The following is a 57150-nucleotide window of genomic DNA, read 5'->3' on the forward strand; positions in this document are numbered from 1 at the left end:
TTAAATTCGGCCTCATCCATCCGCGAGAAGTTGCGCAAAGAGAGAATAATTTGTCGAATGCGGTTGGTTCCTAGTTGCATCGAAGTCAGCATCTTCGGCAGGTCTTCGCGCAAAAACTCTAAATCCATCTCTTCCGCCGCCACTTGAATCTCCGGAATCGGGCGAGGATAGTGCTGCTGATACAGCTGCACAAATTCTAATAAATCCTCTGTGTACTCCTGCACGTAGGTCAGATTGCCGTGGATGAAGTTAACCGGATTGTTGATTTCGTGAGCCACTCCAGCTACCAGTTGCCCCAGGCTCGACATTTTCTCACCTTGCACCACTTGAGCCTGGGTCCGTTGCAATTCTGCCAAGGTATGTTTGAGTTCAGCCGTGCGTTCATCGACCCGCTCTTCTAAGACTTCCTTGCTATGCTCTAAAGCCGTAAACAACTCCCTCAACCGTCCTGCCATGTGGTTGAAGGAGTGGGAGAGGGTATTGAGTTCCTGAATATTGCTGGGTTCTACCGCTTGCTCTAGATTACCCGAGGCCATTGCTTCACTGGCTTGATTCAGACGCAGAATCGGCTGAACCAGCCAACGAGAGGTAAACAAGCCTATGCCAATGGCACCCACTAAGGCACCGAAACAGAGCGCGATTGTGGTGCGGGTATTCGCATTGATTTGGGCCATGAATGCATTCTCTGGCACACTGGTGACAAGCAGCCAATCTAAACCATACTGATCGCGCCAAGGTCTCACATCGACAAAATACGGTGTTCCCTGCACATCAAGCTGAAAGTCTGTATCTTTTGTGATGAACTGAAACCCGTTGGTGGCTTGAATGGACTGGGCGATGGTACGAACGGTGGAGTTAGAGCTCTCAATCGCTCGTACCCGCTGAATCGCTTGCTTGCTCAGGGTAAAGGTTTCTTCTTGACTAGAGGTGGCAATCAGCGTGCCATCGCGCTCCATAATAAACACTTGCCCCGATTGGCTAATCTCTAAACTGCGGAGGAAGTCACTCAGCTTGATCAGGTGAATATCAGCGGCAATCATGCCGAGCAAACGCTTTTGTGCGTCGTAGATGGGGCGACTAGCTGAGGCCGCGATGTAGGGTGTAGGCAGATTCAACGCACTAATCTTGGCCCAAATCGGTTTACCCGCAGCGATGGGTTCGGTATACCAGGGCTCCTTGAAGCTGTCCCAATCCCATCGGCCATTGACTTGAGTACGGTTGCCTTGGTTATCAACCGCGTAGTTCGTGACGTTCTTCGGGGGTGTTGCGGTCCAGTCATCAATCGTGATGGTTTTGCCATCGTAACGAGCGACTCCTAACCCCTCCCCGGTTGTTAAGCCCATCCCAATGTAGGTGAGGTCATACGCTTGCATCTGGTCCCAGAAATACTTCCCCACCGCTTCGCGATCGCGCACATCGAGCATGCCCCGACGAATCACATCAGCATTGAGTTGGTTGAGGATTTGAGGCAGGGCTAGATAAGACTTCAGACGTTCATCGACCACATCGCTGGTGCGATCCAGCAACTGTTCTGCCAAATCGTTAACCGCGCTCTGGCCGTTTTTGAAAGACAAATAACCGACAAGACCCACAGCGGCAAAAATCTGGAGGACGAAGGGAAGGACGAGAACAAATTGTAATGGAAACGTCTTATCTCTGAGGAAACGCTGACTTTTCATTATAAGCAAAGAATTTTTTATCAAGCTCTAGCCGTTTAAAAATTCCCAGGATTGCCCCACAGCTAACGCTTGACAGACCTGGCCGAAGACGCTGTACTGTCAATAGTCAAGTGGTGCTGTCACCGTTGTTTACGTACTTAGAAGTTGCAACTAATACTAGGCTGCCTGCAAATTACATAAACCCACCGTGCAAACAAATCTTCACTCTTGTTTATCATGACGTCAGTCTGACGGAGTCACGTCGCCTTCTCGTCTTGTAGGTCCGCTGCGGCTGCTCGGTCAGTTTCGATGGTGGCGATGAGGGCGATCGCCTCTTCAAACTGCTGTTTTCGTTGCAGAAGCTTCAGCTAGGTCCAAGCTGGCGCAAGTTCAACAAATCTTTCTATGAGGGTAGAGTGCTAACAGAGTTTAGTCGTGCTTGGTAAGCATGGTGATTAACCTCTTTCACGCTCGTTAAGCAAGCATTGCTTCTTCTGGTTGTGCATTTCTTCTGGTTGTGCATTTGATAAAAAACACAATGTAACCTGCTCCAATTTTCTAAGACTAACCCAGACTCTGTATTCAGTCGGCAGACAAGTAATACAAACTTCAATATCCGTCTCCGACAAACTTACTGCCGTACTGAAAGCTTCCTGTCTTTGAGCAGCATCGAACTTTTTATAGAAGCTGTACAGCTCCTTACCAGAGGCAATACCTTCCTGAAGTACACCTTCATGCCAAAAGGAAAAAGTTGAAACGACCTCATGAGACAAGACGAGAGGATACATAGAAGGACCTTTGAGTTGTAAGAATCTCTTCAACGGGCTCTCAATATTTTACGTGGTTGATGTTGCAAATTGTTAGTATTATCTACGTATTCTGACCTAGAAGAGGTTTTTAAGGGTTTGGCCCAACATTTGCTGAAGTCGAGCGATTGCGACAGCCGCACCTAAGAAGCCCTAAGACTCCGGCTCATATTCATGGGTGAGTTGCTTCAAGTAAAAGCGTGTGGCAAGCGATCGCTTGGGACTAGTAGGGGTCAGGACTCACAGCTTTAGACGAACTGCTTGGACCCAGATGAGTAGTGTAGGGATACCGCTACGGGTAATTCAAGAGATATCCAGGCGTCGCAGCTTGCAGGCACTCTAGCGATATCTAGAGATATCGGACCTGCAACTAGAGGAGGCGATTGCGGTTCTAAGCTTCTGACGCATTGGTGTGATGGTCTTTTGGGCTAATAGCCCTTACCATTAGTTGGGCACACTAAGCCATCGAATTAGTTCATCTAGGGTGCTGCAACAATTCAGCCGCAATATATCATCTAGTTCTTCAGCAGTTAACTCTCTTGAGAGTTTTAAGCGCATCCAGGCAGCGAACTCTGGCGACCATTCCCAACTCCCCTCGTTGTGAGCACTCAGTTGCCAAGTAGCCTCTAAGGGTGGTTCAACCCAAGCAGTAGAATCTGTGGTATTCATGGGGCTTTGCATTGAGCTGCATCTCTGGTGAATTCAGCGATCGCTTCAAGTAATTCATCAATACTGAAGGGTTTGGCCAAAAACTTCTGAAACCCGCACGATAGTGCCTCTTGATTGTAAGCAGGTTCTGAAAAGGGAGTACTGTGTCCAGTCATCCCGATTGCGGGGATTAGCTTGGATGAACTCAATGGAAGTTTTCTAATCATGTCGAGCAGAGCATAACCGTTGCCATCGGGTAACTGGAGATCACTAATCAGAATATCTGGGTGAACCTCTTCCGCCATTTTGAGAGCTGCTTTCACTGTTGTTGCTGTAGCGACTGTGGCTCCCATGTGAGTTAAAAACAAATCGAATATCGCTGAGGTGTCTGGGTCATCTTCAACCAAGAGAATTGAAATGCCCCTCAGGCGTGACTTGATGTCTGGCTCTTCACTCATCCTATTTCGTTGCATCAGTTATCCCCCTCACACCACTGAGTTTAAGGTCCAGCCTCTTGATACTTAACGGAAGGAATATTTACCGCATAAGATAATTACTTATAATTTTCCCAAATAAAATGAAGCATTACTAAAAAGTAAGTAATATCAATCATTTTTACTTTTTGTATCTGATTACACCACTCCAACTGTCCTGACGTTGTGCTTCGGGTAAAGCCAGCAAGTTTAAGTGGTTTTCTGAGGAACGGTAGCCATTGAAAAGTGGTGCGGCCTTGACCTGAAGTTTCTCTGACTATTTTCTTAAGTGCTCATGGTCACAGAGCTAGCAATTACGCTACCTCATCTCCTAGCTTTTGCTTCTTAGAGGTGGAGTTGGAGGGGGCGATCGCACTCTGGAAATCTGATCACTGAGCTATGTAAACTGTGCAACATGCAAAGGCTCAAAAGCTGTAACTTTGACCCAGGCTTTAGCTTTGCCCTTCACCTGTAAGCAGTGACATGACCGATGCTCTGATTTCTGAACCGAGCCCAGCGATAAGAGTCTTGTTAGTTGAGGATGATGACTTTAATCGATTACTACTGAATGACTACCTCACTCATCAAGGCTATCAAGTGGTGAGTTTGGCAGAGGGCAGTAGCTTTTTCTCAACTCTGGCTCAGTTTCAGCCGCATGTTGTTTTATTAGACTTGAAGTTACCCGACATCAGTGGCTACCAACTAATGGAAGCACTGCGACAGAACATAGAGTTTCAGCATATCCCTGTCATTGTCTTTACAGCATTCGCCTTTCGAGCCGATCGCCAACGAGCCCTGCAATTGGGAGTGCAGGGTTATTTTGTCAAGCCGAGCCACCCAGAAGAGCTAGTCGCTGCAATTGAAAAAGTTTGTGGTAGATAGTCCTTTCGCCATTAAGAGGGGCTCAGTTCTAGTCTTGGTCTCGTTTTTGTTTTTCGGCAGTAATGAAGTTATCAATAACTTGAGTTAGCTCTTGGATGCTTTGTCGGGTCGATTCGAGCTGTTGCTCTAGGTTTACGACCAAAAGCGTAACTGTTTGGAGTCGGTTGAGGCCAACTTCAAGCGCATCTTTAACCTGGGCCTCAAACTCATCGAGGTTCATAAAGATATCTAATGAGATTTTCTAAGGTTCTCTTCGTCTAGGTATAGATTACTACATACACTGAGTAGGTTGGAATCACAATAAAAATTCCAGCCTTACAGCTTTTGGATTTCAAAAATTGCGAATCTTACTAGTAGGTTTTAGACAAGTGCTCGCCCCTGGTTGAGTTGTAGAAGAGGCGATCGGGTTATGCTGCCTTAGCTCGGCTCCTCTTCCATCATGTAGCGGAGCAGATTGAGCAACTTTGCTGATGAGTATCTTAAGTAGCTCAATCGATACTGAAGTTTACTAACAAAGCCATAACGCCTAACGGTTACGGGGGTTTGCTCATGAATGGGGTGGTCAATCTTGCCTTAGGTCGAGGCTATCTTCTCAAAACTGCCACGATTCAGAATGAAACTGTTTATTGGGTTGAAAACCCTTATTTCACGAGCCTACCTTACCTCTGCTTAGAAGACTTGGCGTCATTTCTGCACACATTGCCCCTCTTGCCCAATCCTGAAGACACTCTGACTTAGCTTAATCTCGCCAAAACTCTGTCACCTCAACTCGTTGCTGCCGATCGCGCTGGTGACGCGAAACCTAAGCCCAGCTTTGATGTTCTGGAAATTTTGGATTTTGAGCAGAGTAATAATAAGACCAGTAAAATGCAATCACTTATTCCATAAACGAGCTCATCAATATCTACCCTGGGGAGGTGGTGGCATCTTTAGAGGTAAGGAGAAGCTAATTAAATAAAACCGTTTTCTTCCCTATGTTGAGCGACACTAGCGCCACCAAATCATTTCATGAACAACAAAAAGTGTTCCTAGCTCAGTTTATTAAGGGCGGTGTGGAATACTCACTAGCTTTACAAGCCGCCGAGATTTTGGCCGCAGAAAAACCAGAAGAACTTTTAACGGATACAGAAAAAGGGCTGGTGAATGAGGCTTGCCGACTCTGGTTAGGCCATCGTAATGGGATGAACAAAATTAAGCATGCAATTGCCTGCATCTCCACAAATTTAGGTTTTTAGACGCTGTATCCAGCATTTTGATTAGCTCAACATTTGCCTGAGCCGTGCGCTCCGGAAAGCTTGATTGCGCAACTCATGGGGAAAGTTAGAGGGGCGATCGCCCTTTCTGCTAGCCAAGCCATTATTCGTCACTGATATTTCTACAGCCATAAGGAATAAATATTTCTGTTGGTAGTTTTCATCTATGCCACTCAACGTAGAAAATATAGCAATTCCCTACAAGCTTTCCCATTTTCATGAGCACCAAGACACAAGTTGTTCTTTACTCCATCTACATTGAGCAAAGTGCTGTTGTGCTTTACCTTGACAATGAGTCAGATTATGGAACAGGCCGTTTTGTCTCTAGCCAAGCAGACTACCAAGTAGCCTACAATTTTGCTCTAGAACTAGCCCAGCAGAAGGGGCTTAAGTTGATCAACTACGTAGAAGAATTTAGCTGATACTTCGGACTTAAGTATCTCAATACCAAAAGAAGCAGCCTCAATCTAGTGATCGAGGCTGCTTCTGAAATATTAAATGCCAGCCAACGGCTTTAATATGCGCTTTGGGTACTAAATGCTAGCTGACGGCTTTTATACCTCTTATCCTCTCAGAGGAAACCCTTGGTGCCTATGGGGGAATCTACCCGCTTATTTGTCGCCTCAGTCATTCATTAACGGCGCAGTGACAGGGTAATACTGGTTTAGCCAAAGGTTTATTAGGTGTAGTGTGATACAAAACAAAGTAAAATCAAGTTCCAAAAGGTAAGCGATCGCTCCTCGAGGTAGAAGAGGGGGCGGTCGTTTTTTTAATGGCCCCGGCTCCGTACGGGTTCGACAGGGCCGGGGTGGGGTGTGAGAACTAAGATAGGTAGTGGGGGCGCGATCGTTGGCCTTGCGAAGTCTTGATGAGTTTTGCACATACCTCAATCAACTCAGGAAGATCGACTGGCTTGACCAGAAAATGCCGAAAACCTGCTGTGAGTGCCTTTTGCTTAGTTCTAGGGTCTCCAAATGCTGTCAGGGCTAATGCGGGTATCTGCCCTCCTTGCTCTGGAGGTAACCCTCTAATACAACGTATGAGGCCGTGACCATCCATCCCAGGCATGGAAATATCACTGACTACTAAATCAGGCTGCCTTGCAGATAGAAGGCTCAAGGCTTCCAGAGCTGAGGTTGTTGCTATCACCTCGGCACCGTAAAAAGTCAAGACAACGTCCATAATCTCTAAGACAGACTTCTCATCGTCTACGACCAGGATCGTGGAGCCCTGAAACTTCAGGTTGTCAGCAGCCAAAATATTGTCCCCAGTTCTCAAGCAACGTTATCTCGATAACAACTTGCTACCAAATTGAATGCACTTTTTTCTGCTAAAAGAACAGGGGTAGCGTTAAAGAAAATGATAAAAGTACTGAGGTCACCATACGCCTGTTAGCACATCAATTTTAACTAAGTGTGCAGCTTCCAGTTTTAAGTTCCTGTAGCCATGGGCACAACGTTCAAAGCCCGAAATTAGTCTCTATACCGTCTTTGCCACTGACGTAGCAGGAACTAATGCAGCCACATGTAGAGTTCTTAAGCTGACCCACACCTTATACTCATGTCTCACGCAAGTGATGCGAACATGAGCCCCATGCTCTTCCATGGCAATCCCCAAGGCAAAAGCTTTTTGCCTATCTTCAGCCTTGTATGTACCCGAAAGGCGGTAGATTTCCATATCAGAGCACATGCCTTCGCAAACTTCGTTCTGATACCAGAACTTAAAAGGTTGAACGAGGTCATGTGATAGCACTAGGGGATACATGCAATGCCTAAACGCGATAGCTTTACTCTTTACTAAGTTTTGACAGTACTGCGTAGTAAATAACACATTTACCTAAAAGCTTAGTTTTGAGAGCGAAAAAACACTGACGATGTAATATTCGATTTAGTAAAATACATAACAGGTATTGATACATACCCTAGAACACTAGCTGTCGAAATAGAAGTGCTTAAATCGGCAAACCAGTAGTTATCAAATTATTAGTTTTTTCTAACAGCAGCCCCGCCAGTTCATAGCGAAGCTTTTTTGTCAGGTAAGGTGTCGGTTGCTGTGACCTCACCCTCAATGGTAGGGAGGCGATCGCCCACGGTCGCGACATCCTCACCTAGGTATTGCCCGATCGCTTCATAGATTAATTCATAGATTAATTCTGTTTGGCTCAATCCTGTGGTTTTTGACAAAGCTTTGAGTTTGCTCACTCATACCTCAGGCACTCTACTCTAGTCCCAATCATCTGCTTTGGTATTTCTGAGCGCCTTGAAAGCACTGCTAGCATCGATGCCTCAAGCTTGGCCAAATATTTTTGGGTCAAGGTGTAAGCAACGCTAACAGCGCTAACGAATTAAGTAAAACTGACCCCGGCGAAATTGCAAAATTGTTTGAGGCACTGGAAGGCGATCGCGATCGCGCCCTCTTTGGCATCTGCCTCTATAGAACCCATTTGAGATCTCAAGGAGAGGCTGTAAGCCGCTTGAGCATTAGCCTGACAAAGCAGAGGTTAATCTTAGTTGTTGCATGAGACAGAGTTCGCTCAAAGCTCTTTACTAGACTTTTACAACGCTCCATCCAAGCATTGGATCGTTCTATCACCCATCGAGCCACCGCAGGCACTTCGCCACTGAATGCACGTGCCAGTAGCCAGTTGAGTAGGGAGGCAAGTATGAAGGCAAGTCTTCCCAGTTACAACCGTTTTCAAGAACTAAAACTACAACCACAGCGTACTACTTCCCTGATGTTGAAAGGGTAATACCAATCATCATGGTGCTTTGATTGGGGATGAGATTCCTTAGCGTACGATTTTTTACAAATTCTCGCGTGACCCCTAGTTGTACTCTCCAGGAAGATCAGTTTTTCTAACAGTAATGCTGCCAACTTTCTGACCTGACATTCTCAATAATTCATCCCCTGAAAATTCAAAACCAAGCTTTAGTGCTATTCGCGCAATATCATCTGCGGTTGATGCTGCGAGCACCTCGCTTTTAAGTTCAGGGTCAGACTGCATTTTCTTTAAAAATGCTTCGATTTGCTCAAAAGCCATATTTAAAATTTGATCCTCGCTAGCTACTCGTAATACAAAGAAAAACAGCAGTATATTCTTTAAGACTAGCAGCACAAGGGTATCAAGATTCGGGGGAAAGATGATTATCGCGCCACCCTCAGAAACCTGATATTCTCCCATTCGTAATTTTGGTACTGGTCATTGATTCCTTTGCCCTGGCATGGGTTGACGAGGATGCCGTCTAACCCTGCGTTAGAACGGCGGAATAAGGGCGATCGGCTATGATGCGGAAATTGATTGCCGCCGTTCAACTACAACGTTATCCCACAAAGCCCATGCCCAACTCGGAAGCCGTCAAATTGCAGATCCGCTCGGCGTTCGCGAGCGTCCAGTTCCCGGGCGATTGGTGCCTACGCGGCAGCAACGAAGGTGACGAGCCATTCCTGCTTGAGCAGGAGTTCAAAGGCAAGACCGATTGGCAAGCGCTCGACCCAGCCTTTATTGATCGCGCGCCGGACGGATTTGGGTCTGCCCTCAGCTTCTTCTCAGACGAAGCTTTTCGGTTCTATCTGCCGGCGTACCTGATCACGGATATTGACGGCAAGCTGGACATGCACGACCCCGTTTTCCACCTGACCCACGGCCTGACGGACGAGACAAGAGGCCAACGCGTTAACCCGCGCCGTTACGGAGAACGGACGTGGTTCGACGAGCAGGGACACAGGTTCGCAGTGTTCGATCGTGAACAGGCGCGCGCGATCGTGAGCTATTTGGAGCTGAAGCGCGAGACCGACGAGTTTCAACGCGACGAGATTGATCAGGCGATCGCAAATTACTGGTCGGGGCGCGCGGAAGCCAGTGCGGGATAACCATGCACTGCAACGGACCGGGCGGGCGGAACGGTCCCTGTTGCCATAACCGTCGAGGAGCCGCTTTAGTCTAAAGACCAAGAATGAGGTTGGTGAGATGAAGGTAGATGGACATGGCCAAGCCAAAGTTTTAACATCCGACGAAATTGCAAAATTGTTTGAGGCGTTTGAGTCCGATCGCGATCGTGCCCTCTTTGGCATCTGTCTCTACACAGGGTGCCGCATCAGTGAAGCCTGCTCGATGCTTACCACAGATGCTTATGATGCAGCTGGGGTCAGAATGAAGATTACTCTGCGGAAGGCCAACACTAAGGGAAAGCAGGAGACGCGCCAGATTCCGGTCAATTCGGTTCTAAAAGGATACCTGGAAACATATCGGGCGGGAGTGGGCAAGCAATATCTCTTTCCGGGACGGCACGGGCGCGGACACATCAACCCGAAGTCAGCCGATGAAATTCTCAGGGAGACGTGCGATCGCTTGGGGCTGATGGGAGTTAGTACGCACAGCTTTAGACGAACTGCTCTGACCCAAATGAGCAGTGCAGGGATACCGCTGCGGGTGATTCAGGAGATATCAGGGCATCGTAGTTTGCAGGCACTTCAACGGTATTTGGAGGTTTCTGAGCTGCAATTGGAAGGGGCGATCGCGGCTTTAAGTTTTTGAAGTATCGACGCTTAGTGAATCAGTAAATCTCTTAGACTGAATCTAATAAGTTTCGAAGTCGTGTCTCCATGCCAGCACCGTAGATTCCGTCTAATCCCATTTCTGGGATCTTAGGCAGAATAAAAGGCGAAACCAGAGCGAAGAAACGCTGAAGAATTCAGGCTAATTCTCAAAATTAGGGGTGTTATACGGAAAATTTTTCGGACTAATGTCCGACTTGGGAGACTAGCCCGAAGAAACTTGCAGGTCACCATGGAAGCCGAGGTCACGTTAATTCCGTTCTCCAGCACTGAGGTCACGCTACTAAGAGGTTGGCTAGTGGCTCCTCATGTCGCTGCCTGGTATGCTGACCCTGAAGACCATGTTGAGTGGGCAGCCAATCCGCCACCTGGCGGTGATCGGGCACTGATCGTAGTTGGAGGTCAGACAGTTGGCTACGTTCGATGGCAGACTGTGTCGCGTGAAATTTTGGATTCAGTGGGTCTTCACGAAATTCCTGCAGGATCGGTTGACGTAGATATTCTCATTGGTGAGCTGGAGTTTGTTGGTCGTGGGATCGGACCGAAAGCACTCCTGGTATTGTTGTCGCAGCTTCGCCAGAGGCGAGATGTCCCGTTGGTTGGTCTAACTACAAGGGTGCAGAATCTGTCCGCACAGCGCGCCTTCACCAAAGTTGGCTTTCGCGTTCTGCGGGAATACAGCCCTCCTGGATATGGCCGTTGTTATCTTATGGTCTACAGTTTCAGTGAAGATGCCTGACACTGCGGTGGTGCGGACGGAACGGTGATTATTGGTGGGCTTTCGAGGTGATCTGCTGCCGCACAACTTCACTGTTAGACCGGTACATTTTCCACGAAGTACCCAATCAGGTGATTTAGACAGGCAAAACGATGCTTGATAATCGAGTTTTATGGCAGAGCTAAGGAGAGTTTACCTTGGCAACCGAAAAATACGAAGACGTGCTTCGCTTTTGGTTTCCAGTCCAGCCAAAGACCGATCAGCCAGCAATGGTTCGGCAGTGGGAATGGTGGTTTCGCGGCGGGGGGAACGCTGAAATAATCGAGCATTTTTCACCCCTGTTAGAACAAGCCATACGGGGTGAACTAGATGCTTGGTCTCGTCAACCCCAATCGCGGCTGGCGCTAATTCTCGTCCTTGACCAGTTCTCACGCTCCATCTATCAGGACACAGCACTAGCATTTGCGCAGGACTCGAAGGCTTGCATGCTGACGCTCGAAGGCATCAACGCCGGACACTACGCGTCTCTGAAAACCCCTTGGGAGAGGACTTTTTTCTTCCTACCGCTGGGGCATTCTGAGAACCTTACAAACTTAGAACTGGCCATTGAACTTGCAGACGACCTTGTGCAGGAATCACCGCAGGAGTATCGCGCCTTACTAGAGTTCTCCGCAGCACAAGCCCGCCGACATCGAGATATACTGACTCGCTTCGGTCGTCATCCTCATCGCAATCAAGCTCTAGGACGCCAATCAACCCCGGAAGAACTGGAGTATCTGGCAAGTGGGCAGCTGGTACATACGCGCTCAATGCCGTCCCACCTATCGCAATCTCTTTCTGAGACTCGAGCGAACTAAACCCTGTTTTTCATCTTTACGATCCCAGTTCAACAACGTCCATGCACACCAACCGTCGAGAGTGGATTGGTTATGACTCACAAATTATGTGCGGTATGTGATGAGCAACGTTAGACTGTGTGCCTGAGCTTGTTGGAGGTTGATATGACGCTTCCCTTCGCTGGGTTAAGTTTTCCTGAGATATATGAGCAGGCGCTCGTGGGCCCTCTGTTTCGTCCTTGGGCTGAACGCCTCCTCGACGACGTAGAGCTTACCGCCGGAGACTGCGTTCTGGATGTGGCTTGTGGAACCGGCATCCTCGCGCGGCTAGCGAAGGAACGCTTGGGCGAGAGCGCCAGGGTAGCCGGTGTTGACTTAAATCCGGCAATGCTCGCAGTCGCACGTCAAGTGGCCCCAGGTGTCGATTGGCGCGAAGGCGATGTTGCTGCCCTACCACTGCACGACCGCGAGCAGTTTGACGTCGTCGTCTGTCAGCAAGGAATTCAATTCTTCTCGAACCAGACTGCTGCGGCACGGCAGATGCGAGGCGCACTGGCGGCGGGCGGCAGATTAGCCGTAAGTGCTTGGCGAGCGGACGAGGAACTCCCGCTGTTGCGGGAACTCCGTCATGTCGTGGAACGCTACCTCGGGCCTATCATCGACCGCCGCCACAGTTTTGGAGAGACTGCCCCGCTCAAGGCCCTGCTCCGAGAAGTCGGCTTTCACGACGTTCAATCAAAGACGGTCTCACGCACTATCCGTTTCGATGACGGGACTGTCTGGGTGCACATGAACGCGATCGCCCTGGTCGGCATGAGCGATGCAGCCAAGGCAATGGGCGAAGCGGAGCGCGAGCGAGTGATGGCGGCGATCGCTCGCGACAGCGTCGAAGTGGCGCGGCCATACACCGATGAAGCAGGGCTTGCCTTTGAGCTTAGGGCGAACGTGGCAACAGCCCGGGGTTGAGAGGTTGAATGAATCGCAGGTTCACAGATGATAGAGACAGGGTAGAGGACTTCGTGGGTTCATTCTTGGTTGTGTGCCCGGAATGCTCCCGCCAGGCCACAGTCATTAACCGAGGGTCGGGCGCAAACTCACAGGTCAGCCTCACTTGTGTGAAGTGTGGCCACTCTCAAGAGTGGAGGTGTGCCAGCTCCGGCGTTATGTACTCCTCCACTCTTGAGCATTATGAGCCGGGGCAGGCGTGCATCGGGGCGGCTGTTGACTGGTACTTCCATCTCCCGCTCTGGTTGCAGCGACCGTGCTGCGGTGAAATACTGTGGGCATACAATGTTGAGCATCTGAATTTCCTAGAGAGCTACGTGAGCGCGAGCCTGCGCCAGAGGAGTAGAGACGAAGAGTATGGCTGGAGCAATCAGAGCTTGGCGAGCAGGTTGCCGACGTGGATGAAGAGTGCCAAGAACCGAGCAGAGGTCATGAAGGGCTTGGCAAAGCTAAGGGAGAGACTCGTGTGACCCACCCTGCATCTAACATCACCCGACGCTCCTCTCACGTCACCTGCCATGCGGGGCCAGAGCGCCCTTCCGCCTTCTATGCCCGCTACCGACTTCCCCTCCCTCATCCGCTGCGCTCTCAAAATTTAGTTTTAGCGGATAATGATACTGAGTTTCCACTAGGACTAAATTGGACACATTCTCTAGATGAGCCTAGGGGCATGAAAAGGCGCGATCAAAATACAGCGATCCCACCTCTTGATTTCTCGGTTTTCGAGGAGGTGTTATATGTTTCTTACAAACATTGCCGAAAACGAACAATGGCGTGCTTCTTGTAATACGTTTCAAGCGCTTGAGTCCTCAAGCGATCGCACCTCAAACAATGCCGAATTGACTCATTTTCGGTAATGTTTGCTAAGATATTTTCGCTATGGCTCACAGCGATCGCCCTCTTCGTCCCTTCAACATTAAAGGTGTCAAACAAGCGGCTCGGAAGCAAAGAGAAAACTGTTACTGGTGAGGTCGCTGGCTTGCACGCCTACTATAATTGCTAGCTCTCTACCTAAGGCGTTCACAGAAGTATCTGCACCTTGCTGGCGAATACTTAGGCTGCTAATTCCCATCACTCCGGGCAGTCCAGTGATCGCAAGTACATCTATCCCTACCTGAAAGTCCGCAACGGTGCTGGCTGCTCTGGGTAGAAGCTGGTCTGCAATCCAAAAGCGATCGCTGCCTTCCCCACCATTCAGTAGCGCCCCACCCGCCCCACTGTACAAAATATCGTCACCATCCCCACCGTAAAACTGGTCATAAGCTGGAGCTAAGGTGCTTCGGCCTTCTGTCTGGCCAAACTGAACGAAGTGCTCAAACCCACTCAGGAACATTCCTGCTGAGACGGCAGCTGCGACATCAGGATTCTGAGCAAGGTAAGCATTTTCCTTGTATAGCTCACTCGGAGCACGGCCTTCCTTTTGGCCAAAGTGGATGAAGTGCTCAAACCCACTCAAGAATACTCCTGCTGAGACAGCAGAAGCGACATCCGAGTTTTGGGAGAGGTAGAAGCGTTCGTTAAAAAGTAAGTTATCGTCTCGACCTTCCTTTTGGCCAAAGTGGATGAAGTGTTCAAAGCCGCTCCGAAACACTCCACCTGCAACCGCAGCGGCAACATCTAGATTTTGGGAGAGGTAGAGGCTATTGCTAAATGCTGCACTCGGATCACGTCCTTCAAATTGACCAAACTGAGTGAAGTGCTCGAAGCCGCTGCGAAACACTCCGCCTGCAACCGCAGCAGCAACATCCGAGTTTTGAGCGAGATAGAAGCTTTCGTTGTACAAAGCGCTGGGGTTGCGTCCCTCAAACTGGCCAAACTGAGTGAAGTGGTCAAGCCCACTCTGAAAGACTCCTTCTGCAACCGCAGCGGCAACATCAGGATTGTGGAAAAGGTAGTAACCCTCATCCAATATTTGAGAGTGAGTGTTGTTGGAGTTCGTTAGTTCAATTTGAGGAGGATGGGTGTTGCTTAGAAAACGAACTCGATCAGCGGAGGTGAAGACACTGAGAAGATTATCCTCACCAATGAGCGTATCGTCTCCAGCATCTCCTTCTAAGCGATCGCTACCCCCGCGCCCTCTAAGTTCATCATTGCCTGCTAGGCCTAGTATGTGGTCAGCTTGATTCGTCCCACTGAGGCGATCGCCCGCAGTGGTTCCCCAGATCGTGTTTACCTCATTCAGATCCAATACTGAAAGCTCAACGCCATTGATACCATTGTCAGCAGAAATGTAAAGCTTGCCGTTTTCAAAACCGAGAATGACTGGGTCATAGTAATCACTTACACCAGAGTTTAAAACTGTAACTAACTCTGGTGTGTTCGCCTGAGGGTTAATGCGCCACAAGTTAAGGCTACCGCTGATAGTGTGACCAGTGAAGTACAGCGCACCATTGACGTTCATCAGCTTCAATCCAGAAGAAGAAATGTCCGGTGGGATTTGAGTGCTGAAGACTGGGTTGCCTGTGGTTGAGTCAATCTTCCACAATTCAGAACCAACGTTAGTAAAAACGCGGAAGTAGAGTGTGCCGTTGATATTCGTCAAATTGTCAGGATTGACCCAGCCACTCGTTTGTGTGAATTCGTTAACTAGAATCAAATTACCTGTCGAGGGGTCAACCTTCCACTGCTCATAACCATCAAGAGTGCGAACACTGAAGTAGAGCGTGTTGTTGATATTCGTCAAATTTGAATGTCGGTCATTGCTCGATACGGCATTAGTAACTTGCACAGCGGTACCTGTAGCAGCATCAACTTTCCACAGTTCAGCGCCCCGACCGTCATTGAAGGCACTAAAGTAGAGCGTACCGTTGACATTGGTTAAATTATCAGGATTAGAACTCTCCCCACCTAGGGCGATATCAATGACTAGCACCGGCTTGCCTGTAGCAGGGTTAACCTTCCACAGTTCCCTACCATTTTCGTTAGCGTAAGCACTGAAGTACAGCGTACCACCAACATCCGTAAGGTATTCTGGATGTGAACCGACACTCCCCAGTTCGAGTTCAAGTTGGACGGGATTGCCTGTAGCTGGGTCCACCTTCCACAGTTCTCTACCATCAGCAGTGAAAGCACTGAAGTAGAGCGTGCTGTTGACACTGATTAAGTTGTAAGGATCAGAAGAATGAACTTCCGGAGCAATATCAGCAACCAGCACAGGATTACCTGTGGCTGGATCTACCTTCCATAGTTCCCTACCATAGCTGGCAGTCTCAGCACTGAAGTAGAGCGTGCCGTTGACATTCGTTAAGCTCCTAGGATTGGAAGAACCAACCTCTGGTTCAATATCAGCAACTAGGACTGGGTTGCCTGTAGCTGGGTTAATTCTCCACAGTTCCCTACCATAGCTGTTGGTCTCGGCACTGAAGTAGATCGCGCCGTTGACATTGACTAAATTGTCAGGAGAGGAACTGGAATCGTGAGTATTAATATTTACGGAAGATAGACTCCCGGTGGCTAGGTCAATCTTCCATAATTCTCTGCCACTACTGCTAGTGTAAGCACTCAGGTAGAGCGTTCCATTGATATTTGTTAAATTACCGGGATCCGACCAGCCAATACCTGGTTGGATCTCAAGCTGCGCTAGAGTGCCCGTAGCGGAGTCAAATTTCCACAGTTCGCGACCACTACTACTATTAAAGGCGCTGAAGTAGAGCGTACCGTTGATGTTTGTTAGAGCGGTCGGGTAGGCACTGCTGCTGCCCAATGAAATATCGCTGAGTTGGACTGGATTGTCTGTAGTGGGGTCAAGCTTCCACAGCTCATAACCACTACTAATGCTGAAAGCGCTGAAGTAGAGCGTACCGTTGACGTTCGCTAGACTGTTCGCAGAAAAGCCGCTGCCCAATGAAATATCGCTGACCTGGACTGGATTGCCTGTGGCTGGGTCAATCTTCCATAGTTTAGAACCATTACTGAAGTAGAGCGTACCATCAACATCCGTCAAGTTTTCGGGATTGTAAACGCCATTGCTTGGCCCAATATCGAGTTTTACTGGGTTGCCCGTGCTAGGGTCGATCTTCCATAGTTCTCTACCACTGTTAGCAGCCAAGACACTAAAGTAAAGCGTACCGTTGACATTTGTGAGGTTTTTTGGAAAGGAGCTGCCGCTGCCTAATACGATATCGCTGACTTGGACTGGGTTGCCTGTAGCTGGGTCGATCCTCCACAGTTCATAACCATTGTCGATAGTGGCGGCACTGAAGTAGAGCGTGCCGTTCACATTCGTCAAATTCTCAGGGTGTGCCCATCCACGGCCTGGTTGAATTTCAAGTTGCACCGGCTTGCCCGTGCTGGGGTCAATCTTCCACAGTTCGTAACCGTTGTCAGTAGTTAGGGCACTAAAGTAGAGCGTGCCGTTCATGTTCACTAGATACTTTGGGTGGGAACCGCCATTGCCTGGTTCAATGTCAAGCAGCACTGGGTTGCCTGTGGTGGGGTCGATCTTCCACAGTTCAGCGCTGCCATTATGGATAGTATTTGCACTGAAATAGAGTGTGCCATTCACATTCACTAAACTCTGAGGATCGGAACCACCACTGCCTGGTACGATATCAGCGGCGACTATAGGGAGCCCTGTAGTCGGATCAAGCTTCCACAGTTCCCTGCCATCAACAAACTGGGCAACAAAATACAACGTGCCATTGACATCGGTAAAATCAGCGGGATTAGAGCCAAATGTGTCTGTGTTGATGTTGTACTGAACTAGGTCATAGCTTAAAGTCGCAGCATACTGCTCAAGCACTGTAGGTTCAAATGCTAAATCAGCGACCCTCGGTGCTGTCATAGCGCCCAAGTCCCAGTTCCCGCCCTGAGCCGCACTACCCGTTATCACTGCTGAAGCAACTACATTCGCACCCGTTAGGTGATGTAGCCGATTGATCAAGTCCCAGCCTCTATGTCCCTGAGCTACTTTACATCCATAAATCAGTAACTCTGCTGTCTCTGTCAGCGCCTTTGCCCAAGCTTGAATTTGTCCAGAATAGTAACTCAGCGTTTCCCAGCTCAGCTCAGTAGCACCTAACTGTATCCGTCCAGATGCTCCATGAGACACGATATGTACAGCCGTTAAATCAGAGCACTGGGACAAGGTCTCACTGATTTGCTCAATTCCATCTCGTGCTGCATCCAGCACAACGACCTCAACAGGCGATCGCACTCCAGCCACCAAGTCCAGGTAATCTGTCACTGCCGAGTCAATAAAGACAATCTCACGGGTCACCCTAGTTGGAGTACTGAGGTAGTGAGAAGTAAATTGAGACTGGTGCAAAGTAGGAGACATAAGTGATTCTCACACTGATAAAAAGAGAATTAGCAGTTCTCAAAGACGAGTTTTCTGACCAAAGCTGTCTCCTACCCTTGACCTGACCACGGTTAGGCAGTCTCGGGTTTTCAAAGAGACTTTGCACACTGTTGTTACTATTGTTACGTGGCTCTACTTTAAGCTTCGATTGTAAAAATCAGCAACCTTGTCAACGTAAATCTTTGGATTGGTGTTGTAACTCTCAGGATGTGTTTTCGCCTGGGTTTCCCAATATTCAGCTAAAGGATACGCTGCTTTGAGTTGGCGAGCATTGTCTACAGGTGTGTAAGGATCGATCGCGCTGTGAATAATCAAAACTGGTCGAGGAGAAATGCGACCTATTTCCTGCACAGGCTTAGAAGAGATCGGGTCATGACCAGTCCACAAATGTCCAAACAGCATAGTAGAAGGTAAAAAGATCTCAGGTAGGCCCGAAGCTGAGTGCCAATGTTGCTGAATCACTGGATAAACCTCGGCGTAGCCACTATCAGTGACGACGGCTCCAATATCAGGGTCATTGGCGGCGGCTCCAATGACAGCAGCAGACCCCATTGAAACTCCTAAGACTCCAATCTTTTGGGGCTTAAAACCCTTTGTCTTGAGCCAATCTGCGGCGGCAATCACATCCCGCCTTTCAGTAATGCCAAAAGTAAAGCGAGACGGAGTACTCTGCCCATGTCCTCGCAAATCGATCATGAGAATGGAGAAGCCTTTTTGATTCATCGCTGAACCAAATTCCGGAAACTTTCCAGCCAACTCAAGAGTACGACTGGAATTCAAGCCATGCACTAAAATCAATACCTTGTCAGTCGTTTTGGCAGGAATGAACCAGCCCTTGATTTCTAAATTGTCGGATGTCCGAAATTCAACTTCTTGAGGCGGAACCACAAAAACTGATGCTTGAAGCGGGTCAAAGCTCTGTTTTGGGGTGGAAAGCGTATGTCCTGCATAGGCAGAGATGCCCAAATACCCAACCACCAACAGGGCTGAAATACCAGCAGCTAACTTGAGGGCAAGATAATTTGGAGGCTTACGATTGATTGAATCAGAACCTGTTGCTTTCATTCCCACTGAAGCCTCCTGAAAGGATAACGACCCAAACAAGTGGCAGCAAATGACTCCGATCGCCCCGTCAATTTCTTTCCAGCATCCGCTGAATTGGCTGATTAGTCTGCTTTCACTCTCATAGACCAGTTTAGGATTAAAGCTCTGGCTGACAAGTACAGCAACAGCCCATTACAAAGATGCCAAAGAAAATGGGTGCCGGTTGAGAAGTAGGGACAAACTGCTTGATCCAGTGTACGAAATGAAAGGGCTAGTAGAAATACCCCTGATGCCGCGAGTAGAAACAATGGCTCCTGCTTCAGTTGTTGATAGTAGTACAGTCCCAATCCCCGCAACACTAGAAAGGCCGGAACATACGACAGAGAACCATTGAAGAGATAAGTAACTGTTCACTGAAGTTGCTGGCAAAGAAAAATCCAGCGATTGATGCTCCGGTATAGTCAGATTTCATCCTGACGCCCTAACAGCTGTACAGCCATAAAAACCAAAGCTGGAAGGCAGAATAAGGCATCACCCCTGATAAATTGGCTCACTGTGTCGCCAAGGTATGAAATAGGGAACTACCAATTTCAGTACTGGTGGCTAACGTGATCAAAATCCAAATACCCGGAGGCACTTTTGGTTGTCGTTGAGCCAATTGCCAAATTACCCCGGCTGCCGTGAGAAATGCAAGCTTAGGTTTGCCGATAAACATTGCCATTTTGAGGCATTCTCGGCAATGTTTCTTGTGCAGATCAAGCAAAGTAGTGATCGCGTATTGTTTATCCGCATTGACTTGCCCTCTAAGGAGGCCTTAACGAGTCTTAGAGGGCCAATCATATTAGATATCCGATGGCTCGTCATTGAGTAGCTGCTGAATCAGTTGCTGTCGCTCTTCCTGACTTAGCCCTTTTGCCATCATTGTCATCTCGCTCAAGCTGAATGCTGCCTGAGCCATAGAATGCACATCTTCTAAATCTCGCAGGAGCACCTCATCGATCGCAGCCTGAATCGGACGTATTTTGTCTTCATGTGTGCTGCGATCGTACATTCGCTTTAACGTTTCTAGCGAGTGACCCATCATATAAGCTAGCGATTCTAGTTGACGGTCACTTAAACCTTTTTGAAAGGCCCAAGTAGCCCATATGTATCTCAGGGTATGTGGAGTGGGACGTTTTGGTGTTTTCATTAAGCGATGAGCAGGAGTACTAAAGCTTCTAGCCAAATTGGAGTCACAAAATTTATTTCCTGCTCTTGGCTTCACCCACCAGTAGCCCCAGATATACTGCTCCCCGACCTCGTCTTCTAGGGGTTGATGATGATCTTTTGGGTCGAAATCCATACGACCAGCAGTTATCAATAACATTCTCTTGCCTAGAAACTCCCTTTGCCAACCTCGATAAACTTCAGCTTTGACACTTTTTGTTTGCATCCACTCCCCAAAAAGCCAGCGATCCATGTAGTCATAAAAGGTGAGGTTGTCGGAAAACAAGCGATTGGGAATTATAAAAGTTTGTCTGCCGTAGAACCCATCCGTCTTGTAATCGTTAAAGTCAATAACATAAACACCCTCTGGATAATTCTTGCCTGCATGTTTATAAACGCGGGACAAGCAATTGTCTGCCAATTGGCCATTGCGGTTCTTCTTACGGTGCTTAAACTCAATGGGTGGTAAATACAATCCGTGAACCGGAACTTCCTCAGGCTTTTTTATGGGACAACTCAAAGCAATTCTAGTCTCTCGATAGTCTTCTTGCCGCCTAGGTGGAAAGGTCATCAACAGGTACCAAAACAGAAAGATAAAGGTAGACTTTGCAATACTAGTTCGAGCTCGAATTTGCTTCCTACTATTATGGGGTCGTGCCTCAAGCCTGAGAGGTTCTGTGACCTCCTTATACAATGTCTCTAAAGCAGTTTCACCTAGGACTGGATCTGGCCACTTATCTTCTTGCTTAACAACTGACTTTTTTGTTCTCCGCCACTGCTCACGTAACACCTCTGTCGCTGAGCATTGATCCTGAAGGTGGGTAATCATAGGGATTTGGTAAAAATCCTGCCTGCGGCTCACCAACGTGCGGTACTGAAACTTGGCGATCGCAAGCAAGGCAGATTCTTTGCCTGCCCAGGTATGAGGGCTAAAGGAACCGCAGAACTCGTTAATGTATTGTTGATAGGCCATAACCCAATCATCAGTTTGATCAATACCTTCCTGCCAAAGTTTTCGAGTTTCTCTGCGAGACAAATCTTCTAAGTCTTCCTCGCTTACTTTAGGAAGTAGTAAATCAAAATTTAATTGCTCCTCAGGAATGCCAGGCTGATACACATTCTTAAAAAATCCGAGGAATAATCGGCTTTGTTCGAGATAAATATCAATGGAGCTTGCTTCCAAAGTCTTAACTAAATTTCTCGGACGGCAATATCCTGAATAAAAAGTTCGGAAGGCTGCTTCATTTTGTTGCTGGGTGGCTGTTAGCTCCTCTGGTCGCAAGCCATATTGAGGATAGCGTCCTCGTCTCTCCGTCAACCTCATCTCAGCAATACCACCTCGACCTCGGTGCATTCGAGGAGCACATTTCTGCTCCCAGTCATCACTACCTGAACCAGGATAGAAACCTTCTGCTTGAGTCCACTTCAAGCAACCTTTGACTGCTGCACCATAAGTGTTTCGGCTGGCTTGTGGAGGATTAAGTAAATCGTATCCTCGATACAAAGCGTCTTCAATTTCCATCAAGCGATCGCTTGATAAATTACGGAAGAAATCCCAGGCTCGTTGTGTATCATGCTTCGTCATTTTTCCTTGGGAACCTTGACGCTTAAATCCCATACCAGTTGCAACAAACCTGAGAAAACCTGTATTAAGGTGGTTAAATAGATACTTCCATTGTTCTGGCGAATGAACTGCTTGCAAAGATTCCTTGTAAAGTTCAATGACCTTGAATACACTTAATTTCTTGCTCATGATTGATTACTCGGAAAAAGTTGTAGGATGTGCAGAATTAGCTTTTGTTTAGAAGCCAAGTAGTTTCAGAGAGGGGGGTTAACTTACATTGCTATTAGAAGCAAAATTTATAATTTAACCCCATATTAGTAACGCAAAGGGGTGACTAGGAATACTCAAACCTTGCTAGAGAAAAATCCTTCAATCTATTGTTTCCAGGGCTTATGAAGCTCTTGTTTAGTTGAGCTTCTAATAAATAATTCCGGGCTTTTTTCAAAATCAAAGGATTTAAATAAATCCTGAAGCCGCTACAAGTCGAACTTATTTCTGATCCGACGTTTCTACCTTTCATATCCTTTTGGCCTATTTCAAGAAGATAAGGTCTTGATGCTTAGCTAATTACCTATGGGATAATGATTTGAATTGTTTTCCGACCGATTCTTTCAACGAATTCACTACGAGAGATACCTAGTGCTTGGCTAATTTCGTCGAGTCCTTGAACTCCAGTAGGTGTGATGCTAATTGAAACAGTTCGCTTGAGTTCGTCATAAAGTTCTGGTTGTCCACGACGAGACTTGACCCCTTTGCAAGCAGACTTTCGTTGATGAAGAAGCCGAGATTTCCTTTTAGTTCTGGCTTTAGTTGATTTCGAAGGATGCGAATCAGGCATGGTATCTCCTGGGTAAGTGGCTACAAAAATGCACAAAAAAGTCGAGGGGGCTATGCAGTTTCAAACTGACATAGCCCCCTCGACGGGTAAGCTCAATAAATTCTGATATCAAGTAGAGCAATGAAGCTCTACTGGCAGGGCCACAGATAGACCTCTAGCTCTAATATACCCCCGGCCCTACGCTTATCTAACACGAAGAAAGGATCGTTAGAGCCAATAAAGCCAACTTTCCATAAGTCTATTGATGTTCAATGACTAAAGGGATCGCGTTTCTAACAAATACAGGGTTCAAACTGGTGAAGCTGTCATTTGCCGCTATTTAATCCTTAAAGCTTAGACTAGGTAAAGGTTTTAGAGACTTTGTGTCTTTCGTATAAACTTCTAGAATATGAGCAAGAGCGGTACTAATTCAAATTGTCCCAATTGAACCTCTCTACATTTTGTCGCATGAAACCCTTGCTGCTTGCATACTTTAGCGATCGCATGGCATTTTGCTACACCTTTGCTACCTTTACCCCAAGATTGGACGGATGAAACTAGCTTGTAGTTATGAAAAAGTAATTGCTTAGAAGACGGAATTCATGAGCCTTTTGGCTTTGATCGTTAGAATTTTTTGAAAGTGCTTATGAAACGCGTTTCATAAGCACTTTCCCATCATAAGGATTGAGAGTAAGGTCAAGGACACGTGCCTATGCGACGACATGATTTTGGACTAGCAGCCGCATTTGAACAGAAAGTTACGGTTTCGTTGCTTAGTTTGATTTTTGTTTTGACTGCGCAAACCAAGTAGAGCCCTACGCGTTCTAGTTTTACGAGTTAGAGCAAAAACCAAGTGTGAGAAGAGCCTCTTTGATGGTGTTCTTGGGAGGTTTGTTTTTTGGTGCTGATAATCCTAACTCAGCAGCAGTCTCAAAAATTTCTCTGACTAAGGCATCACGAGCGTTACTGAGGCATGCCTCGTCTTGAAGTGTTGCTTCAAGCCTGCCTTCATGCGCTAAGTTGTATAACTCTAAAGCAGGTCTGCCTAAAACGTGAGACAGCTTATTAAGTGTGGAGTCTGTTGGATTTGTCCCTTTGAAGCAGGCTGATCTCAAACCTGGTTGACTAATACCAGCTTTCTTTGCCAGTTCATTCATGCTGACGCTGTGATCCTTCATATGCTGTAGGATCAGCTTACCTAAAGGGGAACAATGCTCAGGTTTTACTTGTAGCCTTGCCGCCATCTTTTAAACTTAATTTTGGTATTCACTTGACTTGACATCATAGCTTTATTCTATGATGATTCTTAACAAGAGACAAGGATGACGACGGGCAACGTGATTGAGCCCCACCGAACCCTGATGTCATCCAAGCTCTTGAATACACACAATGTCGCAGTTTCAACTGCAAGAGCCGAGTAGTCGCCTACTTTGGCGTGATGGCTCTATCTTATTTATAAGCTAAACCCTTGTAAATAGGCTAGTACCTTCAGCTGACGTACTAGTGAAGAGCGTCTATCTCGGCTTCGAAAAAAGGAGCTAAGATGGCAAAACCGCTGGATTTCAGTGAAATTGAACTAGCTAATGTATTGAATGGGGCTGGTGCAGTATGGTAGCACTTGCCCCATCCAAACCTAAAAGGTTTGATTACGTTCGGGAGTGGAATGATGAGTTCCTTGGGATCTTTCCGCACCGAGGCGACTACCTATATGCAGAGCATCCAGAGCCAGGAACCAGGCCAGAGTGGAAAACTGAGAGCAAACATCTCCTTAGCGATCGCCTGATTCGTCAGGGAGCTTACCTTTATGGAGTGAGGTTTGGCTCTCAAACCGATTACTTGATGCTCGATCTGGACCCAACTAGCCACTACCACCCAGGGTGTGACCCCTGGTCTATAGGACGCATTCTGGAGGCTTTAGAGCTAGTTGGTTTAGTGGAGTACGTTGCTGTTCAATCGAGCTATCGAAGCGGCATTCACCTTTACTTTCCCTTTGAGAAAGCTCAACGCTCATGGGCGATCACTCTAGTTGCTCAAACTCTTCTAGAAAATGCTGGATTTAAAGTCCAACCAGGGCAATTGGAAATTTTTCCTAACCCTAAGCCTTATGGTGAGCATGACCTAACTCTATACAATGGCCATCGATTGCCTCTCCAATCGGGAAGCTACCTTCTAGATAAAAACTGGGAGCCCACTTACAGTACCGATGCTGCATTTGTATCGCGTTGGAAGTTTGCTCAGGCCAGAAACGATATTGATAGTCAGGCTATAGAGAAGACGCTCAAAAAAACACAGCGTAAGCAATACTTTGTACGCGGAAGGGCTCAAAAATTCCTCAATGACCTTAATGCTGAGATTGAGCCTGGGTGGACGGGACTAGGACAAACTAACCACTTGTTAGGAAAGATTGCTTGCAGAGCGCGTGTCTTTCACCACGTTGTTTATGGAGGTGAGCCCTTAACTGGTGAACAATTAGCAGATGCAATTGTCCAGACCGCCCGTCTACTACCTGGTTTCTCTGAATTTTGCCAGCATCAACATGAACTAGAGTTGCGAACTAGAGAGTATGCACGAGCAGCTGAGAAACGTTACTACCCTTACGGCTCTAAAGGGACTTCCAACAAGCTCATAGCAGATGGAATTACCTCAACACCGACCTGGAACCAACAACAGGCTCTATCAGCACGAGAGCGAATTCGAGCTGCGATCGCTGACATGCTGAATCAAGGTACGTTACCAGCCCAAGTAACAGCTCGATTCAAAGCGCTGAAGCACTATGGCATCGGCAGCGATACCTTAAGCAAGAATCGAGATTTATGGGACCCACGAAAACTCCAAGTCTCACCACAGGAATTCCTACCTAAAGAGCAAAACTTTAATAACCCTGAAGCCACAGAATCCTTACAGGAAGAGGAATTCCTACCTAAAGACGCTAATAAGCTTGTGCGAGGGGAGGTATCAGTGGCCTCCTCCATTGGCCCTGATACCTCTTCTGCTTTTTATGATGGGGGGTCTGGGGGGTTTTCCACAGGGTTTAATGATGCCTGGAAGCCGCCTGATGCTGCTGCCCAAAAAGTTATTGAAGGTATCCACAAGCAGCTTAAGGAAACTAGGTTAAAGCAGGAGTCTGAAAGGAATCAAAGGCGGCAAAGCCGGTTTGGTTTTCTCTCTCATCTTGACAACAACGTCGTAATTGAACAGCTTGCTGAACCTGAATTTATTCCTGAGCCTGAATATGTCTTTGAGCGTAACCACATTCCTGAAACCAGCCCTGTTGGCTATGATTCTTTGGATTTGAGTGACTTGATCGCTCAAATTCAGGTTCATGTTAAGCGGCTGGAATGGACATGCTCACAAGCTGATCAATTTGTTGCTGATCATTTTGGTCGAAAGAGTAGGGATCACCTTACAGACGATGAGCTTCTAGCTTTGCTTGGGAAACTGCAATGTCTTTGAGTGTTGTGTTGTCTAAGGGGGCATCGTCAATTTGGCTTTAAAGTAGCGATCGCGCAATTTGATGCAGTTTCTCGTTTCTGTGGAATTGCTGCGCCACTTTTGGGAGTAAATGGATGATTACGGGTGAGTTGAAGTCTAAGGTCGATCGCCTTTGGACGACGTTTTGGAATAACGGGATTAGTAACCCGCTGTCGGTGATCGAGCAGATTTCTTACTTGCTGTTTATCAAACGGCTGGATGACCTGGAGCTGGCGAAAGAGCGGAAGGCTCAGCGGTTGAATCGTCCTGTGCAAGATCCCATTTTTTCGGTTGAGCAGCAACATTGTCGTTGGTCGCACTTCAAGAACCTGACGGATGCTGAGGAAATGCTGAAGCTGGTGCGGGATGAGACGTTTCCGTTCATCAAGAATTTGGGTGGGCCGTTGGCTGCGAATGCCTACACTCGCCACATGAAGGACGCGATGTTTCTGATTGCTAACCCGGCGCTGCTGGCGAATGTGGTGGGCCAAATCGACCAGATCCCTATGGAGGATCGGGACACGAAGGGCGACCTGTACGAGTACATGCTGTCGAAGCTGAGCACGGCAGGGACGAATGGGCAGTTTCGCACGCCTCGGCACATTATCAAGATGATGGTGGAGCTGATGGCTCCAGGGCCAAGGGAAATTATTTGCGACCCTGCTTGTGGGACGGCAGGCTTTCTGGTGGCGGCAGCGGAGTACGTGCGGGAGCAGAAGGACAGCGCTGGCAATCTGATTTTGAATGGGCCAGGGAACCGTGACCACTTCGATGCAGAAATGTTTCACGGGTTCGACTTCGACGCGACGATGTTGCGGATTGGCAGTATGAACTTGATGCTGCACGGGATCGAAGACCCGAAAATTGAAGCGCGAGATTCACTTTCGGAGGATCATGCTGGGATTGAGGAGGCGTTTACGCTGATTCTGGCGAACCCACCGTTTAAGGGATCGATTGAGCAGTCAACGATCGCGAAGACCTGACCAAGATTATTAAGACCACCAAGACTGAGCTGCTGTTTGTTGCGTTGTTTCTGCGGCTGCTGAAGATTGGTGGACGGGCAGCGGTGATCGTGCCTGATGGGGTGCTGTTTGGCTCGTCGAAGGCGCACAAAGACATCCGCACGTTGTTGGTAGAGAATCACAAGCTGGATGGGGTGATCTCGATGCCGTCGGGGGTGTTTAAGCCCTATGCGGGGGTATCGACGGCGATTCTGATTTTTACGAAGACGGGCGCAGGCGGAACGGATCACGTTTGGTTCTATGACATGGATGCAGATGGCTTGTCGTTGGATGACAAGCGGCAGCCTGTGGAGCAGAACGACATCCCGGATTTGTTGCGGTGTTGGCAAACTCGCAACCCTGAGCAGGAGACTGACCGCACGAGCAAGGCTTTCTTTGTGCCCAAGGCCGAGATTGCTGCGAATAACTACGACCTCTCAATCAACCGCTACAAGGAAGTGGAGTATGAGGAGGTAGAGTACGAACCGCCGAAGGTGATTTTGCAAAAGCTGCGATCGCTCGAAGACGAGATTCGGGCGGATTTGGATGAACTGGAGCGGTTGCTAGGATGAACCATATAGCTGAATTGGGCTTGCTGGAGGCTAGGCGATCATGACTGTGACAACTCAGAAGATGACGCTGGAGGAGTACCTCAACTACGACGACGGTACGGAAAAGGTTTATGAGTTGGTGAATGGGGAGTTGGTCGAGATGCCGCCAGAGAGCGAACTGAACCGTCGGATTGCGATGTTTTTGCTCGCTTATTTCTTGCAACAGGGTGTTCCGGCTTATCGGCTGACGATGAAAACCGAGATTGCAGTCAGCGGGTCACGGGCGACGACACGGTTTCCTGATTTGATGGTGTTGTCTGATGAGTTGGCAATGGCATTAGAGGGGGCTAGCCGCTCAACGGTGATGCCAGAAATGCCACCACCGCTGCTGGTGGTTGAGGTGGTGAGTCCAGGTCAGGAAAAGCGGGATTATCGTTATAAGCGATCGGAGTATGCAGCGCGAGGGATCGTGGAGTATTGGATTGTTGACCCGATGCAGCAAAGGGTGACGGTGTTGGAGTGGGTGGAAGGGCTATATGAGGAGCAGGTCTATGAAGCCGATAGCCCGATCGCCTCACCGCTATTCGGGACTCTAAATCTTACAACTTCGCAGGTTTTGCAGGGACGATAAAAATTGATGTTTGTAGGCTACAAAAGGCGATCGCTAGGAACTGGAATTCAATCAGCTTCAAGTGTTTTGGGGGTGTTGTAAGGATGGTTCAGAGTATTCTTGCTTCTGAAATTCCTAGTGGTTGGTCTCTTCTAAAGCTGGAAGATGTAGCTAACATTGCGTCTGGTGTTACCAAAGGCAGGAAGCTTGCAGGTAGGGCTACAACTTGGGTGCCATACCTACGAGTAGCGAATGTTCAAGCTGGTTGGCTTGATCTCAAAGAAGTTAAGGAAATCGAAGTTCCTGTCGAAGAAGTTGATAAGTATCGACTTCAGCCAGGTGATGTCGTCATGACTGAGGGTGGAGATCCAGACAAGCTGGGCAGAGGAGCAGTTTGGAAAGGTGATGTGGGTCTCTGTCTCCATCAAAATCACATTTTCCGAGTTCGACCAAAACCCGAAATGCTAGATCCTCAATACCTAGAGGCTTTTCTTGGCTCTAAACAAGCACAAAAATACTTCTTTAAATGCGCCAAACAAACAACTGGTATTGCTTCTATTAACATGACCCAGTTACGGTCATTTCCAGTTTTGCTACCTCCATTAAAAGAACAGGGTCGGATTGCTACCATACTTGATCGCGCTGATGCTGTTCGACGGAAGCGACAAGAGGCGATCGCCTTTACAGAAGAACTCTTGCGATCGGCTTTCATAGAGATGTTCGGCAATCCTCTTAATAATTCCAAACATTGGGAGGTCATAAACCTCGGTAAACTCTTGACATTCTTAACTAGTGGTTCTCGGGGTTGGGCTAAGTTTTATGCTTCAGAAGGTGATTTATTCCTTCGCATTCAAAACGTGAAAAATGGAAGGCTTTTGTTAGATGATATAGCCTACGTTAATCCTCCCAATTCTGCTGAAGCGCGGCGCACCTTAGTTCAAGAAGGAGACGTTTTGCTTAGTATTACAGCCGACTTGGGCAGGACTGCGGTTATTCCAAGAGGATTGAAACCCAGTTATATTAATCAACACTTAGCCTTACTTCGGGTGGATCAAAGGCGGATTTCCCCTACCTATCTTGCTGCTTTTCTATCTTCGCAAGCTGGGCAATTGCAATTTGAAAAACTTAACAGAGAAGGTGTAAAAGCAGGTCTTAACTTTGATGATGTTAAAAGCTTGCGTATTCTGCTTCCACCTATTCAAAAACAACAGGAGTATGAAGAGCTTTTTGCGTGTCAGACCAATGCTTTAGCTCGATATAAACAGAGTGTTGATTCATCTAGAAATCTCTTCAGCTCTATTCATCAGCGCGTCTTTTGCGGTGAAATCTAAGGTGTTATGGTTCCTAACAGCAAGCTCTACTCTAGAATCAAGGGCAGTAGTCTAGCTTTGAGGTTAAATCATGATTGCCTCACCCCAGCCCCACCTCACCGCTGAAGAATATCTTGCTTGGGAAACTCAGCAAGAAACTCGCCATGAGTACGTGAACGGGGCGATCATCGCCATGACAGGCGGCAGCATTGCCCATAACCTGCTAGCCCTCAACCTCTACAGCGCCCTACGGCCTCACTTGCGGCAACGTGGCTGTGTTGCAACCGTGGCTGATGTCAAAGTGCAAGTGAGCAGCAGCATCTACTACTACCCCGATTTGGTGGTTACATGCAGCGATCGAGATTTGCAAGCGCGTCAACTCATTCAAGATCCTTGCGTCATTGTTGAAGTACTTTCCCCCAGCACCGCAGCCAATGACCGAGGCGACAAATTCAAAAACTACCGCAACCTCAACAGCCTGCAAGAATACATCCTGATCGACTCCGAAAAAATTAGCATCGAGCGCTACCGTCGGGGTGAAGGTCGCATGTGGCTCTACCACCCTTACACCACTGGCGAAACCCTGATTTTAGAAAGCCTAGAGTTTGAGTGCGCGATTGATCAGATTTACGAAGGTGTTTCTTTAGAACCGTAATCTTGACCTCCAAACCTCGCCATGATTGCCTTTTAGCAATTAGTTTGGTTTTATGCTTAATGAATTAAACTGTCCCGTTTTTGAGCGATCGCCTCACCGTAGCCCTCCTCTCGACAAAATGAGGTAGAGTGCCAGAATAGAGCAGAATAGTGCTCAAACTTTTGCCCTGATGAATGTCAGCCCAGAGCCTCAAGTAGAGAGTAAGTTTCCTGATTGCGTAGCGATGAAACTCCACCTTCAGGCAAAATCTGAAGACCCCAAGGCCTTGTTACTGAAATTAAACAAGACACAGGTAACAGCTCATCCAAAAGAATTTGATCTCAGTCTTACCATCAGCTTTAGTGGTGAGCAGGAAATAGTAGTGCCAGGTGGCACTCGGTTAGGGCTACCAGGAGGACGAGCAACCGTTGGCATAAAGCGGGGACAGCTTCGATTGACCCTTCAAAATTGCAAATTGCTATTAGAAAAGACAACCCTTTTAGAACCATTTAAGGCATCGATCACGGTAGAAACGCAAAAGACTAAATCCTCTGCAATTCAGGCAAGCGCAGCATCGAATGCTCCTAGTATTGGAACGCAAGCAACTGAAGGCTCAACTGAGAAGACTACCGTAGAAGTTATTCAGGTTGAGAAGATAGGCTCTGAAGACAAACCTGCCTGGATTTTTGAAGCTTACGGCGATCGCCCAATTTTAGAAGGAATGCTCACAGAAATACTATTGGGTACTCTTCAAGTTGATGAGCTTCCTTGTGAAATAACTGCTGATTTTATGGTTCGAGGTGAGGATGTTCAGATCACCTGGAGGCGAATTGAGCAAGAGGATGTTCATCACTACTGGGCACGAAGGAAAGTTGAAAAGATTCATCGCAATAAGCTTGCTGTGATTAAACGAGCGATCGCTCTTCGATATATCAAACCAATGGTTGAATCTGCCCCTCTTTGTCAGGAGAGGTGGGAGCATGGCTGACCTTACTTCCTTTGAACAACTAGAGCAAGCAATTGGTGATGTCCTTGATGCTGAAACGAGCGAGTTTGTCAAGCTAGCTAAGATGTTGGGATTAGACCCAACGCAGGATTTTGTCGGAGCTGACTTATCTGACACTGATTTCTCTCCAGAATATTTAGCGGGTGCAAATTTCACTGGGACAGACTTGCGTGGTGCTGACCTTGCATTTGCTAAGTTGCAAGGAGCAAACCTTACAAATGCCGATCTAGGTGTTTTACCTTTCAGCTATCTAGCGCGTCTTAAAGAAATCAATCACCTAATCATCAACGCCCGCGACCTCGCCATCGAACGCGCCCACACCCTCGCCCGCGACTTCGCCGACGACATGACCTCCGGCTTCCCCAGCACCAGCTACTTCGCCATCGACTCCTACGCCGACCCTCTCGCCGTCGAACGAGCCCTCGCCTTTGCCGTTGCCCTCGAATGCACCCGTGCCCTCGACAGCGACCTCGCCCTCGTCCTCGACAGTGTCCTCGACAGTGTCATCAACCTCGCCCTTGGTTTGGACGACTTGGACGAAATTCGCGCCCTCGAACGCAACGGCGTCTACATGCGTTGGGATCCCCCCTACCCCACCTCGGATCACAGATCGGAATGCATTCGTGCTATCGGACTTGGAGCAAACTTGTACAGAGCCAACCTCACTGGAGTCGTGCTTGACGGAGCTAATGTTGAGGGGGCACTTATGATTGGCTGTACGGGTTTATCAAGTTCTCAGATTGCTGATTTAAAGAGACGAGGAGCCATTTTCGATATTCCTCTTGAGGATTGATCGGAGGTTCGGGTACTAGTTCCTAGATGAGCCTCTGCGAATATGTCGTTTGGGCCTCCACAGATAGGGAAAAGCGATCGCGGGGCGATTGGATGCAGCTTCGCTACCTGTGGCCCTTGATGCTGAAAAATTCAAATGTATTTCCTGTAAAGATAGGCTGAGTATTTCAGCGATCTACCTAGAAGAGTCTATTATGCAGAATTATTCCTTCTAGTAATAGTTTGACAGCGGAGGGCATTGCGGGTGACAGGGCAGATCAGTGATTCGTTTGACTATCGCAACCAGCCCTACTCCCTTGTCGGCATCAGAGGGGTCGGTCTGTTCGATCCTGCACAGCATGGTATCAAGCCGGTGGCGATCTCTACCGCCTGCTGGCGGGGCTTTTTCTGTATCTACGAGGTCGCAGACAACGCGCTGTTTCTCACTACACTCTACATCGGTCTCGGGAATGAGGACGAAGCCACCGCTGTTCGGGGTGAGGGGCCAAAACTGTTCGGTAAGGTTCCGAGTCGATACCCGCTGCCCAAGCTCAAGTGGATGCCGAACCACGAGTCTTCGGACTTTAAGGTCGATGGCATCCGGGAGCTAATTCCGTTCACCGGCGGTCTGTTACTCGGGAAAGACTTCATCCAGGACATGTACGTTCATGGGGGGTACCAACGGGCATACAAATTTCGCGAAGTTCACGAGATGGTATTTGACTCTGGTCGGCTGGTCGAGGAGCATGATCGTTCGGCCCAAATGTCTGAGCTTCGCGAGATGATCTTGTCTGAGGATAGGGAACACGACCTAGTAAATCCAAGATCTCCGATTCAGAAGTGGATCAAGCAGCATTTCAGCCGCCAGTATGAGTTTTAGGTATAGCAGCCGAACCGTTGACTGCTGAGCAGTGACGATACAGAATCAGCCTCAGCAAGGCAGTGGTCCTTCATGAACTTCCTTTAAGAGTGCCCCCCACTGTTCCGCATCAGGCGTTTGGTTAGGAAAGACACTTAATATGGTCCTGGAGGTGAAGCCCTGATCAGTCTTGTACGTGCAAATGACGACTGAAGTTTCCTTCAACTGAGCTTTTTCAGCGGTTTGCCCAGGTCGACGATCATATGCCTTTTGCCTCTCGCTACAAAGTTCCTCAAAGCGTTGGCATTGCTCATCACGAAGTTCCTTAAAGCGTCGGCGTTGCTCATCAACCGACTGACTTTCTATTTTGCTGAACGACTCTTTAGGTATTCTGGGCACAATGTCATACCTAGGCTCAAAAGCGCCGTTTCTATCCAAAAGCTGTAATTCAGATTTGTGATGTATGGTGACTTGGTATAAAGAAATTACCTCTCCTGTGATCAGATTAATATCATACGCTGCTTCACTCTCAGCGGGTGGAGGAAGGGGCTCTTGTATTCCACGATTGGGCCGTGTAGGAGAATGTCTGGAATAGATACGCAGGGTTTGTTGAGAGAGATCACACAGCATATGAGTCACTGTGCCAGACAGCCACAACGCTGGCGATCGCATCAAAAGTCGCCCGTTTATAGTGACATACGCTGCAATCGTGTCACCTTGCACCACCCACAGGATGTCATCAGTGACGCACAAAGGGTACCCATCATCTTGGGATTCCCACACAATGTTGCCTGAAGCAATCGAGCGGCAGATGACCTTGCCCTCAATCGAGCGATAAAACAAGTTAGATTCGGGCAAATCAACGGCAAGTGGATGCGCTAAGGCAGGGGCCACCGCTGTTCGAGGGGCAGGGTGAGGCAAGGTAGTCGGTGGGGGTGCTTCCTCAACCGCAGGTTTGCCTCTGTTGATCGCACGTCGCCAAGAGTTCAGCCACTGCCACATCACATCGTCTCCCATTGCTTAGATAGATACTGACAGTTCTTTCAGAAGGGGCACCACTAAACGGGAATCCAGGCTAGCCAAACTTGCAACAAGATGAAAGCGACAAGATAAGCTACGACTTGTAAGACAAGCAGTCCCAATAGCCCGCCAATCAGCCCCGGTAACCCAATCAAGCCTCCTAGAGAGACTAAAGCGGTTGTGAAAGCAGCCCCGCCGAAGAATGGCGCAGTCTGCAATGCTAGATAAAATGCTCCGGCTGGAACTGCACAACTAACAAGCAGTGCCAGGCTACTAACCAGGGTATTTTTGATCATTTCACTGAACACCGTGAAATCTAATGCCTTTAAACTCTAAGACAAACTGCTATGGCATCAGTAGATAGTTGTGTCGGTTTCGATACTGTCAGTTACCCGCAAGTACGTAATTGGAAAGTGAAGAGATGATGAATCATTCATAGCGACCCCATTAAAATTCTGGTTTCTACGAAAGAATTGGGAATTTTATACCATAAGTTTATTTGTGAAGTTGTAGATGGCATCCAACTTTGACTTTCTGCATAGCCGCTACCCCACTCTGTTTGAACACGCCGCTCATGCCGAAAGCTTGGTTTACGCCGCCCCTCGTGCCAGTTGCTTCTATGCCCGCTTCACCCTAGAGCAAGCCGTTCACTGGCTTTATGAGAACGACCCCTACCTACAGCTCCCCTACGACGAAAGTTTAGGCGCACTGATTCACGAGCCCACTTTCCAAGACAACCTCAAGCCAGGGTTGTTTCCTAAAGTCCGTGCCATTCAGAAAATGGGCAATACAGCAGTTCATGCCGCCACCCTGATTACTGAAAAAGATGCGCTGCGACTGGTTGAAGAGCTCTTTCACTTTCTTTACTGGCTCTCACGCTCCTATTCCCCCAATGCCAAAAATCACCCCTCCGTCACCTTCGATCGCAACCTAATCCCTCAGCCGAGTGCTGCTAGCCAACCCGACCTTTCAAGGCAACAACTCCAAAACCTAGAGACTCAGCTCTCTCAAGTTGACGAAATGCGTCGGATTGCCGAAGCCCGACAGCAGCAAACTGAGCAAGAACTAGCAGCACTCAAAGCCGAGCTTGCAGCGCTCAAACAGCACAATGAAGCAGTTCCCGACCCCCACAACTACAACGAAGCCGAAACTCGTCGCTACCTGATCGATGTCTTGCTCAAAGAAGCAGGGTGGAACATTGAGCAACCCAATTGGACTGAGTATGAAGTTCAGGGAATGCCCACCGACAGCGGGAAAGGACGAGTAGACTACGTGCTTTGGGGCAATGATGGCAAACCGCTCGCTTTGGTTGAAGCTAAACGTACCCGCAAAAGCCCAGCAGAAGGCAAGCACCAAGCCAAACTTTACGCCGACTGCTTAGAGCAACGCTTTGGACAGCGTCCTGTCATCTTCTACAGCAACGGCTACACCACTTGGATTTGGGATGACACCAATTACCCACCCTGTGAGATTCAAGGTTTCCTGAAAAGAGATGAATTAGAGCGGCTGATCTTCCGCCACAGCAATCGCAAACCGCTGCATCGGTTGCTGGTTAACCCTGCTATCGTCGAACGCAGCTATCAAACCGAAGCCATTCGCCGCATCACTGAAACCTTTGATGACAAGAATGGCCGTAAAGCTTTGTTGGTGATGGCTACAGGTACAGGCAAAACCCGAACCGCGATCGCTTTAATCGATGTACTAATGCGGGCCAATTGGGTTAAACGAGTCCTCTTCCTTGCCGATCGCAATGCTTTGCTGACTCAAGCGCTCAGAGCCTTCAAGAGCCACTTACCCACCGCGACCGCTATTGACCTGAGCACAGGCGGTGATGCTGAGACCGCTAACGTGGTGCTCTCCACTTACCCCACCATGTTCAACCGCATTCACCGCAGTGCAGAGGGACAGCGGATCTTCGGCCCTGGCCACTTCGATTTAGTCATTGTGGATGAAGCTCACCGCTCGATCTACAAAAAATACCGCTTTCTATTCGAGTACTTTGACTCGCTCTTAGTAGGCCTGACCGCCACCCCACGGGCTGAAGTGCATCGAGATACCTATCGCATTTTTGAGTTAGAATCTGGCGTTCCCACCTTTGCCTATGAACTCAGTGATGCGATTAGCGATCGCTATTTAGTGCCGCCAAGAGGTATCAAAGTTCCTTTCAAGTTCATGCAGTAAGGCATTCACTATGCCGATCTCCCATCTGCTGAGCAGGAAGAATACGAAGAGAAATTCCAAGACGAAGAAGACGGTTCTTTACCTCCTCAAATCAACGCCTCTGGTCTAAATCAATGGCTGTTCAACGACAACACGATCGATCAAGCCTTAGAGCTGATTATGGAAAAGGGTCTGAAGGTAGAAGGGGGCGATCGCCTAGGCAAAACTATCATCTTTGCTCGTACTCAGGAACACGCGGAGTACATTGTGGGGAGATTTGACAAAAACTATCCCCACTACCAAGGTAAGTTTGCTCAAGCGATTCATAGTGATGTCTTCTATGCTCAAAACCTGTTAGATAACTTCTCGGATTCTAAGCAGGAGCCAACCATCGCTGTTTCAGTCGATATGCTTGACACGGGTGTTGATGTGCCTGAGGTTGTTAACCTCGTTTTCTTTAAGCCCGTTTACTCGCGGGTCAAGTTTAATCAAATGATTGGTCGTGGCACACGCCTCTGCCCCAATCTCTTTGCTCCTGGTGAAGACAAAGCTGAGTTTCTGATTTTTGACCTGTGCAGTAACTTTGAGTTTTTCAGGCAAGAACTCAACGAATCTGACCCTAAGCCGACAGAATCTTTGACGACTCATCTGGTCAAAGCTCGTCTAGAACTAAGTCAGCGGCTCCGTCGCCAATCCACTGCCAAACCTGAGCAAACTGAATTACAAAAATCTCTATTAGATGACCTGCATCGCCATGTCGCCTCAATGGAGCGTGATAACTTCCTGGTGCGCCGTCACTTGCAGAAAGTAGAAGAACTGAGCGATCGCAATCGCTGGGAGCATTTGAGCGAGCTTGATATAGAAGCGATCGTTGGCTCACTCTCCAAACTGCCCAACGGCCTACCCAGTGAAAAGCAACTTATCAAACGTTTTGATTTGCTCTGTCTCAAACTTCAGCTCGCGATTGTGAAACAGTCTAAGAATTTCACGAAGCTGCGTGATCAGTTCCGGGATGTCTTACATCAACTAGAATCTAAACCGACTGTCCCGATGATTAAAGCCAATCTTTCTTTGATTGAGGAAGTTCAATCAGAAGCTTGGTGGATTGATATCACACCTGAAGACATTGAGCAGATCAGACGGCAGCTTCGTGATCTCGCCAAATTCATCGATGCTCAGGAGCAACGTATCGTCTACACCGACTTTACTGATGAGTTGGGCATACTTGAGGAAGTCGATGTGCCTATTCAACAAACTGGCTTTAGCCCTTACCAGTACCGTAAGAAAGTCGAAGCCTACATTCGAGACAATGAAAACCACATCGCGATCGCCAAGCTCAAGCGTAACCTGCCGCTGACCGCAGAAGATTTAGCTGCTCTAGAAGCAATGCTTTTCGATTCAGAAGCAATTGAAAATCGCGATCGCTTTGAACAGGTTTATGGCAAAACCCTTAGCCTCCAGCTCTTCATTCGCAAACTGGTAGGGCTCGATCGCAATGCTGCTAAGCAGGCATTTAGTCAGTATCTTGAGAGCGCTCACTTTAATGCAAATCAAATTCGTTTTGTGGAAACCATCATTGATTACCTCACTCAAAACGGCATCATGGACCCAGGATTGCTCTACGAGCCACCTTTTACCGAAGTCCACCACGAGGGATTAGATGGTGTTTTTAGGGATAATGATGCTGACCAAATCATTGCGCTCGTTGACTCGTTTAATCGCAACGTTGGCATGAAATTTGGAGCAGCATAAGCTATTGTCTTAAGACTCATTGCTCTCGAATGAATCCTCAACCAGTGATTCCAATTCTTGAAGTAGCTTCTCCAGACGTTTCTGCTTCCGAGAGTCTGGTAATTTTTTGCCCTTCAGCCGTTTAGATACGCTAGCAAGGCGATCGCTAACTGTAGGCTCACTAGACACTGCCTGAGTTAATTCCTTCAGTCGTTCCTTGATCTGCGCTAGCGACAAGTTCTGACCAACCGCTTCCTGCAAAAGGAGTTGCCGCTGCTGCTCATCTTTGAGCTTCGCGATCGCCCTTGCTTTCGTGTATTCAAGCTTGCCTTGGCGCAGCACTTCCAGAATATTAGGCGGTAGGTTGAGGAGTGGCAGTCGGTTAGACCGGAAGGATTCAGCATTCAATCGTCCAACCACTGCTAAGGTGTCCTCGACCTTTTTCAGTTGAATGGTAACGTTATCATTCAACTCTTTCCCTCGCTGTTTAGCGTTGTATGACTGATGAAGTAAAGAGATTATTTCTTGAGGAGCAGTATCTAGGGCGATCACCAACAGCTGCAAGATTCCTTCAGTTTCTTCAACTGGGTTTAAATCTTCACGTTGCAGGTTTTCCAACAAAGAGACTTGAAGTGCTTGCCGATCATCTAATTCCCGGACCACAATAGGAACTTCTTGCAGCTTCGCGACTTGTGCTGCTCGTAGCCGTCGCTCCCCAGCTACCAGTTCATAACCTCCAGTAGGAATTGGACGGACTAGTAGTGGCTCCAAAATTCCATGCTCTTGCACAGATTGAACAAGCTGCGCCATTTTGCTAGAGTCAAAGTAACGCCGGGGTTGCTGCTTCGGTAGCTTAATACTCTTGGTAGAGACAGATTGTGAAGACAGCTCAGTCTGAATAGAATCAGGGTCAGCAATAAACTTTTTAACGACTGAATCACCAATTGATTGGGTTAAGGATTGCCGAGGTTTAGCCACTGATTCCCTCCAATGCCTGCTTAAATAATTCCTCCATCTCCCGCCTTGCAATTCCAGCTGGACTTCCTGGTAAATCGAAGACGGTAGAGTTTTGCCCAAAACAGTCAGCAATAATTTGTCGCTGATGAATCACTTTATCTAATACCGTTACACCTGGGAATAACCGTAATACCTCGATAGCTTCATCTTTAAGCTTCGTTCCCTTGATAGCGCGATTCACAAAAATAACTGCTTTCGGATCTCCCCGACGAATGCGTTGAGCTTGCTGAACTAAACGCACCGTATCAGAGGCGCTTTCTAAATCAACTCCAGTTGGCTGACAGGGGATAATTGCCAAGTCAGCACTCAAAACGGTTGCTCTTGTCGTTTCTGATAAAGCTGCTGGCCCATCAACAAGCACCCAAGTATAGGACTCAGCTAACTTAGGCATTTCATCTAAAAGCTCATCTGGGCTGTGAACAACTTGGCAAGGAATAGTTTGGTCTAAGCGTGACAACCATTTGGAGGACGACTGCTGAGCATCTGCATCCACAACTACAACTGATTGACTCAGCTTAAGCAACCAACGAGCTAGATGAACTGAGACAGTGGACTTGCCAGCCCCCCCTTTTTGATTTACAACTGCAACAATTGGCATGAGTAACCCAAGAACTTATCAGACCAAGCTTATGCCAAGTCGTATAGATGAATGGTAACGTTACCATTCATCCTTAGGCACATTGAGCCATTAAACAAGAATCAAAGCTAAAACTACTGTCACCTTCTCTCAGAAACGCTCCTTTTAGAGATGGTCTCTTTCGAGCTCAGCTGTAAACAAACTCATCAATCGTGCGAAGAATTGAAACGTTGATTTGGAAACGAGTTTATTTACAGTTATAGAGCGCTACAAGCTGCATTTTGGTTCAGGTGAAGCGGATGTAAAACAAACGACCGAATATTTACAGGTTGATTTGGGGCAAAGGATTTGCAGTCCTTTCATGAAAATAATAAAGCGCTCTCTAGCTATAGGTTGTAGAGAGCGCTTTACTTTGCTTGCCTAAACTTTGCCTAAATATCAGTAGAGATCCCCTACATTTTGGGGTGTTGTAGGAGGCCAGACTTAAATCCTGTCCTCGGCATAATTACACGGTGTCGGCTGAAACACTTTATTCTCTAAGTCTCCAATAAAATTTATCTCTTTCGTTTATTGCTTCCAAATTAGGACATAATGTTAATCTATATTTCTTGACTACCCGACAAACTTTATTAGCTCTAAACATGTTTGATGTGTAGCTTACAACTAGCCGAACAGCATACGACTTTTTTTTCAATGTAATTATTGACAACGCGTTTTGAGCTTTTAACGAAGTAGGAAGAGTTCTATGTTCCCTATCATTAAGCCACTTGCTCAGCTCATCACTACTTAAATCTGAAGGTACAACAGTGTCTAATGGCTTAAGTCTTGCAAGTTTTTCATGAGTGTAAGTAATCCATCTACTTTTGAAAAGCCTAAGATTCATCCAGTTTGTAATACTGATTTCTATCACAACATCATTTGCTGTGAGTTTGTCACTTTCGTTATGGATTTCATACACAGGTAAACAGTTAGGACTAAGAAGTTTTAGCTCTGCTCTAATCTTCGGGTAGTTCGCTGCCAAAAAAACTCGCCTCGTGTTAAAGAATGCAATAAGCGATATCCCCAAAGATATAGTGGAAATGATAATGGGGAGGATTTTGAGAAGATCATCTTTAATGAACAAAAACTTTTCTTGAATAGACGGCATAGTCAAGCTTCTACTCCTTGCCCAGCATGATGCAAAGTGAAAAACGATTAGCTGAAAACTTAATAGGGCAGGGGTTTATGAGTCCCCAGAAGTAAAACTCAAATCTCTCTATCTATATACGGTTTAGCGCTTCACTCTACAACCTTGCCTAAACTTTGCCTAGATACGAGCAGAGATCCCTCTAAATTTCAAGAAGGACCCCTACTACCCCAAAGCAGGAATTTATAGCTTCTCTCAGTACTTGTCAAAGCCTTACACAAAATTCTGATACTTTTGATTACACCGCTCTGGGCCAATTTCTACCTCATTATCGACTCATCACTTATGTCTATTCAAGCTAAATTTTCTAGCCGATTTATTCGATTCCTGTCCCTCAGCCTGACCGTTGCAACGCTGTCCTCACTAATGGGACAGATTCCGGCTCAAGCGCAAACCACTTTTTCAGATGTAGCGTCAGATTATTGGGCAGCACAATTCATTCGAGCACTCGTCGATCGTGATGTGATTCGCGGCTTTGCCGACGGCAGCTTTCGCCCCGACGAGCCGATTACTCGGGCCCAGTTTGCCGTCTTGGTCGGGCAGGCGTTCGACCGACCGACTGTTCGCAGTGCTGTTCGTTTTCGGGATGTGCCCAGCAGCTATTGGGCCGCCAGCGCCATCCAAACCGCTTACGCCGAAGGCTTTCTCAGTGGTTATCCTAGCAATGTCTTTAACCCAGATCAGTCCATGCCCCGCGCTCAGGTTTTAGTCGCTCTGGCGAGCGGTCTACAGTTTGAGCCGAGTGGAACCAATGCCAGCGTGACAGGTGGCTTCCGTGACTACGATTCAATTCCTTCTTATGCCCATGATGGCGTGGCGGCGGCGACCTTCCGCGACCTCACTGTGAACTACCCCAACATTGATGTTCTCAATCCCAATCGCGCCGCGACCCGTGCTGAAGTGGCCGCCTCAATTTATCAGGGTCTGGTGGCGACTGGCAGTGCTCCTGCGATCGAGTTTCCCTATATTCCCTAAGCCAAGCGATCGCTCCTGTGCAAAAATGCATAGCGGCAGTGGGGGTACAAGCCCGTTTCATTCGAGAGTTTTACCATCGAGAGTTTTACCAGCTGTGCAAATCGTTCCGAGCCGTCAAGTGGCTATTTGAGTTTGCGACACACTGTCAAATTTTCCAGTTTCCGAAAGTATTTATGTATGGCTCATTTTCATGAGCCCCTTAGGATCGCTATATCAGTATCTTGTCCTTATCGACAGTTGAAACACGAAGGTATAAGGTACAAATGGTTTGCTTCATGCAGCAAGGGTATCAAAAAAGGACCGTTTTTTGATAGGGCTTTTACTCAAGACTCCCACCCTGATTTAAGGTCGTTTCAGCTCCGCTAATTTATACTCCTTTTTTGATACCCCTTGATGGCTTAGTACCTAAACAACGATCGAGATCGCCTCCTCCACTGTCCATTAAAAAACTAATCAACAGCTCCAAAGAGTTAATTTCACAAACGAAACGTATTAAAGCTTCTGTTCTCAGAGCATTTCAACTAAGGAAGATATTTCTTTAGATGTGAAATTAATTCTTTAAAGGATAACTGCTGTAACTCCTTTGGCTAAAGCGTTAAAGCAGCTAAGAGTTAAATTAATCACATCAGCAGGTTCCTCCTTCAGAAATACGATCCCTTGCCATGCCCCTCGCTGAAGTGAAACTACTGGTAGAGAGTAAAAGCTGGTTTTGGCACTACAACCTTAGCTATGCAGGCACGACTTAGAAGGTGGGAGTGAGGTAATCATGGCGACAACGGTTGTAACAGTGCCCCAATTCTGGAAGGGTCAGAGCGTGAGTTTCATGGGTGGGGTTGGCATTATTAAGAGCTATCAACCAGAAGCGGATAGCTGGGCCTATCTCGTTGAGATGGCAATGGGACCAGAGCCAGAGATGGGCAGAATTGGCTATGAGACCACGATTCTACTCAGCCAAACTGAGCTCAGCTTGCGGTATCACCCCTACTATTCTGACCTGGCAATGAGTGCCTAAGGCGATCGCAGCGGCAGAATGACTTCATAGGTTTGAAGCTGGAACATCTTCTGACGCTCACTCTGAAGCAATGGAGCAGCGACAACCCTGAATGCCCAGTTGAGTGGCTGAGGTTAGGAGCTCTCTGAATGGTTGGTGTTTTAACAATCCGCTGATCCCCTAAGGTGGCCATGCTCATAGAACTCTGGCAAATCTTGAAGAATGATTGAAGGACCAACTCAGAGGTATGACACGTACCCCCTCGTACTTTCTCATGACTTAGTTCAAGTGTTTAAGTTTTGGTATCACAACGAAGTTTGTGAAGGGATGTGCTCAAACAAAGAAATCTATCGCCTTTGCGGCCAATACCAGGCCCAAGATAGGCAAGAAGCCTTTTGCTTAGCGGTCGCTCTAGCAGAGCATGGGGCTCAAGTTTGCATTACTTGCATGAGACATGAGTATAAGGTGTGGGTCAGTTTAAGAACTTTGCACATAGCTGCCTCTGTTCCTGCTCCTGAGAGGACGCCTTCCTCCTCATCATCGCTTCAAGAAGAACGGCTCTGACTAAGATCAGCAGTGCAGGCTAGTGAATTGCTGAGGATATATGTTCACTTGAAGCAGTATCAAGTTAGAGCTTCAGTAACAGTAAGAGCACCAGGGGCTCGCCCAGTGCCTGGTTGCACAGGGCACTTGCTCAAGGACAATGCCACAAGACACAATCAGTTCAAATCTAAATCCCCAGAGTATTTTGACGGCGGCCCGTTCAATCTTTGGTCAGACGTGTCTTTTCGGCTTGCACCATCAAGATTTTCACTGGTGGATAACGGTCACTGCTCTCTCTACCTCGCCGGACCCAAAGCTTGACAAAGTCACATGGACGAATGAGAGAGTTGAGTTCAATTGATGGCAGAGAATGGAATAGGGCGACAAGAGAATCAGCTTTTTAGCCCTTCTGACAGCTTTTGGGCTAAGGGCAAAGCGGGAGCGATCGCCGCGAAATTAACAGCATTTTTTGAGTTCGAGTGCTAGGGTGAGGCATCCTTAAGCTGAGGGTTGAAAGGTTGCGGCGCAATCTTCTCTCCTAAGAAATGCATCCACGTCAAACGCAGTCACAGCCCCTAGAGTCGCGGCAACCTTCAGCAAGTCATCCAGAGCGTGATCCTGCTTTCGATGAATTACTCACCTACCTCAGGCAGAACCACGGGTTTGACTTCACAGACTATAAACCCCCTAGCTTAATGCGCCGAATCCAGTTACGAATGCACGAGGTTGGCATAGGGACTTACGGCGATTACACGGCTTATCTACAAGCTAATCCAAATGAGTTCACGCCTTTGATCAACACCCTCTGGATTAACTTCACGGGGTTCTTTAGAGACACACTGTCTTGGGAGTATCTGGTCGCTGACATCATTCCTCGCATCCTACGCCAGAAGTCAGCGGATGCACCCATCCGAGTGTGGAGCGCGGGATGTGCTTCTGGAGAAGAACCTTACTCTCTGGCGATCGCGCTTGCGGAAGCGTTAGGAATAGAGCAGTACCAGAAGCGAGTCCGCCTCTTTGCCTCTGATATTGATGCCAACGCACTCCACCAAGCTCGGCAGGGGCATTACTCGGCAATGAAGATGGCTAATGTGCCGATCGCCTTACGAGAGCGCTATTTCAAGCCAATAGGCAACTACTACAGCGTCTGTTCAGAGCTGCGGTCGCCGCTACTCTTCCTGCGACATAATCTGCTGGAAGACCCACCGATGAGTCAGATTGACCTACTTGTGTGTCGGAACGCCCTGATTTATTTCAATCAGGATGGGCAAATGAAGACGCTGGTGCGCTTTTACTTCAGCCTGAACCATGCAGGGGTGCTCTTCCTGGGAAGTTCAGAGTTGTTGCCCCAGGCGGATCGATTGTTCAAGTTGCTAAGCGTGCAGCATCACATGTTTCGCAAAGTAGAGAAGTCTTCCCTCACCCCGGACCTGCTAATCCAAGGGCTCAAGCGAGCATAAACCCTGGGGCGGGTAGGAGTCAGTACCCACAGCTTTAGAAGAACTGCTCTAACCCGAATGAGTAGCGCGGGGGTGCCGCTGCGGGTGAGAGGGATCCGGGCACCGTAGCTTGCAGGCCCTTCAGAGGTATCTTGACGTGTCGGAGAGGCAACTGGAGGGGGCGATCGGAAGTCCAGCCCAAGTCGTTTCCTGGGACAGGTAAATTAAGCCTGATTCTACAAACTGCGGCACATTAAGAATTCTGGAATCATCAAGCCAGGCCGACAATCTTGCCAGTAAAGTTGCTACTACAACGATTGTTGAGACCGTTGAAAAGTTACATTCTCAAGAGGCTACCCTCATGACCCGGATTCGAGTTGCTCTGATTGAAGACCACGACCTGACTCGTGCAGGGCTCCGTGCCATGTTCAGCCTTCACGAGGGACTCGAGGTAGTCGGGGAAGCAGCAAATGGTCCAGATGGCTTGACCTTACTCATGGAGACTCAACCCGATGTTGCCTTGGTCGATATTGAGATGCCTGGTCTCAATGGCATTGAGGTGACTCGTCGATTCAAGCAATGGTGGAGTGAGAATCATGCTGAAGCTGCCCCCACGAAAGTCATCATGTTAACGATGCAGGATGATGAAGCCGCAGTCTTAGCCGCTTTTGGAGCTGGAGCAGATTCCTACTGCATGAAAAATGTGAGTACAACTCATTTGCTCGAAGCCGTCAAAAGTACTTATAACGGTAACCACTGGATTGACCCCTCCATTGCCCGCATCATCTTAAAGCACAACAACAACATGCAGGCAGCTCAGGAAACCACTGCTGATCTGGGCTCTAGAGCGATCGCGATGGACGAGGAGTATACCAGCGTGATCACAGCAGCTCCACTGACGAGTCGAGAGCTCGATGTCCTCAAATTAATTGTCGACGGATGTTCCAATGCTGAGATCGCCGCCCGCTGTTACATCACGGTCGGGACTGTCAAAACTCATGTCCGCAACATTCTCAACAAGCTTTGTGCCGAGGACCGCACCCAGGCAGCCGTGAGAGCCTTACGCGGTGGCTTGGTCTCTTGAGCCTAACTCTGCGTAGTTTTTCGTGACCTTGTAGCGCTGCTGTAGCGGAGTCGGATGGCAGTGATCGCCACTGAACTAGCAGAGCTGCCGGAAGAACCTCAAAGAGTGAATGATTCAGTGCTGATTCGTTCAGCGCTCTATGACTAGCTGATACCGATCGCGGCTCTCAGTTTCTAAGTTGCCTTTGATGAGGATTACGTTTACACATTATTTGGGTTGAGCCTAGTTAGAAATAGATAAGCTTGACTCTAGGCTTTAGTTTTTAGGTGGAATGCAAATGACTGAGCACCCAGTTACTATCAGTCAAGCTTTGCGGCAAGAGAGCAAAGCTTTACGAGCTTGGAGTGAAGTCGGGCGAGCTAGAGCTCAGCGACGGCGTGCTAACTGTCTAGCTATCCAGAATCAATGTCGTTCCAGTCGAAACCAGAGCCAGCTGTTACTAGCTGAAAGCCAATTGCTGATTCATTAGGAAGCTTTGCAACTAAAGTTACTCTTTACTAGCCTGTAACCTTTGACTTGTAGCCTGTAGTTCTCTGCTTCTGGCGATCGCCTCTTAGGTAGCTGCAAGTAGCTGCAGAGCTGTGACCCAGAACTCTCAAATTCCATTAGGGTCCGCGTGGGTTGGTGATCCAAAGTTAGGGAGAAGCACACGTCTCTCAATTGAAGCAGTGGATCACACATGATTCGTACTACATGAGCTAATGGTATCTTCGCTACCTTAGAGCTTTCTAGACTCGGTTTGGTTTGAGCAAGTTGATGATCTCGCTTACGAATCGTTCTATCTCCAAAGGTTTCGTCAGGTGCCTCTGAAAGCCAGCTTGCATGGCTCTTCTTTGGTCAATATCTGCGGCATAAGCCGTCAGGGCGATCGCTGGAACCGTACCGCCCTGACCGGGTGGACGGGAGCGAATCTGTTGCATGAGTGTGTAGCCATCCATTTCTGCCATGCCAATATCGCTGACAATCACATTTGGCATAAACTGCTCCAACGCTTGCAATGCTTCTAGACCAGAAGCAACAGCTGTTACTTTTGCCCCCCGTTGTTCTAGCAGAAAAGCCTCAAATTCGCGGGTATCCATATCGTCATCCACTAGCAAAATTTGAATGTTGTCTAAGAGCCTTTCTGAGCCTGGTTGAATGTGGATTGACCCAGCTATGCTCGGCATTTCCTGCTGCATAGCCGGTAACTGCACGATAAAGATTGCACCTTGATGCTCACCCTCACTCTCTACCTTGACCGTGCCGCCGTGCAGTTCCACAATTTGCCGGACGATCGCTAGACCCAGACCCAAGCCCCCAAATTTGCGGGTAGTGGAGCCGTCTTCTTGCCGAAAATACTCAAATACATCAGGAAGAAATTGAGGCTTGATGCCAATGCCGGTATCTCTCACCCGAATCTGAGCCAAGCCAGCGAGTTGCGTCAGCTCAACCGTCACTTGGCCGCCGTGAGGCGTGAACTTAACGGCATTCGTCAGCAAGTTCCAGACCACTTGCTGGAGGCGAGCTGCATCGCCAAAGATGGGGGCGGTATCGAGGTCGAGGTCAAGCCCGATCGCAATCTGCTTGGCGTCTGCTGCCAAGCGCACGGTTTCGACTGCCGCAGAAATCACAAACGCCAAACTGGTGGGAGTGGGAGTTAAGCTCAGCTTGCCCTGCATGATGCGGGAGATGTCGAGCAAATCTTCGATGAGCTGCGATTGCAGTTTGGCATTGCGCTCGATCGTCACCAGTGCATTCGCTTGGCGGGCTGCGTCGAGTTTGCCAGTTCGCAGCAACTGTACCCAGCCCAGGATCGGGTTGAGGGGCGATCGCAACTCATGGGACAGCACCGCCAGAAATTCATCTTTGATCCGATTGGCGTTCTCAGCGATTTCTCGGGCAGTTTGTTCTCGCTGTAAGAGTTGTTCTCGCTCAGCTTGGGCGCGTCTAAACTCTTCGATGTCTGTGCTTGTGCCAAACCACTGCACAATTTGTCCCTGGTCGTCCCGAATGGCGATCGCCCGCGCGAGAAACCAATGATAGGTCTGAGCCACTCCATGTTTCAAGCGAAATTCAGCTTGATAGGGTGCCCCTGTCGCCAGCGCCATCTGCCACAGAGCGATCGTGGCCTCAAAGTCATCAGGATGAATCATTTGAGTGGCACAGTGGATGTCTTGAGTCTGCTCTAGAGTCAGCCCGGTGTAAGTTGTCCATTGCTGGTTCACATACTGCGTGTTGCCTTGAGCATCAGTGATCCAAACCTGTTGCGGCATAGCATCCGCGAGCTGGCGAAATTGCGCTTCCCGTTGCAAAAGGGTAGCTTCTGCCTGCTTGCGCTCGTGGATATCCACCGAGGCACCGAACCAACGGATGATCTCGCCTGTTTGCGGGTCTCGGTAAGGCTCAGCGCGCACCAGAAACCAGCGATAGCTGCCCGTTGCAGAGCGAATCCGCTGTTCGACCGAGAACACGCTGCCGATGCGTAGCGCTGCGTTAAACGCCGCCATTGAGTGATCGCCATCGTCTGGGTGCACAAAGCTAGCCACGGCCTCGGCTGCTGCCATCGGTTCGTAAGGAACGCCTGTATAGTCGCTCCATTGCTTGTTGAAGAACTCAAGCTGCCCTTGGGTATCCGTAATCCAAACGATTTGCGGGACGACATCGGCCATGAGTCGGAACCGTTGCTCGCTCTCACGCAGCGTGGCTTCGGTTTGTTTGCGTTCGCTAATGTCGGTAAAGATGACCGCTACCTGACGCATTGTGGCATCACCGACCCGCGACACCAAAACGTCGAGCCAGCGATCGAGCGCGTCTATTCGCTCTTCAGTGCGGATAGACTCACCTGTGTGAATGACTTGGGCGTAAAGGTCATTCCAATACTGTTCCAGCCCCGGTACGAATTCACTTGCTGTTTTGCCCTCTGGGTTGGCAATCCCAGTCTGCCGCTCAAAGGCTGGATTCGCTTGCAAAACGCGGTGATCAAACGGCTTGCCCTCGGCATCGAATAGCACTTCAACCGTGCAAAAGCCTTCGTCGATCGACTCGAACAACCGACGATAGTGTTCTTCAGATTGACGCAGAGCGGCTTCTGTCTGTTTACGCTTGGTAATATCTACCGCTGTTGCATAAAGCACTTGTTCCTCCAAGTGGGGCTGCGCTCTCCAAAGCAACCAGCGGTAGGAGCCGTCTTTGTGCCGATAACGGTTTTCAAAGGCAAACGTTTCGGAGCCAGACAACACGCTGACGCTTTCCGCGACAGAGGCGAGGATATCGTCTGGATGCAGGAAATTAGTCCAGGGGCGAGATGTCATTTCCTCAGGTGTCCAGCCGAGAATACGCCCAAAAGCCGGGCTGACCCAGTGGAAATACCCGTGGCTGCTCATAATCACCTGCAAATCTGACCCGACGGCAAGAAAGCGATCGCGTTCCTGCTCAACTTTTTTGCGTTCAGTGATGTTGGTAAACAAAACGGCAAACTTATTGTCTTGCGGCTCACCGATGCAAAAAGCGTTGACATCAAACCAACGATGTAGAGCACTTGCGTAATTCTCGAATCGAGCAGATTCCCTACTTTGTACGACTCTGCCATAGATTTCAACCCAGTAAGCCTCAAGGTTGGGAGCGAGTTCCCGCATCCGTTTTCCTGTAGCTCGCTTCAATCCGGTGAGGTGTTCAAACACTGGATTCACTTCAAGAAAGCGGTAATCAACGGGTTTACCGTTTTCATCAAATAGCATTTCACAGATGCCAAAGCCTTGATCGATTGACTCAAATAACGTCTGGTATTTTGCTGCGGAGTCGAGCAGTGCATCCGTTTGGATGCACTTTTGCGACGGTACCGATGCTTGCTGCACCTGTTCAGATTTTTGAGCTGGATTGAGTTCAGCCAACTGACTCTGCACCGCTGTTTTCAAACTCTCTGACCAGGTTTCGATCCCGCCCAGCGGTGTTTGCGACCAGTCATACGAGCTTAGGACTGTTTCTACCTCACCACCTCCAAAGGGATTTTTGGGCATCTCCGGGTGTTCCTCTCCCCTCATGCTTTTAGCTTCCTTGAGGGAAGGTATTTTCCTTGGATTGCCTGACTGCATTCCCGTAAAGCTCCATCAGGTGACTCAACCAACTGGTTTAGCAAGAGTTCAATTTGTCTGAGTGCTAAGGGAGAAGGGGTAGCATGTCCGTTTTCCCAACGATTGATGGTAGGGAAGCTGACTCCAAGCTGAGCCGCAAACTTCTCCTGGGTCAGCTTCAAGGTTTGCCGCAGTTCCCGAATCAGTTGACCAATGGCAGGTTGTTCGACCCCTAAATATTCCTGATGAAAAGCCACAGCGCTCACAGTTTATAAAGGCCTTTGTTTATGAGCTTTAGCTAGTTCTAGTCAAAAACCCTCCCTCTTACGATGGGAGTTCCTAAATACAGCCAGCTCCTCATTGACAAATAGAATGCCTGTCAGGACATGGATGGGATGCAGCTTCGCTAATTTGAGCTAATTAGCCTCACGCAAGGTATCAAGAGCCTCTCTCAAATCCTGCTGTTCCTCGCACCACTGCTGTTCTGTTGGTGAAGCAAAGCTAGCCTCAATAGACTGGGCACAATCGTTGGAGGATTAGCTTCAGCTGTTGCCCATCCTCCAGATAAGACACATACTCATTGTCACCCACCCGGATGTCTTGACCCTCGAGGTCTGGCCCATAACGCTCCGCCAAGATGACAATCGGAGCCCGGCTATCCAGAACCGTGTGTTGGCGAATCTGCTGCCCAATGGTGATACACTGCTCAATCGATTGGTTGTATTGATTGAGCAATATCAGGTCAAAGCGATCGCGTCCTCCCTCCACTCGTTGCAGAGCGTCGGCTTCATCGATTGCTAGGGTGACGTGATAGCCCCATGTCTGGAGGTTCTGCTTCAGCAAGGGTCGAACCTCGTCATCTGGTTCAAGCACAAAAATGCGCGGAGATAGGCGGCTCGTGGATTCATCGTTTTGGCTAGGAGTCATTGAAATGATGCAAAGTGCAATGAGGTGACGGTTATTTTCTACCCAACAAGCGATCGTATTCTGCTCTAGTTCTTTTGAAGCATTCGCAAGCAGAAGCCTCTAGCCCACCTTGATTGAGAATTTGGACATCCCCCCGCTGATATCGAATCAGTTTTCGCTCTTGCAGCTTTTGGGCTGTCTGCGTCACCCCGGCGCGCCGCACACCCAGCATCATGGCAATAAACTCCTGCGTCAGCGGCAGGTGGTCCGAGTCAACTCGCGCTTGGGCTTCCAGGAGCCAACGCGGTAGGCGCTGTTCTAGGGTGTGCAGAGAGTTGCAAGCCGCCGTTTGAGAGACCTGTGCCAGAAACGCCTGGCTATAGCGTAGAAGCAGGTCGTGCAGTTCACCATAGCGCTTGAACTCCTGCTGCATGACCTGAGCGTCAATTTTCATGGCACTCCCTGCCCCTTGGACGAGGTACTCGGTTTGAGTGTTTTCGCTATTGCCCATCAGGGTATTAATGCCCAGCACTTCCCGATTCCCAATAATCCCGACCTCTGACATCGCCCCATCTTGCATGGTGAGGGTGATAGAGAAGAGGCAGTCGAGCGGGAAGTAGAGATGAGATAAGGGCTCACCAGCACGGTGCACGATTTCATTCTGAGCTAATGTAACCCGCTTCAGATGCGGCCTCAGGCGATCGAGCACCTCAGCGGAGAGCGCAGCCAGTATTTGATTTTCAGCGGTCATAAAAGCCTCAGAGGGTTATGGGAGAGGCTCTTTATAGAACACGTCTCAGGATGAAAGGTTAAAGTTTCGCGTAAGAGGCAGTTTCTGCCGTCTCTTGTGTTTCCTGGGTCAGGCAGGCCATGGTGGCAATTAACTCATCAATGTCTAACGGTTTGGGTAAGTGCTGGCAAAACCCAGCGGCGATCGCTCGCCTCTGAGCACTCTCTTCAGCGCATACGGTCAGGGCGATCGCCGGAATTCGGGTGCGTTGTGTAGTTTTCCAAGCTTTTACTTGGCTCATGAGTGAGTATCCATCTTCACCAGGCAGAACAATCTCGCTAATTAAGAGGTCAGGGCAAGCTTGTTGCATACTTTCGAGAGCTTCGCTAACGCAGGTTGCTGTGGTTGTGGAAACCTCGTAGTCCTCAAATAATGCCATCAGTAAGTCTCTAGAATCAGCATCCCCATCGACTACAAGCACTCGCAGCCCTTTCCGAAGTGAATTTGAATCACACATGCCAGGAGTTCATTCCTTTTTACGGCAATCGGCCATGCACAATTGGGGTAACAGATGCTTGCTTTGAGGCATAAGCAGGAAGCACCCGTTACCGACTCAACCTAAGATCCACGGTAGTTGATCCAGAGACAGAGTTCAGTACAGTTTCGTACTGTATGAAGAAGCTCAACCCCACTTTAGGTAGTTCAACCATAAGGAAATAATTCGCCAACAGTGTCAGTACTTGATTTTTAGCGGTCATAAAAGCCTTAAACAGTTTGCGGGAGAGGCCCTTTGTAGAACACATCTCAGAATCAATGGTCACAGTCTTCACTCACAGGCAAGGGCTGCGTCGATCTCCCGCTTTATGACTGTTTGCCGTAGGACAGGATTCTCGTTTACTAACCTGTCAGCTCTCAAACGTTACGGCAAAACTTTTGAGCTTAACCGTTGCTCTGATCATCCAGTTCCGCTGTAGGGGACTGCAACTCAGAGCAAGTGTTGGAGTACTGCCGCTCCACTTTGATTTGTACAGCGATCAGGTCAATTAAGTAGCGGATGCGCTCGATCGCGGCTCGCATCGTGTTGAGCGTTTGGGTACGCTCTGCGAGCAATTCCTCAAACCTTTTAGCGTGAGTCATGCTTGAGTAACCGGGCTGAGGAACTATCTGAACTCATAATGGCAGGAATTTTTAGCTTGTACACCCCTCAAAGGAGCCGAGTGAAATTTTACTAAGTAGCATTCGCTACAAAGGCGCTTAGCAGCTTTGTTTATGTTTCAAGCTCAAGACTCGTCCAGCCAAACTCGCCACCATCGAGATCAATTGGGTCGAGTCCACAGGTTTCGCTAAGTGCATTTGAAACCCAGCATCGAGCGCCTGTTGCCGCTCTCGGTCGCTGACATAGGCAGTAATGGCGGCTGCCGGAATCTGGCCTCCACTAGCCGCATCTAGCCCCCTTACCTGACGAATTAGGGAGAACCCATCTTCCTCTGGCATGCCGATATCTGCTAGGAGTACATCATATCCACTAGAGTAGGCAACTAGAAGCGAGATTGCCTCTTGGACCGAAGTCACTCCCACGACTTGTGCCCCTACGCCTTCCAACAGGTATTTCATTAAGTCAAGGATATCTACTTCGTCATCCACGACCAAAACGTGTAAGCCTGCCAGCGAAAGAACTTCTTGGTTTATAGCGGCTGAAGGCTCCGCGACTGTCGGTTCTGAGTAGCTCGACGAAGTCAATTCCAAGGGCATCAGACGTGCTTCAGGTGATGTTACTTGGTTCCCGAAAGAAATCGTCGTTTGCAGAGGCAACCTCACAGTCATCGTGGTTCCTTGTCCTTTGCCAGCGCTCTCGGCTTGCACTGTGCCGCCATGCAACTCTACGATATGGCGGACAATCGCCAAGCCCAAACCTAGTCCTTGGCTGCCTTTGGTCGTGCTGGCATCTCCTTGACGAAAGCGCTCAAAAACGTAGGGTAGCAATTCTGCCTCAATGCCCTGTCCCGTATCGCTGACTTGAATCTCGGCATGAGTCTGCACAGGTGCTAACTTAATTTTTACCTGGCCCCCAGAGGGCGTAAACTTGATGGCGTTCGCTAGCAAATTCCACAACACTTGCTGCAAGCGCCCGCGATCGCCCAGAATGGTGGCAGCGTTTAACTGCGACACGATTTGAATCGCTTTCCCTTCTGCGGTAAGTTGGACAGATTCGATCGCCCCACCCACGACAGAGACCAGATCCAGCGACTGGGTTTTAAGGTGCAGTTTGCCGCTAGTAATCCGCGAAATATCCAGCATGTCCTCAATCAGTTGAGATTGGGATCTCGCGCTTCGCTCTATCACTTCTAGAGCACGAGTGACGGTTGCCTGGTCTAGCTGGCGATTGCGAAGAACTTGCGCCCAACCCAGCATGGTATTTAGGGGGTTGCGGAGTTCATGGGAGAGGTTAGATAAAAATTCATCTTTCGCTCGGTTCGCAGCCTCTGCTTCTTGACGGGCGGACTGTTCTTGGTTCAGGAGCTGAGATCGTTCGGCTTCAAACTGCTTACGCTCGGTAATATCTTCAACCGACAGCAAAATTTGTTGAGCTTCCCCGTCTTGAACAATCTTCCAACCATTGAGCAACATGACTTTGAGCCCAATCCGCTCAAAATCATGCTTCACTTCAAAGTTCTGAAGACTCGTATCATTGATCAGAATATCTTCCAGGAGCGCTTGCAATCCGGGGATGTTCCAGTGACCGTTGCCCAAATCAAACAGCAGCACTTGGACAGTTTCGGTGGGCACCATCTGAAACGTTTTATAAAACGCTCGGTTAGCTTGGGTTACCCGAAAATCAGATTCCAGCACGAGCAGCGGCACTTGCACCGTTTCTACAATTGCTTCTGCATAATTCCGGGCTGCTTCTAGCGTGGAGGCACTGCGCTTCAGGGCATCAATATCGAGCAATACCAACACTACGCCGTCGATCTGATTCTCAGTAGTGCGATACGGACGAATCCGCAGCATGTACCAATGATCTTCCTGGGTTTGCACTTCCAGTTCCTTGACGCTGAGCGTCTCCAGCACTTCTAAAATCAGCTGGTCTAAGTCTGGAACCTGGAGGTTGGTTCTAATATCACTCAACGGTCGTCCCGTGTCGGTGGGAATAAAGTTGAATAATCGCTGTGCCATGGGCGTGAAGCGACGAACCCGTAAGTCGTGAGTCAACATCAAAATCGGGATGTTGATGCTCGCCAACAAATTGGTCAGATCGTTGTTGACCTGGTGCATTTCTGCATTGCGGCTTCGGAGTTCTTCATTCGTGGTACTAAGTTCTTCATTTGTGGCTTGAATTTCTTCTTTGGCCGTTTCTAACTCTTCGTTGGTGCTTTGCAACTCCTCATTGCTCGACAAAATTTCTTCATTGGCAACTTTGAGGTCTTGATTGGTATGCTCCTGCTCTTGAATGATGGCCTGCAAATACTCTTGAGTGGCGGCTCGTTCCTGATTCGCCGCGTCTAGCTCTTGCCTGAGTCGTGCATTCTCCTGCTCTAGCGCTCCCTGGGGAATATTTGAATTGACGGAATTCGGTGGGCTAGCGGGTGGTGCGTCTTCAAAGAGGACTAAAAAGCGACGTTCTTCCGCAATCGGCACCTTAAAGGGAATCACTTGAAGATTGACTACTCTGGAGCGATCGCCTTCTTCTAAGCGGAGCCCATTTCTGGTGATGGGCATCTCCTGTCGTTGCGCTTGGTAAACAGCAGCCCGGAGCTCGACCAGCAAACCGTCCCTCACTAAGTTGAAGAGGTTGAAGTTCACAACGCCAGAGACGAGTTTCAAGTAGCGATCCACCTCTCCTCGCAGTTGCAGCACCTGCATCTTCTGATCGAGCACGGCTCCCACAGGGGCATAATGCTCGGCAATCAGATGATCGATCTTTTGATCGAGGTCAAACTCTTCTGTCGGCGCGGGCAGAGGTGGGCGACCTGCTAAAACTTGGCTAGTGCGATCGCTGACCTTCGCAATCGGATGGCGACTGGGGGCAAAGGACAGCGTGGAACGAGTTGCAGCTGGCTTCCTAGTATAAAGTTTGTGTTTTTTCTCGACCAAAGTAAACAGGTCTGAAGCTTGACCTGTGCTCTCTGAGTTACCGAGTAGTAGAAAGCCAGTCGGGTTAAGGCTGTAATGAAAAATGGGCATAATTTGCTTTTGCAGCGCATCTCCCAAATAGATCAGCACATTGCGGCAGCTCACCAGATCGAGATTACAGAATGGCGGATCGCTGCCCAAATTTTGATGGGCAAACACACAGAGTTCACGCACGGCCTTACTAATTTGAAATCTATCTCCCTCCAAAGCATAGAAAAAGCGACAACGACGCGCGGCTGACACGTCCACCATCTGGTTTTCTGTATAGATGCCTGCCCTGGCTTTGTCGATCGCCACATCGCTGATATCAGTGGCAAAAATCTGGATCGGGGGTTGGATATTTTGATCTGCCAAAAACTCCAACAAGCAGATGGCGATCGAATAAACTTCCTCGCCCGTCGAACAGCCCGCGATCCAGATCCGAATCGACCTGTCGTTAGACTTGTTTTGTGTAATCGCCGGAAAAACTCGCTTTTTTAGGAGTTCAAAGGCTTCCGGATCGCGGAAAAAACTGGTGACGTGGATTAATATTTCTTCGTACAGTGCCTTGATTTCAGCCGGATGCACTTGCAGGTACGTGACATAGTTCTCCAACCGTTCCAGCTTATATAACAGCATGCGTCGCTGAATCCGCCGATCAACCGTGTTTGCCTTGTAGCGGCTAAAATCAACACCCGTCTTGGATTGTAGTAGGGCAAAAATCGTCGCTAGGGCGTCAGCGGGTGGGGGTAATAAGTCTGTCAAAATGGGTGTCATGAGGCGAGCCATAATCGGGTTGCGGCTCAAGTTTGCTAGTTCCTCAGCAATTTTGGCAGGCGGCAGCACAAAATCGACATTCCCCGTGGCCACAGCTGTGTTGGGCATACTGTCAAATTGGGCCGTGTCTTCACACTGAGCAAAGGTGATGCCACCCGCTGCCTTAATGGCTTTTAATCCCAGAGAACCGTCACCATCGCCTCCCGACAACACAACAGCGATCGCTTTATGTCCGCGATCCGCTGCCAACGAGGCAAAAAAGGCATCTCCTGGCATATATTTACCCAACACTTTCTCACGGGGCGATAGTTGCAGCACCCCTTCAGAGAGAACCATTTTGGTGTTGGGTGGAATCACATAAACCTGGTTTGGCTCGACGGTTGTGCCGTCCTGTACTTCGTGGACTGGCAGCTGTGTCGTTCTAGCCAAAATCTCGGTGAGCAAACTCTCATGATCTGGAGCTAAATGCTGAATCAGCACAAACGCCATCCCCGTGTCGGTGGGTAAATGGCTAAGCAGCTGGGTAAAGGCTGCTAAACCTCCTGCAGAGGCTGCAACTCCCACGATGGGAAAGGCTGCCTCGAACCCCTCTCCGGTCAGTTCAAACGTCGGTTGCTCAGAAAAGTCAGGAGACATAAGTTAAGTTGAGCACCTCAGTATGGCAGCTATCATTTTTACGATCAGCCGCTGTACTCGTACTCTAGAACGCTTTAATAGATCCTGCCGAATTTATTGAATTTTGCATGCAAAGATGTAATTTAGCCTTTGATCGCACACCGCCTCTCTCAACATCTTGAACCTGTCCTTTACGCATCATATTCATCGCTTCGGTCCCGCTTAAGGTTCGTCTAGCACTGTTGAAAGGCTTGAACCCCATCA

The 57150-nt window shown here is 48.5% G+C and carries 52 protein-coding genes; 27 read left to right on the forward strand and 25 right to left on the reverse strand.

Going from position 1 to position 57150, the window contains the following annotated elements; all coding sequences use genetic code 11:
* The 4 genes from H6F68_RS12865 to H6F68_RS12880 all read right to left on the reverse strand — a co-directional run.
* Nucleotides 1-1679, reverse strand: a 1679-nt coding sequence (locus H6F68_RS12865) for a cache domain-containing protein (protein ID WP_190559541.1), incomplete at its 3' end; no start/stop codon positions are given.
* 434 nt (nt 1680-2113) lie between these two features.
* Nucleotides 2114-2446, reverse strand: a complete 333-nt coding sequence (locus H6F68_RS12870) for a hypothetical protein (RefSeq protein WP_190553143.1) — start codon at nt 2444-2446, stop codon at nt 2114-2116.
* A gap of 462 nt (nt 2447-2908) precedes the next feature.
* Nucleotides 2909-3133 carry a hypothetical protein gene (locus H6F68_RS12875; protein ID WP_190553144.1) on the reverse strand — a complete coding sequence of 75 codons (225 nt, stop codon included), beginning with the start codon at nt 3131-3133 and terminating at the stop codon, nt 2909-2911.
* The gene (locus tag H6F68_RS12880; RefSeq protein WP_190553145.1) at nt 3130-3585 is read right to left on the reverse strand and encodes a response regulator; all 456 of its coding nucleotides are present in this window, start codon (nt 3583-3585) and stop codon (nt 3130-3132) included. Before H6F68_RS12880 ends, H6F68_RS12875 begins: the two co-directional genes overlap by 4 nt.
* A gap of 483 nt (nt 3586-4068) precedes the next feature.
* On the opposite strand from H6F68_RS12880, the gene H6F68_RS12885 reads away from it, so the two are divergent.
* Nucleotides 4069-4467 (forward strand): response regulator, encoded by a 399-nt coding sequence (locus tag H6F68_RS12885; protein WP_190559543.1) that lies wholly within the window; start codon nt 4069-4071, stop codon nt 4465-4467.
* Between the two features lie 28 nt (nt 4468-4495).
* Here the strand turns inward: H6F68_RS12885 and H6F68_RS12890 are convergent, their stop codons facing one another.
* Complete coding sequence (locus tag H6F68_RS12890) at nt 4496-4687, reverse strand: hypothetical protein (RefSeq protein WP_190553147.1); 192 nt, start codon at nt 4685-4687, stop codon at nt 4496-4498.
* 329 nt (nt 4688-5016) lie between these two features.
* Between H6F68_RS12890 and H6F68_RS12895 the strand changes: the two genes are divergently transcribed.
* The 3 genes from H6F68_RS12895 (at nt 5017) to H6F68_RS12905 (ending at nt 6142) form a co-directional block, all read left to right on the forward strand.
* On the forward strand, nt 5017-5205 hold the full coding sequence (locus tag H6F68_RS12895) for a hypothetical protein (protein WP_190553148.1): 189 nt from the start codon (nt 5017-5019) through the stop codon (nt 5203-5205).
* A gap of 236 nt (nt 5206-5441) precedes the next feature.
* Nucleotides 5442-5702: a hypothetical protein gene (locus H6F68_RS12900; RefSeq protein ID WP_190553149.1), complete on the forward strand. Its 261-nt coding sequence runs from the start codon at nt 5442-5444 to the stop codon at nt 5700-5702.
* Between the two features lie 236 nt (nt 5703-5938).
* Nucleotides 5939-6142, forward strand: coding sequence for a hypothetical protein (locus H6F68_RS12905; RefSeq protein WP_190553150.1), 204 nt, complete (start codon nt 5939-5941; stop codon nt 6140-6142).
* 400 nt (nt 6143-6542) lie between these two features.
* On the opposite strand, the gene H6F68_RS12910 is transcribed toward H6F68_RS12905, so the two are convergent.
* The 3 genes from H6F68_RS12910 to H6F68_RS29790 all read right to left on the reverse strand — a co-directional run bounded on the left by H6F68_RS12910 (nt 6543) and on the right by H6F68_RS29790 (nt 8901).
* Entirely contained in the window at nt 6543-6998 is a 456-nt protein-coding gene (locus H6F68_RS12910) for a response regulator (RefSeq protein ID WP_190553151.1), read from the reverse strand.
* A 734-nt stretch (nt 6999-7732) separates the two neighbouring features.
* Complete coding sequence (locus tag H6F68_RS12915; RefSeq protein WP_190553152.1) at nt 7733-7921, reverse strand: hypothetical protein; 189 nt, start codon at nt 7919-7921, stop codon at nt 7733-7735.
* Nucleotides 7922-8544: 623 nt separating this feature from the next.
* The gene (locus H6F68_RS29790) at nt 8545-8901 is read right to left on the reverse strand and encodes a Nif11-like leader peptide family natural product precursor (protein ID WP_399313833.1); all 357 of its coding nucleotides are present in this window, start codon (nt 8899-8901) and stop codon (nt 8545-8547) included.
* A 101-nt stretch (nt 8902-9002) separates the two neighbouring features.
* Between H6F68_RS29790 and H6F68_RS12930 the strand changes: the two genes are divergently transcribed.
* From H6F68_RS12930 to H6F68_RS12955, 6 genes are all read left to right on the forward strand, one after another.
* Nucleotides 9003-9590, forward strand: a complete 588-nt coding sequence (locus tag H6F68_RS12930; RefSeq protein WP_190559545.1) for a DUF6714 family protein — start codon at nt 9003-9005, stop codon at nt 9588-9590.
* A gap of 97 nt (nt 9591-9687) precedes the next feature.
* Nucleotides 9688-10254, forward strand: coding sequence for a site-specific integrase (locus H6F68_RS12935; protein ID WP_190559547.1), 567 nt, complete (start codon nt 9688-9690; stop codon nt 10252-10254).
* Nucleotides 10255-10506: 252 nt separating this feature from the next.
* Nucleotides 10507-11013 (forward strand): GNAT family N-acetyltransferase, encoded by a 507-nt coding sequence (locus tag H6F68_RS12940; RefSeq protein WP_190559568.1) that lies wholly within the window; start codon nt 10507-10509, stop codon nt 11011-11013.
* A gap of 176 nt (nt 11014-11189) precedes the next feature.
* Nucleotides 11190-11849 (forward strand): DUF924 family protein, encoded by a 660-nt coding sequence (locus H6F68_RS12945; protein WP_190559570.1) that lies wholly within the window; start codon nt 11190-11192, stop codon nt 11847-11849.
* A gap of 144 nt (nt 11850-11993) precedes the next feature.
* A complete protein-coding gene (locus H6F68_RS12950; RefSeq protein ID WP_190559572.1) occupies nt 11994-12794 on the forward strand; it encodes a class I SAM-dependent methyltransferase in 801 nt (266 codons plus the stop codon).
* Between the two features lie 505 nt (nt 12795-13299).
* The gene (locus H6F68_RS12955; protein ID WP_206755521.1) at nt 13300-13620 is read left to right on the forward strand and encodes a hypothetical protein; all 321 of its coding nucleotides are present in this window, start codon (nt 13300-13302) and stop codon (nt 13618-13620) included.
* Nucleotides 13621-13758: 138 nt separating this feature from the next.
* Here H6F68_RS12955 and H6F68_RS12960 read toward each other — a convergent pair whose 3' ends face one another.
* From H6F68_RS12960 to H6F68_RS12980, 5 genes are all read right to left on the reverse strand, one after another.
* Complete coding sequence (locus H6F68_RS12960; RefSeq protein ID WP_190559574.1) at nt 13759-18111, reverse strand: DUF4347 domain-containing protein; 4353 nt, start codon at nt 18109-18111, stop codon at nt 13759-13761.
* A 153-nt stretch (nt 18112-18264) separates the two neighbouring features.
* Nucleotides 18265-19197 (reverse strand): alpha/beta hydrolase, encoded by a 933-nt coding sequence (locus tag H6F68_RS12965; RefSeq protein WP_190442047.1) that lies wholly within the window; start codon nt 19195-19197, stop codon nt 18265-18267.
* Between the two features lie 529 nt (nt 19198-19726).
* Nucleotides 19727-19897, reverse strand: a complete 171-nt coding sequence (locus H6F68_RS12970; RefSeq protein ID WP_190442049.1) for a hypothetical protein — start codon at nt 19895-19897, stop codon at nt 19727-19729.
* Between the two features lie 120 nt (nt 19898-20017).
* On the reverse strand, nt 20018-22135 hold the full coding sequence (locus H6F68_RS12975; RefSeq protein ID WP_190559576.1) for a hypothetical protein: 2118 nt from the start codon (nt 22133-22135) through the stop codon (nt 20018-20020).
* Between the two features lie 1458 nt (nt 22136-23593).
* Entirely contained in the window at nt 23594-23920 is a 327-nt protein-coding gene (locus tag H6F68_RS12980) for a helix-turn-helix transcriptional regulator (RefSeq protein ID WP_242065487.1), read from the reverse strand.
* Between the two features lie 451 nt (nt 23921-24371).
* On the opposite strand from H6F68_RS12980, the gene H6F68_RS12985 reads away from it, so the two are divergent.
* From H6F68_RS12985 to H6F68_RS13020, 9 genes are all read left to right on the forward strand, one after another.
* Nucleotides 24372-26216 (forward strand): hypothetical protein, encoded by a 1845-nt coding sequence (locus H6F68_RS12985; RefSeq protein ID WP_190559580.1) that lies wholly within the window; start codon nt 24372-24374, stop codon nt 26214-26216.
* A 113-nt stretch (nt 26217-26329) separates the two neighbouring features.
* A complete protein-coding gene (locus H6F68_RS29370) occupies nt 26330-27217 on the forward strand; it encodes a class I SAM-dependent DNA methyltransferase (RefSeq protein WP_277876060.1) in 888 nt (295 codons plus the stop codon).
* Between the two features lie 44 nt (nt 27218-27261).
* The gene (locus H6F68_RS29375; protein WP_277876061.1) at nt 27262-27807 is read left to right on the forward strand and encodes a class I SAM-dependent DNA methyltransferase; all 546 of its coding nucleotides are present in this window, start codon (nt 27262-27264) and stop codon (nt 27805-27807) included.
* A gap of 40 nt (nt 27808-27847) precedes the next feature.
* Nucleotides 27848-28417, forward strand: coding sequence for a Uma2 family endonuclease (locus H6F68_RS12995; protein WP_190559582.1), 570 nt, complete (start codon nt 27848-27850; stop codon nt 28415-28417).
* An 83-nt stretch (nt 28418-28500) separates the two neighbouring features.
* Complete coding sequence (locus H6F68_RS13000; RefSeq protein ID WP_190559584.1) at nt 28501-29727, forward strand: restriction endonuclease subunit S; 1227 nt, start codon at nt 28501-28503, stop codon at nt 29725-29727.
* A 70-nt stretch (nt 29728-29797) separates the two neighbouring features.
* Nucleotides 29798-30361 (forward strand): Uma2 family endonuclease, encoded by a 564-nt coding sequence (locus H6F68_RS13005; protein ID WP_190559586.1) that lies wholly within the window; start codon nt 29798-29800, stop codon nt 30359-30361.
* A gap of 433 nt (nt 30362-30794) precedes the next feature.
* On the forward strand, nt 30795-31328 hold the full coding sequence (locus tag H6F68_RS13010; protein ID WP_190559588.1) for a hypothetical protein: 534 nt from the start codon (nt 30795-30797) through the stop codon (nt 31326-31328).
* Nucleotides 31321-32139: a pentapeptide repeat-containing protein gene (locus tag H6F68_RS13015; protein ID WP_190559590.1), complete on the forward strand. Its 819-nt coding sequence runs from the start codon at nt 31321-31323 to the stop codon at nt 32137-32139. Before H6F68_RS13010 ends, H6F68_RS13015 begins: the two co-directional genes overlap by 8 nt.
* A gap of 243 nt (nt 32140-32382) precedes the next feature.
* Entirely contained in the window at nt 32383-32997 is a 615-nt protein-coding gene (locus H6F68_RS13020; RefSeq protein ID WP_199300064.1) for a hypothetical protein, read from the forward strand.
* Between the two features lie 51 nt (nt 32998-33048).
* On the opposite strand, the gene H6F68_RS13025 is transcribed toward H6F68_RS13020, so the two are convergent.
* Both H6F68_RS13025 and H6F68_RS13030 read right to left on the reverse strand, forming a co-directional pair.
* Complete coding sequence (locus tag H6F68_RS13025; protein ID WP_190559594.1) at nt 33049-33993, reverse strand: hypothetical protein; 945 nt, start codon at nt 33991-33993, stop codon at nt 33049-33051.
* A 41-nt stretch (nt 33994-34034) separates the two neighbouring features.
* Nucleotides 34035-34214: a hypothetical protein gene (locus H6F68_RS13030; protein ID WP_206755522.1), complete on the reverse strand. Its 180-nt coding sequence runs from the start codon at nt 34212-34214 to the stop codon at nt 34035-34037.
* 295 nt (nt 34215-34509) lie between these two features.
* On the opposite strand from H6F68_RS13030, the gene H6F68_RS29030 reads away from it, so the two are divergent.
* The gene (locus H6F68_RS29030; RefSeq protein ID WP_242065488.1) at nt 34510-36177 is read left to right on the forward strand and encodes a DEAD/DEAH box helicase family protein; all 1668 of its coding nucleotides are present in this window, start codon (nt 34510-34512) and stop codon (nt 36175-36177) included.
* Between the two features lie 159 nt (nt 36178-36336).
* Nucleotides 36337-37908: a type I restriction-modification enzyme R subunit C-terminal domain-containing protein gene (locus H6F68_RS29035; protein ID WP_242065489.1), complete on the forward strand. Its 1572-nt coding sequence runs from the start codon at nt 36337-36339 to the stop codon at nt 37906-37908.
* A 9-nt stretch (nt 37909-37917) separates the two neighbouring features.
* Here the strand turns inward: H6F68_RS29035 and H6F68_RS13040 are convergent, their stop codons facing one another.
* The 3 genes from H6F68_RS13040 to H6F68_RS13050 form a co-directional block, all read right to left on the reverse strand.
* Nucleotides 37918-38865 carry a ParB/RepB/Spo0J family partition protein gene (locus tag H6F68_RS13040; RefSeq protein ID WP_313930112.1) on the reverse strand — a complete coding sequence of 316 codons (948 nt, stop codon included), beginning with the start codon at nt 38863-38865 and terminating at the stop codon, nt 37918-37920.
* Complete coding sequence (locus H6F68_RS13045) at nt 38858-39502, reverse strand: AAA family ATPase (protein ID WP_190559598.1); 645 nt, start codon at nt 39500-39502, stop codon at nt 38858-38860. The genes H6F68_RS13040 and H6F68_RS13045 overlap by 8 nt, the downstream gene beginning before the upstream one ends.
* Before the next feature lie 508 nt (nt 39503-40010).
* The gene (locus tag H6F68_RS13050) at nt 40011-40628 is read right to left on the reverse strand and encodes a hypothetical protein (RefSeq protein ID WP_190559600.1); all 618 of its coding nucleotides are present in this window, start codon (nt 40626-40628) and stop codon (nt 40011-40013) included.
* A gap of 324 nt (nt 40629-40952) precedes the next feature.
* Here H6F68_RS13050 and H6F68_RS13055 point away from each other — a divergent pair, with 324 nt between their 5' ends.
* From H6F68_RS13055 to H6F68_RS13075, 6 genes are all read left to right on the forward strand, one after another.
* A complete protein-coding gene (locus H6F68_RS13055; protein ID WP_190559602.1) occupies nt 40953-41642 on the forward strand; it encodes an S-layer homology domain-containing protein in 690 nt (229 codons plus the stop codon).
* Nucleotides 41643-42408: 766 nt separating this feature from the next.
* Nucleotides 42409-42654, forward strand: coding sequence for a hypothetical protein (locus tag H6F68_RS13060; RefSeq protein ID WP_190559604.1), 246 nt, complete (start codon nt 42409-42411; stop codon nt 42652-42654).
* 882 nt (nt 42655-43536) lie between these two features.
* Nucleotides 43537-43662 carry a hypothetical protein gene (locus H6F68_RS29380; RefSeq protein WP_277876062.1) on the forward strand — a complete coding sequence of 42 codons (126 nt, stop codon included), beginning with the start codon at nt 43537-43539 and terminating at the stop codon, nt 43660-43662.
* Nucleotides 43663-43721: 59 nt separating this feature from the next.
* A complete protein-coding gene (locus tag H6F68_RS13065; RefSeq protein WP_190559606.1) occupies nt 43722-44636 on the forward strand; it encodes a protein-glutamate O-methyltransferase CheR in 915 nt (304 codons plus the stop codon).
* A gap of 340 nt (nt 44637-44976) precedes the next feature.
* A complete protein-coding gene (locus H6F68_RS13070; protein WP_190559608.1) occupies nt 44977-45699 on the forward strand; it encodes a response regulator transcription factor in 723 nt (240 codons plus the stop codon).
* A gap of 277 nt (nt 45700-45976) precedes the next feature.
* On the forward strand, nt 45977-46168 hold the full coding sequence (locus H6F68_RS13075; RefSeq protein ID WP_190552704.1) for a hypothetical protein: 192 nt from the start codon (nt 45977-45979) through the stop codon (nt 46166-46168).
* Between the two features lie 259 nt (nt 46169-46427).
* Here H6F68_RS13075 and H6F68_RS13080 read toward each other — a convergent pair whose 3' ends face one another.
* From H6F68_RS13080 to H6F68_RS13110, 7 genes are all read right to left on the reverse strand, one after another.
* Complete coding sequence (locus H6F68_RS13080; protein WP_190559610.1) at nt 46428-49718, reverse strand: PAS domain S-box protein; 3291 nt, start codon at nt 49716-49718, stop codon at nt 46428-46430.
* Entirely contained in the window at nt 49715-50005 is a 291-nt protein-coding gene (locus tag H6F68_RS13085; protein WP_190559612.1) for a helix-turn-helix domain-containing protein, read from the reverse strand. The genes H6F68_RS13080 and H6F68_RS13085 overlap by 4 nt, the downstream gene beginning before the upstream one ends.
* Before the next feature lie 250 nt (nt 50006-50255).
* Entirely contained in the window at nt 50256-50675 is a 420-nt protein-coding gene (locus tag H6F68_RS13090) for a response regulator transcription factor (protein WP_190559614.1), read from the reverse strand.
* Nucleotides 50676-50706: 31 nt separating this feature from the next.
* A complete protein-coding gene (locus H6F68_RS13095; RefSeq protein WP_190559616.1) occupies nt 50707-51405 on the reverse strand; it encodes a Crp/Fnr family transcriptional regulator in 699 nt (232 codons plus the stop codon).
* Between the two features lie 58 nt (nt 51406-51463).
* Nucleotides 51464-51901 (reverse strand): response regulator, encoded by a 438-nt coding sequence (locus H6F68_RS13100; protein ID WP_190559618.1) that lies wholly within the window; start codon nt 51899-51901, stop codon nt 51464-51466.
* Between the two features lie 422 nt (nt 51902-52323).
* Nucleotides 52324-52521, reverse strand: coding sequence for a hypothetical protein (locus tag H6F68_RS13105; RefSeq protein ID WP_190559620.1), 198 nt, complete (start codon nt 52519-52521; stop codon nt 52324-52326).
* Nucleotides 52522-52638: 117 nt separating this feature from the next.
* Entirely contained in the window at nt 52639-56907 is a 4269-nt protein-coding gene (locus H6F68_RS13110) for a chemotaxis protein CheB (protein ID WP_190559623.1), read from the reverse strand.
* Between the last annotated feature and the right edge of the window lie 243 nt (nt 56908-57150).

Origin of the sequence: Trichocoleus sp. FACHB-262 (assembly GCF_014696035.1) — a bacterium.
Classification (GTDB): Bacteria; Cyanobacteriota; Cyanobacteriia; order FACHB-46; family FACHB-46; genus Trichocoleus.

Coding starts and splice junctions, on each gene's coding strand:
- H6F68_RS13050 (WP_190559600.1), bottom strand. CDS start 40,628: ATGCCGTCTATTCAAGAAAAGTTTTTGTTCATTAAAGATGATCTTCTC.
- H6F68_RS13095 (WP_190559616.1), bottom strand. CDS start 51,405: ATGACCGCTGAAAATCAAATACTGGCTGCGCTCTCCGCTGAGGTGCTC.
- H6F68_RS29380 (WP_277876062.1), top strand. CDS start 43,537: ATGGCAGAGAATGGAATAGGGCGACAAGAGAATCAGCTTTTTAGCCCT.
- H6F68_RS12935 (WP_190559547.1), top strand. CDS start 9,688: ATGAAGGTAGATGGACATGGCCAAGCCAAAGTTTTAACATCCGACGAA.
- H6F68_RS13025 (WP_190559594.1), bottom strand. CDS start 33,993: ATGGGAGACGATGTGATGTGGCAGTGGCTGAACTCTTGGCGACGTGCG.
- H6F68_RS13100 (WP_190559618.1), bottom strand. CDS start 51,901: ATGTGTGATTCAAATTCACTTCGGAAAGGGCTGCGAGTGCTTGTAGTC.
- H6F68_RS13080 (WP_190559610.1), bottom strand. CDS start 49,718: ATGAGGGGAGAGGAACACCCGGAGATGCCCAAAAATCCCTTTGGAGGT.
- H6F68_RS12975 (WP_190559576.1), bottom strand. CDS start 22,135: ATGAGCAAGAAATTAAGTGTATTCAAGGTCATTGAACTTTACAAGGAA.
- H6F68_RS13070 (WP_190559608.1), top strand. CDS start 44,977: ATGACCCGGATTCGAGTTGCTCTGATTGAAGACCACGACCTGACTCGT.
- H6F68_RS12965 (WP_190442047.1), bottom strand. CDS start 19,197: ATGAAAGCAACAGGTTCTGATTCAATCAATCGTAAGCCTCCAAATTAT.
- H6F68_RS13060 (WP_190559604.1), top strand. CDS start 42,409: ATGGCGACAACGGTTGTAACAGTGCCCCAATTCTGGAAGGGTCAGAGC.
- H6F68_RS12980 (WP_242065487.1), bottom strand. CDS start 23,920: ATGAATGAACTGGCAAAGAAAGCTGGTATTAGTCAACCAGGTTTGAGA.
- H6F68_RS12985 (WP_190559580.1), top strand. CDS start 24,372: ATGGTAGCACTTGCCCCATCCAAACCTAAAAGGTTTGATTACGTTCGG.
- H6F68_RS29790 (WP_399313833.1), bottom strand. CDS start 8,901: ATGGGAGAATATCAGGTTTCTGAGGGTGGCGCGATAATCATCTTTCCC.
- H6F68_RS13110 (WP_190559623.1), bottom strand. CDS start 56,907: ATGTCTCCTGACTTTTCTGAGCAACCGACGTTTGAACTGACCGGAGAG.
- H6F68_RS12875 (WP_190553144.1), bottom strand. CDS start 3,133: ATGAATACCACAGATTCTACTGCTTGGGTTGAACCACCCTTAGAGGCT.
- H6F68_RS13090 (WP_190559614.1), bottom strand. CDS start 50,675: ATGACTCCTAGCCAAAACGATGAATCCACGAGCCGCCTATCTCCGCGC.
- H6F68_RS12940 (WP_190559568.1), top strand. CDS start 10,507: ATGGAAGCCGAGGTCACGTTAATTCCGTTCTCCAGCACTGAGGTCACG.
- H6F68_RS12880 (WP_190553145.1), bottom strand. CDS start 3,585: ATGCAACGAAATAGGATGAGTGAAGAGCCAGACATCAAGTCACGCCTG.
- H6F68_RS12950 (WP_190559572.1), top strand. CDS start 11,994: ATGACGCTTCCCTTCGCTGGGTTAAGTTTTCCTGAGATATATGAGCAG.
- H6F68_RS29370 (WP_277876060.1), top strand. CDS start 26,330: ATGATTACGGGTGAGTTGAAGTCTAAGGTCGATCGCCTTTGGACGACG.
- H6F68_RS29030 (WP_242065488.1), top strand. CDS start 34,510: ATGGCATCCAACTTTGACTTTCTGCATAGCCGCTACCCCACTCTGTTT.
- H6F68_RS12930 (WP_190559545.1), top strand. CDS start 9,003: ATGATGCGGAAATTGATTGCCGCCGTTCAACTACAACGTTATCCCACA.
- H6F68_RS12960 (WP_190559574.1), bottom strand. CDS start 18,111: ATGTCTCCTACTTTGCACCAGTCTCAATTTACTTCTCACTACCTCAGT.
- H6F68_RS13075 (WP_190552704.1), top strand. CDS start 45,977: ATGACTGAGCACCCAGTTACTATCAGTCAAGCTTTGCGGCAAGAGAGC.
- H6F68_RS12895 (WP_190553148.1), top strand. CDS start 5,017: ATGAATGGGGTGGTCAATCTTGCCTTAGGTCGAGGCTATCTTCTCAAA.
- H6F68_RS12890 (WP_190553147.1), bottom strand. CDS start 4,687: ATGAACCTCGATGAGTTTGAGGCCCAGGTTAAAGATGCGCTTGAAGTT.
- H6F68_RS29035 (WP_242065489.1), top strand. CDS start 36,337: ATGGAAAAGGGTCTGAAGGTAGAAGGGGGCGATCGCCTAGGCAAAACT.
- H6F68_RS12905 (WP_190553150.1), top strand. CDS start 5,939: ATGAGCACCAAGACACAAGTTGTTCTTTACTCCATCTACATTGAGCAA.
- H6F68_RS12870 (WP_190553143.1), bottom strand. CDS start 2,446: ATGTATCCTCTCGTCTTGTCTCATGAGGTCGTTTCAACTTTTTCCTTT.
- H6F68_RS13000 (WP_190559584.1), top strand. CDS start 28,501: ATGGTTCAGAGTATTCTTGCTTCTGAAATTCCTAGTGGTTGGTCTCTT.
- H6F68_RS12995 (WP_190559582.1), top strand. CDS start 27,848: ATGACTGTGACAACTCAGAAGATGACGCTGGAGGAGTACCTCAACTAC.
- H6F68_RS12885 (WP_190559543.1), top strand. CDS start 4,069: ATGACCGATGCTCTGATTTCTGAACCGAGCCCAGCGATAAGAGTCTTG.
- H6F68_RS13045 (WP_190559598.1), bottom strand. CDS start 39,502: ATGCCAATTGTTGCAGTTGTAAATCAAAAAGGGGGGGCTGGCAAGTCC.
- H6F68_RS12970 (WP_190442049.1), bottom strand. CDS start 19,897: ATGGCAATGTTTATCGGCAAACCTAAGCTTGCATTTCTCACGGCAGCC.
- H6F68_RS13005 (WP_190559586.1), top strand. CDS start 29,798: ATGATTGCCTCACCCCAGCCCCACCTCACCGCTGAAGAATATCTTGCT.
- H6F68_RS13065 (WP_190559606.1), top strand. CDS start 43,722: ATGCATCCACGTCAAACGCAGTCACAGCCCCTAGAGTCGCGGCAACCT.
- H6F68_RS12900 (WP_190553149.1), top strand. CDS start 5,442: ATGTTGAGCGACACTAGCGCCACCAAATCATTTCATGAACAACAAAAA.
- H6F68_RS13055 (WP_190559602.1), top strand. CDS start 40,953: ATGTCTATTCAAGCTAAATTTTCTAGCCGATTTATTCGATTCCTGTCC.
- H6F68_RS13015 (WP_190559590.1), top strand. CDS start 31,321: ATGGCTGACCTTACTTCCTTTGAACAACTAGAGCAAGCAATTGGTGAT.
- H6F68_RS13105 (WP_190559620.1), bottom strand. CDS start 52,521: ATGACTCACGCTAAAAGGTTTGAGGAATTGCTCGCAGAGCGTACCCAA.